54 protein-coding genes, 1 pseudogene and 1 riboswitch (1 of these 56 cut by a window edge) are annotated in these 57187 nt (G+C 60.0%); of the genes and pseudogenes, 39 read left to right on the plus strand and 16 right to left on the minus strand.

All coding sequences use genetic code 11. From position 1 onward, the window contains the following. Nucleotides 1-144: 144 nt before the first annotated feature. The gene (locus JLC71_RS03720) at nt 145-546 is read left to right on the plus strand and encodes a hypothetical protein (RefSeq protein ID WP_200917333.1); all 402 of its coding nucleotides are present in this window, start codon (nt 145-147) and stop codon (nt 544-546) included. Nucleotides 547-769: 223 nt separating this feature from the next. Here the strand turns inward: JLC71_RS03720 and JLC71_RS03725 are convergent, their stop codons facing one another. From JLC71_RS03725 to JLC71_RS03735, 3 genes and pseudogenes are all read right to left on the minus strand, one after another. Continuing rightward, complete coding sequence (locus JLC71_RS03725; protein ID WP_200917334.1) at nt 770-1339, minus strand: DJ-1/PfpI family protein; 570 nt, start codon at nt 1337-1339, stop codon at nt 770-772. Between the two features lie 104 nt (nt 1340-1443). Then, a pseudogene (locus tag JLC71_RS03730) lies at nt 1444-1665 on the minus strand (IS66 family transposase); the annotation flags it as partial. 223 nt (nt 1666-1888) lie between these two features. Beyond that, nucleotides 1889-2275: a hypothetical protein gene (locus tag JLC71_RS03735; protein ID WP_200917335.1), complete on the minus strand. Its 387-nt coding sequence runs from the start codon at nt 2273-2275 to the stop codon at nt 1889-1891. A 354-nt stretch (nt 2276-2629) separates the two neighbouring features. Here JLC71_RS03735 and JLC71_RS03740 point away from each other — a divergent pair, with 354 nt between their 5' ends. The 3 genes from JLC71_RS03740 to proA all read left to right on the plus strand — a co-directional run bounded on the left by JLC71_RS03740 (nt 2630) and on the right by proA (nt 15520). Beyond that, nucleotides 2630-5326, plus strand: coding sequence for a PD-(D/E)XK nuclease family protein (locus tag JLC71_RS03740; protein ID WP_200917336.1), 2697 nt, complete (start codon nt 2630-2632; stop codon nt 5324-5326). Continuing rightward, complete coding sequence (locus JLC71_RS03745) at nt 5323-8664, plus strand: UvrD-helicase domain-containing protein (protein WP_200917337.1); 3342 nt, start codon at nt 5323-5325, stop codon at nt 8662-8664. Before JLC71_RS03740 ends, JLC71_RS03745 begins: the two co-directional genes overlap by 4 nt. A 433-nt stretch (nt 8665-9097) precedes the next feature. Then, the gene (gene proA, locus JLC71_RS03750) at nt 9098-15520 is read left to right on the plus strand and encodes an anti-phage protein ProA (protein WP_200917338.1); all 6423 of its coding nucleotides are present in this window, start codon (nt 9098-9100) and stop codon (nt 15518-15520) included. Here the strand turns inward: proA and JLC71_RS03755 are convergent, their stop codons facing one another. Both JLC71_RS03755 and nadB read right to left on the minus strand, forming a co-directional pair. Beyond that, nucleotides 15521-16684, minus strand: a complete 1164-nt coding sequence (locus tag JLC71_RS03755) for an AAA family ATPase (RefSeq protein WP_200917339.1) — start codon at nt 16682-16684, stop codon at nt 15521-15523. Then, nucleotides 16684-18270: an L-aspartate oxidase gene (gene nadB / locus JLC71_RS03760; RefSeq protein WP_200917340.1), complete on the minus strand. Its 1587-nt coding sequence runs from the start codon at nt 18268-18270 to the stop codon at nt 16684-16686. The genes JLC71_RS03755 and nadB overlap by 1 nt, the downstream gene beginning before the upstream one ends. 204 nt (nt 18271-18474) lie before the next feature. Between nadB and rpoE the strand changes: the two genes are divergently transcribed. From rpoE to JLC71_RS03835, 15 genes are all read left to right on the plus strand, one after another. Then, nucleotides 18475-19086: an RNA polymerase sigma factor RpoE gene (gene rpoE / locus JLC71_RS03765; protein WP_200917341.1), complete on the plus strand. Its 612-nt coding sequence runs from the start codon at nt 18475-18477 to the stop codon at nt 19084-19086. A 33-nt stretch (nt 19087-19119) separates the two neighbouring features. After that, nucleotides 19120-19638 (plus strand): sigma-E factor negative regulatory protein, encoded by a 519-nt coding sequence (locus tag JLC71_RS03770; RefSeq protein WP_200917342.1) that lies wholly within the window; start codon nt 19120-19122, stop codon nt 19636-19638. Further along, complete coding sequence (locus JLC71_RS03775) at nt 19635-20621, plus strand: MucB/RseB C-terminal domain-containing protein (RefSeq protein WP_200917343.1); 987 nt, start codon at nt 19635-19637, stop codon at nt 20619-20621. The genes JLC71_RS03770 and JLC71_RS03775 overlap by 4 nt, the downstream gene beginning before the upstream one ends. A 36-nt stretch (nt 20622-20657) precedes the next feature. Next, nucleotides 20658-21119 carry a SoxR reducing system RseC family protein gene (locus JLC71_RS03780; RefSeq protein ID WP_374757616.1) on the plus strand — a complete coding sequence of 154 codons (462 nt, stop codon included), beginning with the start codon at nt 20658-20660 and terminating at the stop codon, nt 21117-21119. Between the two features lie 61 nt (nt 21120-21180). Continuing rightward, on the plus strand, nt 21181-22611 hold the full coding sequence (locus JLC71_RS03785; RefSeq protein ID WP_200917345.1) for a DegQ family serine endoprotease: 1431 nt from the start codon (nt 21181-21183) through the stop codon (nt 22609-22611). After that, nucleotides 22608-22856 (plus strand): glutaredoxin family protein, encoded by a 249-nt coding sequence (locus JLC71_RS03790; RefSeq protein WP_308431169.1) that lies wholly within the window; start codon nt 22608-22610, stop codon nt 22854-22856. The genes JLC71_RS03785 and JLC71_RS03790 overlap by 4 nt, the downstream gene beginning before the upstream one ends. Before the next feature lie 64 nt (nt 22857-22920). Continuing rightward, on the plus strand, nt 22921-24714 hold the full coding sequence (gene lepA, locus JLC71_RS03795; RefSeq protein ID WP_200917346.1) for a translation elongation factor 4: 1794 nt from the start codon (nt 22921-22923) through the stop codon (nt 24712-24714). A gap of 28 nt (nt 24715-24742) precedes the next feature. Further along, a complete protein-coding gene (lepB, locus tag JLC71_RS03800; protein WP_200917347.1) occupies nt 24743-25696 on the plus strand; it encodes a signal peptidase I in 954 nt (317 codons plus the stop codon). Nucleotides 25697-25738: 42 nt separating this feature from the next. Continuing rightward, nucleotides 25739-26101, plus strand: a complete 363-nt coding sequence (locus JLC71_RS03805; RefSeq protein ID WP_200917348.1) for a DUF4845 domain-containing protein — start codon at nt 25739-25741, stop codon at nt 26099-26101. A gap of 8 nt (nt 26102-26109) precedes the next feature. Next, entirely contained in the window at nt 26110-26811 is a 702-nt protein-coding gene (rnc, locus tag JLC71_RS03810; protein WP_200917349.1) for a ribonuclease III, read from the plus strand. A gap of 35 nt (nt 26812-26846) precedes the next feature. Next, a complete protein-coding gene (era, locus tag JLC71_RS03815) occupies nt 26847-27782 on the plus strand; it encodes a GTPase Era (protein WP_200917350.1) in 936 nt (311 codons plus the stop codon). Between the two features lie 9 nt (nt 27783-27791). Next, nucleotides 27792-28553, plus strand: a complete 762-nt coding sequence (recO, locus tag JLC71_RS03820) for a DNA repair protein RecO (RefSeq protein WP_200917351.1) — start codon at nt 27792-27794, stop codon at nt 28551-28553. A gap of 77 nt (nt 28554-28630) precedes the next feature. After that, nucleotides 28631-29377 carry a pyridoxine 5'-phosphate synthase gene (gene pdxJ / locus JLC71_RS03825; protein WP_200917352.1) on the plus strand — a complete coding sequence of 249 codons (747 nt, stop codon included), beginning with the start codon at nt 28631-28633 and terminating at the stop codon, nt 29375-29377. A gap of 247 nt (nt 29378-29624) precedes the next feature. Continuing rightward, entirely contained in the window at nt 29625-29993 is a 369-nt protein-coding gene (locus tag JLC71_RS03830; RefSeq protein ID WP_200917353.1) for a SpoIIAA family protein, read from the plus strand. 31 nt (nt 29994-30024) lie between these two features. Then, nucleotides 30025-31734, plus strand: a complete 1710-nt coding sequence (locus JLC71_RS03835; protein ID WP_200917354.1) for a cyclic-di-GMP receptor FimW-related protein — start codon at nt 30025-30027, stop codon at nt 31732-31734. Between the two features lie 66 nt (nt 31735-31800). On the opposite strand, the gene JLC71_RS03840 is transcribed toward JLC71_RS03835, so the two are convergent. From JLC71_RS03840 to yjgA, 4 genes are read right to left on the minus strand one after another with little or no spacing between them, the layout of a single operon-like run. After that, nucleotides 31801-32472, minus strand: coding sequence for an alpha/beta hydrolase (locus JLC71_RS03840; RefSeq protein WP_200917355.1), 672 nt, complete (start codon nt 32470-32472; stop codon nt 31801-31803). A gap of 3 nt (nt 32473-32475) precedes the next feature. Further along, nucleotides 32476-33063: a molybdopterin adenylyltransferase gene (gene mog, locus JLC71_RS03845; protein ID WP_200917356.1), complete on the minus strand. Its 588-nt coding sequence runs from the start codon at nt 33061-33063 to the stop codon at nt 32476-32478. Then, on the minus strand, nt 33060-33734 hold the full coding sequence (locus JLC71_RS03850; RefSeq protein WP_200917357.1) for an HAD-IA family hydrolase: 675 nt from the start codon (nt 33732-33734) through the stop codon (nt 33060-33062). The genes mog and JLC71_RS03850 overlap by 4 nt, the downstream gene beginning before the upstream one ends. After that, nucleotides 33734-34315 (minus strand): ribosome biogenesis factor YjgA, encoded by a 582-nt coding sequence (gene yjgA, locus JLC71_RS03855; protein ID WP_236250969.1) that lies wholly within the window; start codon nt 34313-34315, stop codon nt 33734-33736. The genes JLC71_RS03850 and yjgA overlap by 1 nt, the downstream gene beginning before the upstream one ends. A gap of 112 nt (nt 34316-34427) precedes the next feature. On the opposite strand from yjgA, the gene pmbA reads away from it, so the two are divergent. The 3 genes from pmbA to JLC71_RS03870 are packed head-to-tail and all read left to right on the plus strand — an operon-like array spanning nt 34428 to nt 36771. Then, nucleotides 34428-35759, plus strand: a complete 1332-nt coding sequence (pmbA, locus tag JLC71_RS03860) for a metalloprotease PmbA (RefSeq protein ID WP_200917358.1) — start codon at nt 34428-34430, stop codon at nt 35757-35759. A gap of 2 nt (nt 35760-35761) precedes the next feature. Then, nucleotides 35762-36394 (plus strand): DNA-3-methyladenine glycosylase family protein, encoded by a 633-nt coding sequence (locus JLC71_RS03865; protein ID WP_200917359.1) that lies wholly within the window; start codon nt 35762-35764, stop codon nt 36392-36394. 44 nt (nt 36395-36438) lie between these two features. After that, complete coding sequence (locus tag JLC71_RS03870; protein WP_200917360.1) at nt 36439-36771, plus strand: YnfA family protein; 333 nt, start codon at nt 36439-36441, stop codon at nt 36769-36771. Between the two features lie 71 nt (nt 36772-36842). Here the strand turns inward: JLC71_RS03870 and JLC71_RS03875 are convergent, their stop codons facing one another. Further along, on the minus strand, nt 36843-37775 hold the full coding sequence (locus JLC71_RS03875) for a dihydroorotate oxidase (protein ID WP_200917361.1): 933 nt from the start codon (nt 37773-37775) through the stop codon (nt 36843-36845). A 68-nt stretch (nt 37776-37843) separates the two neighbouring features. Next, entirely contained in the window at nt 37844-38293 is a 450-nt protein-coding gene (locus tag JLC71_RS03880; RefSeq protein WP_200917362.1) for a MarR family winged helix-turn-helix transcriptional regulator, read from the minus strand. Between the two features lie 190 nt (nt 38294-38483). Here JLC71_RS03880 and JLC71_RS03885 point away from each other — a divergent pair, with 190 nt between their 5' ends. Further along, nucleotides 38484-39626: an aminotransferase-like domain-containing protein gene (locus JLC71_RS03885; protein WP_200917363.1), complete on the plus strand. Its 1143-nt coding sequence runs from the start codon at nt 38484-38486 to the stop codon at nt 39624-39626. A gap of 46 nt (nt 39627-39672) precedes the next feature. Here the strand turns inward: JLC71_RS03885 and JLC71_RS03890 are convergent, their stop codons facing one another. From JLC71_RS03890 to JLC71_RS03910, 5 genes are all read right to left on the minus strand, one after another. Further along, the gene (locus JLC71_RS03890) at nt 39673-39981 is read right to left on the minus strand and encodes a metal-sensitive transcriptional regulator (protein ID WP_200917364.1); all 309 of its coding nucleotides are present in this window, start codon (nt 39979-39981) and stop codon (nt 39673-39675) included. Beyond that, complete coding sequence (locus JLC71_RS03895; RefSeq protein WP_200917365.1) at nt 39965-40174, minus strand: heavy-metal-associated domain-containing protein; 210 nt, start codon at nt 40172-40174, stop codon at nt 39965-39967. Before JLC71_RS03895 ends, JLC71_RS03890 begins: the two co-directional genes overlap by 17 nt. A 37-nt stretch (nt 40175-40211) precedes the next feature. Next, a complete protein-coding gene (locus JLC71_RS03900; protein WP_200917366.1) occupies nt 40212-42563 on the minus strand; it encodes a heavy metal translocating P-type ATPase in 2352 nt (783 codons plus the stop codon). A gap of 129 nt (nt 42564-42692) precedes the next feature. Next, nucleotides 42693-43895 carry a cation:proton antiporter domain-containing protein gene (locus tag JLC71_RS03905; protein WP_200917367.1) on the minus strand — a complete coding sequence of 401 codons (1203 nt, stop codon included), beginning with the start codon at nt 43893-43895 and terminating at the stop codon, nt 42693-42695. 204 nt (nt 43896-44099) lie between these two features. Then, the gene (locus JLC71_RS03910) at nt 44100-44324 is read right to left on the minus strand and encodes a hypothetical protein (protein ID WP_200917368.1); all 225 of its coding nucleotides are present in this window, start codon (nt 44322-44324) and stop codon (nt 44100-44102) included. Nucleotides 44325-44776: 452 nt separating this feature from the next. Here JLC71_RS03910 and JLC71_RS03915 point away from each other — a divergent pair, with 452 nt between their 5' ends. The 16 genes from JLC71_RS03915 to thiL form a co-directional block, all read left to right on the plus strand. Continuing rightward, nucleotides 44777-45268 (plus strand): low molecular weight protein-tyrosine-phosphatase, encoded by a 492-nt coding sequence (locus JLC71_RS03915; protein ID WP_200917369.1) that lies wholly within the window; start codon nt 44777-44779, stop codon nt 45266-45268. 74 nt (nt 45269-45342) lie between these two features. After that, nucleotides 45343-45523: riboswitch (yybP-ykoY riboswitch) on the plus strand. Between the two features lie 18 nt (nt 45524-45541). After that, nucleotides 45542-46108, plus strand: a complete 567-nt coding sequence (locus JLC71_RS03920) for a TMEM165/GDT1 family protein (RefSeq protein WP_200917370.1) — start codon at nt 45542-45544, stop codon at nt 46106-46108. A gap of 46 nt (nt 46109-46154) precedes the next feature. Continuing rightward, entirely contained in the window at nt 46155-47447 is a 1293-nt protein-coding gene (locus JLC71_RS03925; RefSeq protein WP_200917371.1) for an NCS2 family permease, read from the plus strand. Nucleotides 47448-47457: 10 nt separating this feature from the next. After that, a complete protein-coding gene (locus tag JLC71_RS03930) occupies nt 47458-48003 on the plus strand; it encodes an adenine phosphoribosyltransferase (protein ID WP_200917372.1) in 546 nt (181 codons plus the stop codon). 40 nt (nt 48004-48043) lie between these two features. Further along, nucleotides 48044-48592, plus strand: coding sequence for a hypoxanthine-guanine phosphoribosyltransferase (locus tag JLC71_RS03935; RefSeq protein WP_200918246.1), 549 nt, complete (start codon nt 48044-48046; stop codon nt 48590-48592). A 22-nt stretch (nt 48593-48614) separates the two neighbouring features. Beyond that, nucleotides 48615-50246: a hypothetical protein gene (locus JLC71_RS03940; RefSeq protein ID WP_200917373.1), complete on the plus strand. Its 1632-nt coding sequence runs from the start codon at nt 48615-48617 to the stop codon at nt 50244-50246. A gap of 118 nt (nt 50247-50364) precedes the next feature. Beyond that, the gene (gene glyA / locus JLC71_RS03945) at nt 50365-51612 is read left to right on the plus strand and encodes a serine hydroxymethyltransferase (protein ID WP_200917374.1); all 1248 of its coding nucleotides are present in this window, start codon (nt 50365-50367) and stop codon (nt 51610-51612) included. A 110-nt stretch (nt 51613-51722) separates the two neighbouring features. Further along, the gene (gene nrdR, locus JLC71_RS03950; protein ID WP_200917375.1) at nt 51723-52178 is read left to right on the plus strand and encodes a transcriptional regulator NrdR; all 456 of its coding nucleotides are present in this window, start codon (nt 51723-51725) and stop codon (nt 52176-52178) included. A gap of 3 nt (nt 52179-52181) precedes the next feature. After that, nucleotides 52182-52886 (plus strand): glutamine amidotransferase, encoded by a 705-nt coding sequence (locus JLC71_RS03955; protein ID WP_200917376.1) that lies wholly within the window; start codon nt 52182-52184, stop codon nt 52884-52886. Beyond that, a complete protein-coding gene (gene ribD / locus JLC71_RS03960; protein WP_236250970.1) occupies nt 52883-54013 on the plus strand; it encodes a bifunctional diaminohydroxyphosphoribosylaminopyrimidine deaminase/5-amino-6-(5-phosphoribosylamino)uracil reductase RibD in 1131 nt (376 codons plus the stop codon). The genes JLC71_RS03955 and ribD overlap by 4 nt, the downstream gene beginning before the upstream one ends. After that, on the plus strand, nt 54010-54186 hold the full coding sequence (locus tag JLC71_RS03965; protein WP_200917377.1) for a YfgJ family double zinc ribbon protein: 177 nt from the start codon (nt 54010-54012) through the stop codon (nt 54184-54186). Before ribD ends, JLC71_RS03965 begins: the two co-directional genes overlap by 4 nt. After that, nucleotides 54187-54801: a riboflavin synthase gene (locus JLC71_RS03970; protein ID WP_200917378.1), complete on the plus strand. Its 615-nt coding sequence runs from the start codon at nt 54187-54189 to the stop codon at nt 54799-54801. Further along, entirely contained in the window at nt 54798-55889 is a 1092-nt protein-coding gene (gene ribBA, locus JLC71_RS03975; protein WP_200917379.1) for a bifunctional 3,4-dihydroxy-2-butanone-4-phosphate synthase/GTP cyclohydrolase II, read from the plus strand. The genes JLC71_RS03970 and ribBA overlap by 4 nt, the downstream gene beginning before the upstream one ends. A 35-nt stretch (nt 55890-55924) precedes the next feature. Continuing rightward, complete coding sequence (gene ribH, locus JLC71_RS03980) at nt 55925-56398, plus strand: 6,7-dimethyl-8-ribityllumazine synthase (RefSeq protein WP_200917380.1); 474 nt, start codon at nt 55925-55927, stop codon at nt 56396-56398. Further along, entirely contained in the window at nt 56395-56886 is a 492-nt protein-coding gene (gene nusB, locus JLC71_RS03985) for a transcription antitermination factor NusB (RefSeq protein ID WP_200917381.1), read from the plus strand. Before ribH ends, nusB begins: the two co-directional genes overlap by 4 nt. A 2-nt stretch (nt 56887-56888) precedes the next feature. Beyond that, nucleotides 56889-57187, plus strand: the start of a protein-coding gene (thiL, locus tag JLC71_RS03990) for a thiamine-phosphate kinase (protein ID WP_200917382.1). It continues 661 nt past the right edge of the window; only the first 299 of its 960 coding nucleotides appear in the window; the start codon lies at nt 56889-56891; its stop codon lies off the right edge, out of view.

Genomic DNA, 57187 nt, shown 5'->3' on the forward strand with positions numbered 1-57187 from the left:
ACGGCCTCACTGGCGTCAGTCTGCGCCGCAGTTTTCGGGACGATACCTGCAACCTTTCGCCGCGATGGGGCTCTTACTCAAGACGGGGGGGCGCTGCAAGGATGCAGCCGTTCTGAGTCGCTTCAATGCGACAAGGAGGTTCTTATGATCCGAGTTCAAGGCGCTTGCGCCGTGGGTCTGTTGGCCATATTGCTCGCCGGACCGGCATGGGGCGAATCGCTGCCGGTGCAAACGCAAGGGAATGTGTCGTATGTCAGCGGCGGCGTTGGCGATGAAGAGATGGCGGCGCTCAAGGCCATCCAGGCGAGTTACAACTTGCGCCTGCTGTTTGTCGGCCGGGATGGTCACTATCTCAGTGGCACGCAGGTGGTGGTCAAAAACGCCAAAAGCGAAGCGGTGCTGGATGCCGAATCCCATGGCCCGTATTTCTACGCCAAGCTTCCGGCCGGCCGGTATAGCGTGAGTGCCAGCCACGATGGCAAAACGCAGACCCGCCCGCTGCAAGTCGGCACCAAGGGCGGCAAGCAAACCACTTTCCGTTGGTAGCTTGCTAATGACATTAAAAAACCGGCCTGCGTGGCCGGTTTTTTAATGTGCGCCGTGCTTGCTGCTAGCGGTGGCGACTCCTTGGAGCCTGTTCACGATCTGTAAGCGTCCGGTGAAGCCACCTACCCGGATGCTTACGTCGCATTCCCTAGATCGTTGCGAGAAGGGAATGGGCCAGCCATTAAACGGCGTACTCATGAGTTACGGCTGTGGGACGAAACGGTTATTCATGTTCAGCTGCCAACATTGATCTGAACTGTAAAATAATCTCTGGAGATAGCCCCGCAGCTTCAAACACTGCGCAGGTGAAGCTAACAGGTGCAGGGCCTGGTGCAGTGATGATCCGGTCTGCAACCATCGCTCCTGAACAGCTTTGATAAAGAGTCTCCCCTTTATAATTTGCGGCATTCTGTTTTAGGAAATCAGCGCTGTTCGAGGTGTGAGGAGTCGTGTTGAGGAGGTCGGCCCTCGCAAGTGCCAGCGTTCCTCCACATATTCCAGCGATTGTCGCTCCCGCGAGTCGGCTAGCTCGAAGAAAGTCTCCAATATCTGGCGCTTCTGCGTGTTCCCAGACCATTCCTCCGACGATGACGACAACATCTGGTTTCCAGTCCAGGCATTGTTCCAAACTGCTATCCACAGTTACGGCCAGCCCTCCCTGCGAGAAGAACTGCCCCGGAGCAGGGGCGAAAAAGCGGAGGTTGATTCCGTAAAACGGCGATGCGGTTCCTGCAATGAAAGCATATTCCCAATCAGCAAAACCGGGTGTCAGTACCAAACCTATGCGTGCCATTTGTCAGAATCCTCCTTGAATCCCGAGAACATAAAGCGGCAACAAACAGATTTCAATGCCTGCTTTAGGCAGGCCATTGCCGGTCAAGTCGTCTTGGGTGACTCAGGCGGGCGTCCACTGATGCGGCAGCAACTTATCGAATTCACTCGCCCGCTGCGTAGCGAGCCTGCAAAGAGCCAGTTCTTGCGTCCAAGCGCCCACGGCCGGATCTGGTTCTCTGCCCAGCTAGTGTCTATGGGTACGGCCCCGTCATCGAGACAGCGCGACAGCGCGGCCCCGCGTTTCAGGCTGCAATTCAGCGCTCTGCGGACAGATGACTTGGCCGGACGGATACCACGATCTTGCTGCGCGGCGCTGATCGGGGCTTATGCGCCGAGCCTTGCATCGCGGGGTTATAAGGCTCGGCTTGCTCACCAAGAACTGCCGTGATCGGAATCCTCATTTGCACCTGCGTAAATGCCGGTTCCTGTGCTGCTCTTCACCCCGTTCGCGACAGATCGTGAACAGGTTCTCACCGGAAGAGGCCCCCGCTTGGCGGCGCAAGGCCGGTCAGCGCAGGTGGTGATGCCTGTATCCGCCGTCATCACGATAGCCGCTTCGCGGATGCCAGCGCGGTTGGTCGTACGGGTTCTCCGGCCCGCGCCAGTAACCATCGCGCCACCAGCGCTGGCGACCGTCGAAGACCCACATGCCTTCGACCCACACCAAGCCCGGGTTGGTGTTGATGAACACCCGCGACGCCGGGTAGTCGATGAAGGGGGGTGGCCGATAGATTGGCGGCACCGTGCGATAGATGATCGTCGGGGGCGATACATAGCCGGGGACGAACACCGGGGCGTCGACCTGAACCCGTACGCTATAGCCATCCGCCCCGGCCGGCGATGCGCCTAGTACGGTGGCGAGTGTCATTCCGATGAGAGCGAGAGGCGCTTTCATGGCTTTCCCCTTGTCGATCTACACACTGGTTCGACCCCGCCAAAACGTCGTGGTGCGGTGCGACCGCCGCTGGGCCAGTTGGGCGGCATGCTACCGGTGCGTCACGATCGTGTCGGTGACTTGTCTGCGCTTTGCTGAGAACCTGTTCACGATCCTGCTGCGCGTCGCTGATTGGGGCTCATGTGCTGCTCGGAATCCTCATTTACTCAAATGTAAATTCCGGTTCCTGTGCTGCTCTTCACCCCACTGAGCGCCGCTCGCGACTGATCGTGAACAGGTTCTGAGCGGCGGGGCGGCTTGCCGCCGGTGCTATCATCGGCAAGCCGCCCTGCCGACTCAGCACCGAGCCCATCCATGCCCGAACTTGCCTCCCTGCCGACGATCTCGCTTGCCGATATCGCCGCGCCCAACGCCGTTCTCCTCACCGTCAACAACCGTCTTGCCCGTAGGCTGACCACGGCCTTCGCCGCCGATGTCGCCAGCGCTGGCTTGAGCGTGGCCGAGGTGCCGCAGATCCTGCCGGTCTCGGCGTGGTTGAACCAGCTGACCGATGCGCTGGCGTTTACCGCTGCCTTGCCGCAATTCGCGCTCGACCCGTTTGCCGCCAAGGTGCTGTGGACCGACGTCATCGTGGCCGAGGAGGGCGAGCGGGGGCTGATGAACGTCGGCCAGGCCGCCGCGCTGGCGCAGGACGCCGACAAGCTCGTCGCCGATTGGCGCGTGCAGGTCGACGAGCACGACGAAAATGACGAGTACAAGCGCTTCCTGCGCTGGCAGGCGCGCTATCACCAGCAATTGGGCCGGCTGGATGCCGATGATGATGTGCGTCGCAGCGCGCAGATCATCGCCGCGATCGAGTCCGGTGAGCTGCCGGTGCCCGATACGCTGGTGCTGGCGGGGTTTCGCGAGGTGTCGCCCCGGCTCGCCGCCTTGTTTGCCGCATTGACCGCGCGCGGCACCGTCTTGCTGCAGCTGGCCGACGATGCGTCGCGCGGCGACGTGCAGCGTTACCCCGCTGCCGATCGCAGCGCCGAATGGCGCGCCGCCGCCGCGTGGGCGGTCGAGCGGCTCAGCGAGAATCCGCACCGCCACTACGCGATACTCGCGCCCAAACTCGAAAACGATGCGCCGTTCGCGCGCCGCGTGCTGCTCGACGCGCTCGGTGACGCCGGTGGCTTCAACGTTGCCATCGGCAGGCCGCTGGCCGTTTGGCCGCTGGCCCGTGCCGCGTTGGCGTGGCTCGGTCTGTTGCTCGGCAATGCCCCGTGGACGCCGCGCGATGTTGGCGCCGCCTTGCTTGCCGGCTACTGCGCCGGTGATCCGCACGAGAATGGCGAACGTGCCGCGCTCGATGCCAAGTGGCGCAAGGGCGGCGTGCTGCGTCTGCCGACCGGCCTGCTCGACAAGGGGCTGCAAACCTGCCCGAGCCTGTCGGCCGCGTGGCAAGCCGCGCGCGCGCTGGCGCAATCGTGGCCCAGACGCGCTTCGCTGCCGGTGTGGGCCGAGCGCTTGCGCGAGTTGCTGGCGCTGATCGGCTTTCCCGGTGCGCGTTCGCTCGATTCGGTCGAGTACCAAACCTTTGAAGCCTTCAAAGGCCAGCTCTCGAGGCTGGCGATGCTGGCGCCGGTGGCCGGTGATACCGATGCGCGCCATGCGCTGACGCTGTTCACCCAGCTGCTGCGCGACGCCGCATTCCAGCCCGAGCGCAGCCCGAGCTCCCGGCTGGACGTGCTCGGCCTGCTCGAAGCCGAAGGCGGCCGCTGGGATGGCGTGTGGATGCTGGGGCTGACCGACGATGTGCTGCCGGCGATGTCCCGCCCGAACCCGCTGATCCCGATGGCGGCCTTGCGCAGCGCCAACGCGCCACGCGCCACGCCCGAGCGCGAACTTGCCTACGCCAAGGATTTGTTTGCCGCGCTGCAAATGTGCGCGCCGCAATTGATCGTCAGCCATGCCGAGCTCGAAGGCGAGCGCGAACTGCGCCCGTCACCGTTGATCGCCGACTTGTCGGGCAGCGATTGGCAACCGGCCGCGCGCACCGACCTCGCGCCGGCCGCGCTGGAAACGCAGATCGACGATCAAGGCCCGCCGCTTCAGGCCAAGGACTGGGTTGGCGGTGGCGTCACCGTGCTCGATACGCAGGCGAAAAATCCGCAGTGGGCGTTCGTCAAGCACCGGCTCGGCGCCAGCGCGCTGCCGGCCTACACCGAACAGATCGTCGCCAATGTGCGCGGCAACTTCCTGCATGCGGTGATGGAGGTGCTGTGGCGCTCGCTGGGCGACTCGGAGACGCTGAATGAAATGCTTGCCGATGCCCGGATAGGCGTGATGCTCGAACTTGCGCTCGGTGAAGCCGCCAGTGCCGAGCTGCGTGATCTGCCCGAGGCGATCCGCACGCTCGAAATCGACCGTGCCCGGCTTGTCGTGCGCGAATGGCTCGAGATCGAAGCGCGCCGCACGCCGTTTGCCGTGACCGAAATCGAAAAGCGCCACGACTGGCGCCACGGCCCGCTGTCGCTTGCCGTGCGGCTCGACCGGGTCGATACGCTGGCCGACGGTGGCATGGTGGTGGTCGACTACAAAACCGGCAAACGGCTCGATATCGGCGGCTGGGGACGCGAGCGGCCGACCGATCTGCAACTGCCGTTTTATGCGTCCCTTGTCGCCGGAGGCGCTTCAATACAACCCGCCGGAGGCGTCTCGAACCAGCCCGTCGGCGGCGCTTCCGATCAACCCGCCGGAGCTGCCGTGGCCGGCCTCTTCCTCGCCAAACTGAACGCCCGTGAAGTCGCCGCGCTGGGTCTGGCCGAGTCGCCGCTAGCGCTCGACGGCGTGGCAACACCGGGCGAGCTGGATGACAAGAATCCGCTCGCCGGGATGGCCTGGGCCGACGTGCTCGATCTCTGGCGGATGCGCATCGGCGCACTGGCCGATGAATTCATCGCCGGCCGCGCCGCCAATGTCAGCGAGCGCCCCGACGACCTCAAATACTGCGATGCGCTGCCTTTCCTGCGGCTCAATCTGGAAACCGACGACGAGACCGAAGCATGAGCACCGAACGCCAAGCCACCGACCGCCAGCCTACCGACCGCCAGCCTACCGACCATCAGGCCCGCGCCGCCGCCGTCGATCCGTCTCGTTCCTTTCTGGTGCAGGCGCCGGCCGGCTCGGGCAAAACCGAACTGCTGACCGACCGGATTCTGGCGCTGCTGGCGATCGTCGATTCGCCCGAAGAACTGGTCGCGATCACCTTCACCCGCAAGGCCGCCGCCGAAATGCACGCGCGGGTGATGCAGAAACTCGCCGCGGGGCTTGGCCCGGCGCCCGAGCGCGAGCAGGCACGCCGCAGCCATGCGCTGGCGGTAAAGGCGCTGGCGCGCGATGCTGAGCGCGGCTGGCATCTGCTCGAACACCCGGCGCGGCTCGCGATCCAGACCATCGACTCGTTCTGCGCGTCGCTGGTGCGGCGGATGCCGTATCTGTCGCAACTGGGCGGCATGCCCAAAACGATCGACGATGCCCGGCCGCATTATCTGGATGCCGCCCGCGCGACGATCGCGCTCGCCGATCACGAAACGCTCGGCGCGCCGGTGCGGCTGCTGCTCGAACATCTCGACGTAGACCTTGGCGCAACCGAAGCGCTGATCGCCAATATGCTCGCCAGCCGCGACCAGTGGCTGCCGCTGATCATCGGTGCGGGCGAGGGGCGCGAGGCACTGGAAGGCCATTTTTACGACGCGGTGTGCGATGGGCTCGAAGGCCTGATCGCCGCGATGCCGCTCGGCTGGTCTCACACGCTGGCACCGGTGGCGCGTGCGGCGGCCGAATGTCTGGAAGCCGACAAACCCGGCGTGCTGACGGCGCTGCTGCATTGGGATGGCCCGCTGTCGGCCAGCCCCGATGCCTTGCCGCAATGGCGCGCGCTGTCCACCTTTCTGCTCACCAGCGGCAAGCTGCGCAAGCCGGGTGGCATCAACAAAAATCTGGGCTTCCCGGTGGGCTGCGCGCACAAGGCCGATATGGTCGAATGGCTGTCCGGTGCCGACGAAAGTGCGGCGTGGATTGCCCGCCTGAATGGTGTGAACGCCTTGCCGGTGCCCGAATTCGACGATGCGCAGTGGCGTGTGGTCGAGGCGCTGCTGTTCACGCTCAGGCTCGCCGCCGCGCAACTGATGCTGGTATTCGCCGAAAAGGGCGAGGCCGACTTCAGCGAGATCGCCCAGCGCGCGGTCTCGGCCCTGGGCGAGGTCGACGATCCGAGCGAGCTGCTGCTCAAGCTCGATAACCGCATCCGCCACCTGCTGCTCGACGAATTCCAGGACACCAGCCTGCCGCAGATCCGGCTGCTGGAAAAACTCACCGCCGGCTGGGGCCAGAACGCCGGCGTTGGCGGCGACGGCCGCACGCTGTTTCTGGTCGGTGATCCGATGCAGTCGATCTACCGCTTCCGCAAGGCCGACGTCGGCTTGTTTCTGTCGGCGCGAGACCACGGCATCGGCGAAATCCGGCCGCAGTTTTTGCAGCTGACCGACAACTTCCGCTCGCAAGCAGGCATCGTCGATTGGGTGAACCGGGCGTTTGCCATGCTGTTCCCGCGTGAAGATAGAGCCGACGACAGCGCGATTGCCTACGCAAAATCGATAGCGTTCAACCCGGCGCACGATGGTGCCGCGGTGACGTTTCACCCGGTCTGGAAAGCCAAGGGCAGCGAACCGGCGGTGTCCGAAGCCGAACACGTGATCGATCTGATCGAGCGCGAAATCGCCGCCGGTGCGCAAACCATCGCGGTGCTGGTGCGTGCCAAATCACATGCGAAGGTGATCGCCCGGCAGCTCGGCAACGCCGGCATTGCGCATCGCGCGGTTGAACTCACACCGCTGGCGCAGCGCCCGGTGGTGGCCGATCTGGTGCAACTGACCCGCTCGCTGCTGCATCCCGGTGATCGGCTCGCGTGGCTGGCGACGCTGCGCGCGCCATGGATCGGCTTGCGGCTGGAAAGCATGGCCGCGCTGTTTGCCGGCGATCAGCAAAGCACGGTGCCGGTGCTGCTCGGCAACGCCGAGCGCCGAGCCGGCTTGGCTGACGACGAACGCGCCCGCGCCGATTTCGCCGCCAGCGTGCTGCTTGAACCGCTGCCCAGCGCCTTGCCGCTGGCGGCGGCCATCGCCGGCGTCTGGCGTGCACTCGGCGGCGATCGCGTTTACCCCGGCGTGCGCGACGGGTTTGACGCCGAGAGTTTTTTCCAGTTGCTCGAACGCATCGCACCGTATGGCGCGCTCGATCCGGCCGAACTCGACGACGCGCTGGCCAAGCTCTTCGCCTCGCCCGATCCCGGCGAAGCGCGCGTCGAAATCATGACCATCCACAAATCCAAGGGCTTGCAGTTTGATGTGGTGATCGTGCCGGGCTTGCACCGCAAGGCGCCGCCCGACCACGCGCCGCTGCTGCGCTTCGAGCAAACCGGTGGCCGGCTGCTGCTTGGGCCGATCAAGCGCCTCGCCGATGCGGATGCCGATCCGCTATCCAAATACCTTGGCGAACGCGACAAACGCCGCGCCGCTTACGAGGTCGATCGGCTGCTGTATGTGGCGGCAACGCGCGCCAAGCACCGGCTGCACTGGGTTGCCGAAATGGCGGTTGATCTCGACAAGGGCGAAGCGGTGAAGCCGCAAGCATCGAGCCTGCTGGCGCGGCTGCTGCCGATTTTTGGCACACCGGTGCTACCGGCGCTGGAGCGCGGCGAGTCCGAAGCAGCCTCCAACGCCATCATCGGCCCGCCGTTCAAGCGCGTTCCGACCGCTGCATTGCCAGCCGTGGCCGAAGCCGGCGCGAAGCTCGCCAACCAACCCACGCCAAAACTCGACGACGCCGGCATCGACGCCGCCATCGGCACGCTCGCCCATGCATGGCTCGAACGCATCGGCCGCGACGGCATCGCCGCGTGGCCGGCCGATCGCCTCGCCGGCAGCGTGTTCCAGATCTCGCGGCAACTGCGCCGCGCCGGCGTCGCCGAAACCCGGATCGAGTCCGCCACGCAAACGGTGCTCGACACGCTGCAAGCGACGATCAGCGATGAAACCGGGCAATGGCTGTTAAGCCAGCCGGCAAGGCGCGAATGGCGGCTGATTGCCGCCGACGGCAGTTTGTCGGTGATCGATCTGGCGATTGAGACATCCGAAGGGGTCGTGATCGTCGATTACAAAACCGCCATTCCGCATGACGGCGAAACGGTGGACGCATTCCTCGAGCGCGAATCGCGCATTTATGCGCCGCAACTGGCGCGATATCGCGAACAAGTCAGTGCGCTGGATGGGCGGAATGCGCAGACATGGCTGTATTTTCCGCGGGTGGGAAGGGTGGTTAAAGATGTGGCAGAAAGAGCGACCTGAGTTATTCAGGAAAAAAGTCTACAAACAGGCGGAACCCGACACCTAGCCAAAAAAAGGGATTTATGTGCTTCTGCCATCGGTCTTTTTTCCATTCGACACGTCGCTAGCTTTTCACTTGCCAAGTCTGGCTACAGCGAAAGTGGGGCTGAATACCCACGCCGACCTCGGAGCTTGCTTTCAGCTACGAGTAACCGCGGGAATGATTTTCTCGAACGACCGCTGCTCGGGCAAAGCCGGTATTGCGTGCATCTTAATTATTTATGACTTTGCCCTGATGTTTGCGTGCATTTTTCATGCCTTCCGCAATCCCACTTTGCTAAAAAGCAAATCTTCATTGCACCGTTCCATCGACCCCACGTCTATGTGGCATACTGGGTTAAACCTTTCGTCAGAATTTCATCATTGTGCACATTAAAAAGCAAAGAGCGATCAAATGACCATCAAAATTGACGTGATAGTAACCGAAAAGCTCGGTTTTGCCTCTCAGCAAAATGCAGTGCCAGTGCTGCGCGAATTAGAGATCACCAATAATAGTGAATCTGATTATGACGATCTCATGTTGGTTTTGAGCGCATCACCAGCGTTTCTTGAAGGCAAAACGTGGAAAATTGATCGCTTACCCAAAGGCGATAGCCTGCATATCACTGACCGCGATTTAAAACTCAACGCCGCTTACTTGGCAGATCTATCCGAGAGTTTGAGAGGTGAGCTCAAGCTACTTTTGTGTTGTGCTGATCAAACTTTGGCGGAAGATACGTTTGAAATTGAAATTCTTGCCAACAATGAGTGGGGTGGTGCTGGGGTGATGCCAGAACTGCTCGCTGCGTTTGCGATGCCTAATGATCCTGCGGTGGATCGTTTACTTAAAGCTGCATCTGATGTCTTGCGTAGAGCGGGGAAAAAAGACTCGATTGACGGTTATTCAGGCCAGTCTAGAACCCGAACTTGGGAGTTAACATCGGCGCTTTGGTCGTCTGTTTGCGGCTTGAAACTCAGTTATGCTTTGCCACCATCCAGTTTTGAAATGCAAGGGCAGAAGGTCAGAACACCGAGTAAAGTCCTCGATGGTGGTGTTGCGACTTGTTTAGATACTGCCTTGCTTTTTGCTGCGTTAGCCGAGCAAGCTGGCCTTAACCCTTTGCTGCTTCTCACCAAAGGCCATGCCTTTGTCGGTGTGTGGCTTCAGCCACAAGAATTTTCACAATTAATTACAGATGAAGCTTCTGCCGTTCGAAAACGGATTGAGTTGAATGAGCTTCTTGTTTTTGAGACCACATTAGCAACTCAAGCTATTCCACCTAGTTTTAGTCAGGCTGTTGAAGCCGCAAAACGACAAGTCAATGATGATGATTTCATTATGGCGATTGATTTACGGCGTGCGCGTATGCAGCGCATTAGGCCTTTGGCTTTATTCGGCCAACGTTTTCAATTTGATCAATCTGTTGCGGAAAATCCAGTATCGATTGATGCGTTGGAAGAGGCTCCATTACTGCCTAGCTTTGATGTTGAAATTCAAATTGAGCCCGATAGTCCCGCCAGCAAACTCAATCTTTGGCGGCGCAAATTACTTGATCTAACAACACGCAATCGCTTGCTGCACCTGCCCGATGGCGCGAAGTGCGTGCGACTGATCTGCCCTGACCTCGCAAAGCTCGAAGATATTTTGGCTGATGGAAAGCGAATTCGCGTAGTCGCCATGCCTGATCTAGAGGCAGGTGGTCGCGATACCGCGCTATACGAGCAGCAAAACCGCGAAAATCTTCGTGATGAATACGCTCGCTCTGCACTCAATAGGAACGAAGTTCTCGGTACGCTTGAAAAAACTAAGCTGGATACGGCATTGGTGGATTTGTATCGCACTGCGCGTAGTGATCTGGATGAAGGCGGTGCAAATACTCTCTTTTTAGCTATCGGCTTATTGAAATGGAAAAAGTCTGTCGATGATCAAAAATCCTACTCGGCACCACTAATTTTACTGCCAATAAAATTAGAAAGAAAAAGCGCATTATCCGGCGTCACGATGAGCATGCTCGATGAAGAACCGCGCTTTAATCTGACTTTGCTTGAATTATTGCGGCATGACTTTGAGTTAAATATTCCTGGTCTTGATGGCGAGCTTCCGACCGATGAAAGCGGCATTGATGTTGAAGGGGTTTGGAATGCCGTACGCCGTGCTGTTCGGGATATTCCTGGTTTCGAGGTGACGCACGAGTTAGTGCTGGGCACATTCTCGTTTGCCAAATATCTGATGTGGAAGGATCTAAGTGATCGCTCTGAGCAATTGTTGAAGAGCCCATTGGTGAAGCATTTGTTAGAGCGCCAAGCGGAGGGGAGCGATGCGATCTCGTACAAAGATTTTCCGCGAGCTGAGGGGCTGGATCAAAGAATTACGCCAGCCCAATTGTTTACGCCGCTTCCTGCAGATTCTTCACAACTGGCGGCTGTGGTGGCCTCTACCGCAGGGCACAGCTTTGTATTAGACGGGCCGCCCGGAACCGGTAAGTCGCAAACGATTGCCAATATGATTGCGCATAATCTAGCGCTGGGTCGTCGCGTTTTGTTTGTTGCTGAAAAAATGGCAGCGCTTGATGTGGTCTATCGACGCTTGGAAGAAAAAGGACTTGGCGAGTTTTGCCTTGAATTGCATTCGAGTAAGACTTCAAAAGTAAGCGTATTGAAACAGTTAGAGCGAGCGTGGGATACGCGTGAACTATTGTCAGCAGAGGAATGGTCTACCGAGGCTGCTCAGGTTCAGCGATTGCGCGATAAATTAAATGGCGTCGTTAGTTTGCTGCATAAGCGCTGGCCGAACGGGCTTTCTGTTCATCAGGCGATGGGGCGTGTCATTCACCACGGTTGCCCTGCAATACCACGCCTTAACTGGCCTGATGGCACAACGCACGATTTGCCTGCGATGACACAGCTGCGTGATGTGGCTCGCCGCTTGGATCTAAACAGTGCAGCAGGGCAAGCACTCTCTACTAGCTTCAAATTATTATCGCAAATTGATTGGTCAAATGGTTGGCAAGAGGCGCTGGTTGCAGCTTCGCATGAGTTATCTACTGCGATTAATGAACTGAACGATACTCAAGAAAACTTTATTCAGGGGAGCCAACTTCCGCTAAAAGCTAGCGAATACAACGAGATTGCTCGAGTTGTTAGGTTTTCCGAGGTGCTAGAGAAAACACATGGTGTTGATTTGGTATTTTCATTTTCGGCTAACGCAGCAGCAAAAGTAGCTGCTGCTCGCCAAGCCATTGCACTAATTAATGAATATCGCAAACTTGATCCGGAATTATCATTTCCGCCTGCCACAAATGTTAAGTCATCAGTGGTAGCAGCTCGTCAGGCTATTGTGCTCATTAATGATTATCGTGAACTTGATTCGGAGTTTTTATTTCCATCTACGGCAAATATTAAATCTTCAGTGGCGGTGGCTCGGAAGGTTATTGCACTCATTATTGAGTATCGCAAACTTGCCCCAGATTTGTTATCTTCATCCACGGAAAATATCAAATCAACCGTGAAGGCTGTACGTCAAGCTATTGTGCACATTAATGAATATCGAAAACTTGAGTCTGAATTGTCATTGGCCTATTCGGCAGAAGCATGCAGAAGAATTAATTTGGAGAAAATTGAGCGAGATTGGGCGCAGGCAGAAGGTAAATTCTGGTTTCTGGCTGCCTTTGCTAAGAAAAAAATAGGGCGCCAATTATCCATGGAGGGTGGGGCCGTTGGGATGCCTGATGTTGTCGCGGACTTAGCAAAATTGCGGAAATTGAAGTTATTGCTAGGCGAGCTGGATGCCTTACATCTTGAGTTGGATGGTATTCCTGGCTGGGCAATTTTGGGGAGTAATCTTTCCAAAATGGGGGGCGTCCTGCAATTGCTGGCTGAGCTGGACACCTTATCTATCGACTTGCAAGGGGTTCCTGGTTGGGCATTTTTGGGGAGTAATCTTTCCAAAATGGAGGCAGCTCTACGGCTGCTGAGTGAGTTAGATGCCTTATCAGTTGGTTTGCAGGGGGTCCCTGGTTGGGCATTTTTGGGGAGCAATCTTTCCAAAATGGATGCCGCTCTACGACTACTGGGCGAGCTGGATGCCTTGTCTATTGAATTGCAGGGTATTCCTGGTTGGGCATCTTTAAGTAGCAATATCTCTCAGATGGATGCAGCGCTGCTATTGAGTGACAACTTGCGCTCGGCAATTAGCGCTATGGCGCAATCACCTGAACATTCTGTTGAACTTCGTAGTGCAACGTCCAGATTGGTGGTGGATGCCAATGAGCTTTTGGGGGGCGATGGCGCAATTATTTCTGCGATCAATAGGTTTAAATCGGCCTTTGCACGTTTAACAAATGCTCTTGAACGCTTCAAATTACTAAGCACCGATGACGCCGAAATTAATGCCGATCTAGCTAGCCTTTGCGATACGGCGGATGACATTTGCAGATTGGAAGCACAGCTTAAATCTTGGTGTGATTGGTGCCGTGTTCGGTATGAAGCGCAAGAGCTGGGTTTAAAACCATTGGCTGATGCCGTGGCAGAAAATGCGCTGCCTGTTGGTGGCGCGCTAGAGATATTTGAAACCGCTTATGCGCGTTGGTTTGCAACCCAAGTGATTGACGCTGAGCCATTGCTGCGTAATTTTGTTTCTGCTGAGCACATGAGTGATATTGACGCGTATCGTCAGAAAGAAGATCATTTGTCTAAGCTGTCGGTTCGTTATGTGCGCGCCAAACTTTGCGGTCTGATTCCATCGAAAAATGATACGGGCAAGCAGGGCGGATTTGCCATTCTCAAGCATGAGTTGCAAAAGTCGCGCCGTCACAAACCTGTACGCCAATTGGCCGTTGAAATGGGCGACGCCATGCAAAAGCTGGCTCCTTGTATGCTGATGAGTCCATTGTCGATTGCGCAATATTTGCCCGCTGATTTAGCGCTTTTTGATCTGGTTATTTTCGATGAGGCCTCACAAATTGCACCGTGGGATGCGATTGGCTCTATCGCTCGAGGCAAGCAAGTCGTGATTGCGGGTGATCCACGGCAAATGCCGCCAACCAGCTTCTTCAATCGCGGCGCTTCTGCATCGGAAGATGACACCGAAGACGATATGGAAAGCATCTTGGATGAATGCTTGGGCGCTGGTATTCCTAGCCATAGTTTGAGCTGGCATTACCGCAGTCGGCATGAGAGCTTGATTGCATTCTCAAATCATCGCTATTACGAAAGTAATTTGATCACATTCCCTGCGCCAGAAACTCGCGCCAGCGCCGTCGAGTGGCGTTATGTAGATGGTGTCTATTCACGCGGCAAAGGGCGTAATAATCAGGCCGAAGCGGAAGCGATGGTTGCTGAAACCGTACGCCGCCTCACCGATCCGCAATTTGTAGCGCAGGGGCTAAGCATCGGCATCATTACGCTCAATAGTGATCAGCAGACTTTAGTCACCAATTTGCTCGATCTAGCCCGCCAGAAACATCCTGAAATTGAGCCGTTTTTCCAAGAAGATTTGGCTGAGCCTGTTGTTGTAAAAAATCTGGAAACCGTGCAAGGCGATGAGCGTGATCTGATTATGTTCGGCATTGGCTATGGCCCGGCTGAGCCGGGTTTAAAAACGATGTCGATGAATTTTGGCCCCTTGAATAAGGAGGGTGGCTGGCGGCGTTTGAATGTAGCGGTGACTCGTGCACGACGTGAAATGCTCGTTTTTACGTCCTTTGATTCAGCGATGGTTGATTTAAACCGAACCAGTGCGCGTGCGGTGCGCGATTTAAAACACTTTATTGAATTTGCGAGCCGTGGTCCGAGGGCATTGGCTGAAGCCGTACAAGGCTCGGTGGGCGGCTATGAGTCGCCATTCGAAGAGGCGGTTGCGGAAGGCTTGCGTCGTAAAGGTTGGGAGGTCATACCGCAAATTGGTGTGTCACGCTTCCGGATTGACTTGGGCATTGTGAATCCGGATCGCCCTGGTGATTATTTGCTAGGGGTTGAATGTGATGGGGCGACTTATCACAGTGCAGCTACGGCGCGGGATCGAGATAAAGTACGTAGCGCGATTCTGCAAGGATTAGGCTGGAAACTATTGCGGGTGTGGTCGACCGACTGGTGGATTGATAAAGAGGGCGCGTTAGAGCGGCTGCATGCTGCGATTAATACCCATCTCGAAGTTTCGCGTGCTACTCCGCGTCCAACTTTTACAGTGATTGTGCCCGAAATCATTACACCTCAGCTTGAAAAATCAAGCGTTGAAGAGAAAATGCTAGTCGATAAGCCGCCTGTTTCAGCGCTGAGTGACACCGTGACTTCTGAGCAGAAGGCTGAACCATATTTCGCCCGCTCGATTGATAATTACGCTGTGGTCTCTGCGAAGAAGTACCGCGTAACTGATTTTTCTGATTTGATCCATCAAATCAATCCAGAGAAGTTTTATTCCGATGAATATGATGCAATTTTGGCTTCATTAATAGATCGAGTATTAGCGCATGAAGCCCCTATTCTAGATTCTTTGCTGATGCAACGAATTGCGAGGGTGCATGGTTTTCAGCGATCTGGACGCTTGATCCGTGAGCGAATCATTAAGCTAGTTGAGCGAAAATATCATATGCAATTAGATTCAGCTGATGCCGTGTTTGTTTGGACAGATGAACAACACCGACAAAGTTGGGCTAGCTACCGAACTCCTGCAACGGAAGATGATGTCCGGTCGATTGAAGAGATCGTGACGGAAGAGCTAAAAGCTGCTGCGAGTGTAGTTTCTACCGAAGATAAAGCGCTTGAGATTGCTCGATTGTTTGGTGTGCGAAGACTGACGAGTTCGGCGCGCAACAAAATTGAAGACGCAATTATGGCTTAGCTACCGAGCCGCCCACTGCCAAGCTGGCCTTTCCAAATCCCCCAGCCCCGCAATCCGCGTCTCGCCAAAATCCTTTTCCAGCATCAGCGAATTGCAATCACCACTGCGTTCCAGCGCAGCAATCAGCCGTGCAGCGTGCGAGACAACGATGACCTGAGTGTCTTGCGCGGCGCGCTGGATCAGTCTGGCCAGCGCCGGCAGCAGGTCCGGGTGCAGGCTGGTTTCGGGTTCGTTCAACACCAGCAGCGCCGGTGGGCGCGGGGTGAGCAGGGCGGCAACCAGCAACAGATAGCGCAGCGTGCCGTCGGATAGTTCGGTGGCGGCGAGCGCTCGCAACAGGCCGTGCTGGCGCATGCCGACGCTGAAGCGCCCTGCATTGGGGGTGATGACAATCTGCGAACCGGGGAAGGCATCGTCGATGGCGGCGTCGAGCGCGTCGCTGTCGCCGATTTCGCGGATGGTTTGCAGCGCGGCGGCCAGATCGCTGCCGTCGTTGCCGAGCACCGGCGTGCGGGTGGCGATTTGCGGCTGGCGCGCCGTTGCGTCGGCATCGCTGCGGAAGTGATCGTAAAAGCGCCACGAGCGCATTTCCTCTCGCAGCCGCAATACCTCCGGCGCCAGCAGTGGGTCGGCGCATTGCAGCATCATGCTGTCGAAACCGGCGATGGTTTTGCTGAGAATGCGCCAGTCGCGGCTATCGCGCACTTTCACCAGCGGGCCTTGGCGATCTGCCAAGAGCGCGGCGGGGCGCAGGATCGGCCCGGCCCACAGGCATTCGCGCTTGATTTCCGGGTCCTGGCTGAATAAAGAACCCGGCACCGGTTCGGGCATGCCGATATCGATGGCGTAGCCGAAATCGTCGCCGGTAAAGCCAAGCCGCAGGTGCACCACGTCTTTGCGCACCGTGCCCTGTATGGGCGCATCGCCACGGCGCATGGCGCGGGAAATTGTTTCCGGCCCGGCCCACAGCGTCGATTGCAGCCCGCCTTCGCGCGCCAGTGTGCTGATCGCCCGGCCTTGCGCGGTTTCGGCCAGCAGTCGCAAGGCGCGGTAAACGCTGGATTTGCCGCTGCCATTTGCGCCGGTAATCACGTTCAACCGCGAGAGCGGCATCACCAGTTGCCGCAGCGATCGGTAATTGGCAACCGCCAGCGTGTTCAGCATCAGGGTGCCAGAATCGTCGGTTTCGATTCGGGCAGAATGCCCGGGTAATCGCGGCTGTAATGCAGGCCACGGCTTTCCTTGCGCGCCAGCGCCGAGCGCACGATCAATTCGGCGGTGGTGACCAGATTGCGCAACTCGATCAAATCGTTGGAAACGCGGAAGTTGCTGTAGTAGTCGTCTATTTCATGCTGCAGCAATTCGATCCGGTGCTGCGCGCGCTCCAGCCGTTTATTGGTGCGCACAATGCCGACGTAGTCCCACATGAAACGACGCAATTCGTCCCAGTTGTGGGCGATCACGACTTCTTCATCCGGATCGGTGACCCGGCTTTCGTCCCATTCGGGCACATCGGGCAAGGCGTGTTTCGGGGCTGCCAGAATGTCTTCGGCGGCGGCCTTGCCGATCACCATGCATTCGAGCAGCGAATTGCTCGCCAGCCGGTTGGCGCCGTGCAGGCCGGTGTAGCTGACTTCGCCGACGCCATACAGCCCGGCCACATCGGTGCGGCCGGCGCGGTCGACCATCAGCCCGCCGCAGGTGTAATGCGCCGCCGGCACCACCGGGATCGGCTGCTTGGTGATGTCGATGCCCAGCTCAAGACAGCGCTGATAGATATTCGGGAAGTGTTCCTTGACGAATTTGGACGGCTTGTAGCTGATATCCAGATACACGCAGTCAAAGCCGCCTTTTTTCATCTCGAAGTCGATGGCGCGGGCGACCACGTCACGCGGCGCAAGCTCGGCGCGTTCGTCGTGGTTCGGCATGAAACGGGTGCCGTCGGGCAGGCGCAGAATGCCGCCTTCGCCGCGTACCGCTTCGGTAATCAGGAACGACTTGGCGTGCGGGTGATACAGGCAGGTCGGATGGAACTGGATGAATTCCATGTTCGCCACCTTGCAGCCGGCGCGCCAGCCCATGGCGATGCCGTCACCGGTCGCCACGTCCGGATTGGTCGTATACAGATAGACCTTGCCGGCGCCGCCGGTGGCCAGCACCGTGTGCTGTGCCAGCACGGTATCGACCCGATCGCCGTCGATGTCATAGATATACGCGCCGTGGCAGCGGTTGCTGTCGCCGCTCTCGCCCAGCTTGGCATCGGTAATCAGATCAAGCGCGATATGCCCTTCGAGCACGGAGATGTTCGGATGTGCGGCGACCTTGGTGGCTAAGGTGTCGATCACCGCGGCGCCGGTGGCGTCGGCGGCGTGAATGATGCGCCGGTGGCTGTGGCCGCCTTCGCGGGTCAGGTGATAACCGTGGTAATTGGTCTCGCCGGATTCATCCCGGGTGAAGGGCACGCCCATGGCGATCAGCCAGTCGATCGCTTCTTTGGAGTGCTCGACAATGAAACGGGTCGATTCCGGCTCGCACAGGCCGGCGCCGGCGACGAGGGTATCCTTGATATGCAGCTCGATGCTGTCCTGATCGTCGAGCACCGCGGCAATACCGCCCTGCGCCCAGCCGCTGCCGCCATCGCGCAGCAATCGCTTGGTCACGAGGCCGACCTTGAGCTTGTCCGCAAGGTGCAGGGCGATGGTCATGCCGCCCAGGCCGCTACCGATTATCAGTACGTCGAATTGCTGCATCGTCAGTTACGCCGTAAAGTCAGAATTAACGGCAAATATTACATCAGAGCTCTTCGCCGCTGCAGCTTGCACGCTGGGGGTGCTGCGGGCACAATCCGGCCGCGCCGGTGTCTTGTGGCTTGAAATAGATGACATATGCCTCCATATAGCGAGCTCAGCTGCGCTAAATAGCGCGCAGGTCGAACACGGAGCACGGAGTACGCATTGGAACAAAGGACCGAACGGGAACTCGACTCGGAACTGGTCGCCCGGGCACAAGCCGGCGACAAGCGGGCGTTCGAGCTGCTGGTCATCAAATACCAGCGCCGGATCGCCCGTCTCCTGTCGCGCCTGATCCGCGATCCGCACGAAATCGAGGATGTGACGCAAGAAGCCTTCATCAAGGCGTATCGCGCCCTACCGTCCTTCCGGGGCGAATCGGCGTTTTACACTTGGCTTTACCGGATTGCGATCAATACTGCGAAGAACTACCTCGCCTCGATGGGCCGGCGCCCGCAACTGGCGATGGACTACGAAGACGAGGACGGCGAGACGCTGGATGCAGCGGCACAAATACCGGACTTTCATACGCCAGAGTCTGAACTATCGAATCGTCAGATTGTCAGTACCGTGAACGAGGCGGTCGATGCGCTCCCTGAGGAGTTGCGGACCGCGATCACGCTGCGCGAGATGGAAGGTCTGTCGTATGAAGAAATCTCCAGCGTGATGAATTGTCCGATTGGCACGGTTCGCTCACGGATTTTCAGGGCGCGTGAAGCGATCGCGACAAAACTGCGGCCACTTCTGGCAACGATCGGCAAAGATCGTCGCTGGTAGGCCCGGAAATAACGCGCAAGAGGTATAACCGACATGAAAGAGCATTTGTCCGCGCTGATCGACAGCGAGCTGGATACTGCGGCGAGCACAACGGTGCTCGCCCAGCTGGGGAACGACAGCGAGCTAAACCAGAGCCTGAACGACTGGCAGTTGATCAGCGACGCCATGCACGATCATCCGATTCTGTCTCCCGATTTCATGGCGCGCTTTTCGGCCCGCCTTGCTGCCGAGCCGATTGTGCTTGCCCCGGGTGCGCTGAACAAACGCAAGCGCTCCTTCCTCAAGCGCGCGCTGGTGCCGCTCTCGGCCGCCGCGTCGATTGCCTTCGTGGGTGTCGCCAGCTGGCAGGCTTATAGCGGCATGCGTGCAACGCTGCCCGCCCCGGGCGCACCGATGGCGATCGAACAGATGGCCAGCAACGACACGGTCAATCCAGATGCCGCGCGCATTCAGGATTACCTGGTCGCCCATCGTGAAGACGCCGGCAGCCCGTTTGCCGGACAAGACATGGTCTCTATCTCCTATCAAGCTCCGCAACGACAACATCAATGATGACACTGAAGGGTTGGCTCTTTGCCGGTAGTCTGCTGTTCGTTGGATCCTCGCTAAGTGCGCTCGCAGCGCCACCGGGCGAGCTGCTCGATCAATCGCAGGCCAGCCAACTCGTCAACCGCGTCGCCGATGCGCCCAAGACCCTGACATTTCAGGGTATCTATATCCAGCAGCGGCATAGCTTCATGCAGAGTTATCGCGTCTTCCATCAGGGTGGTGGGGGCGCGGATATCGAGCGGCGCGAGTCGCTTGACGGCCCGCAGCTGGAATACCTGCGTCACGGTGACCAGATTAGCGTGTTTACCCCGGGATCCCGGCCGGTGACGGTGGATCGGCGGCATACCTCCAAGATGTTTCCAAGGCAGTTCCCGGATCCGGCCGAGGAATTGCTCGTCAATTATCAAATCCGCAAGATCGGCCGCGAACGCGTTGCCGGGCTTGAGGCTGATATCTACGATTTCGAGCCGCGTGACCGTTATCGCTATCCGCACCGTTACTGGATCGACGCCGCCAGTGGCCTGATGCTCAAGACGGTGATGTATGGCGCGCGCCGCGAAGTGACCGAAGTCTTCAGTTTCTCGCAGATCAATATCGGAGGCGCGCTCGACAAGCGCCTGCTCAAGCCGGTGAATCCGGTGCGACCGGTGGTGCTGGAGCAAATGCCGCAACCGCTGGTGGCCGATCCGCACTGGGAAGTCCATGATCTGCCGCCGGGTTTCAAGCTGTTTCGCCAGCTCAAGCGCAATCTGCCGGGCAAGCACAAACCCGTTCTGCATTATCTGTATGCCGATGGTCTGGTGACCGTATCGGTATTTGTCGAGCCGATCGACCCACGCATGCCGCAGGGCCTGACGCATCAGAACGGCATCAGTCTGTTTTCGCGCCAGGTGGGGCAGTACATGATCACCGCGCTGGGTGAAGTGCCTGCCGAGACCGTACAAGCCTTTAGTCAGGGCTTCAGCCTTCGCCCTGACGTCAAGTGATGTGCCATTGCGCAGCGCTGCCGAGCATCGGTTCCGATGATCTCCACTGAAGCCCAAATCGTTCGCTGTAACGGTGCGGATGCGTGGGTGATGATTCGGCCGCACACGCCTTGCGGCAATTGCGATCCGCAAACCGGCTGCCGCTCGGTGGCGATCAGCCGGATGTTCGGTCAGGCGCAGCAGCACTACCGTGTTAATAATCCCCTTGGCGCCAAGGAAGGGGAGTATGTCAAAGTCGCCGTTGCAGAGCGCACGCTGTTGCAATCGGCGCTGTGGGCTTACGGCCTTCCCTTGCTGGTCATGCTGCTTGGTGCGGTGCTTGGTCGCCTGATCGACCCGGTGTCGCCGCTGGGCGAAGTGCTCGGCGCTGCGCTGGGCTTTGGCGCTGCATTTGCATGGTTGCGGATCGCGCGCGATCCTCTGGCCGGACAGGGGCCGACCATCGTCTCCCGTCACGGCAGTGCGCCGCCGCCGCGTCAATGCGGCTCGGCCGATTGATCGCGCTGATCGTGCCTCAACGCTGTGTCTGTTTCATTCTCATAAAAATGGGTGATTGACCATGAAAGTGACTCGCTGGCTTGCAGCCGGACTATTCACCTTGGGTTTTGGCGCTGCTCAGGCAGCACCGGTATCCGCACTGCCGGATTTCACGCAACTCGTCGAAAAAGAAGGCAAGGCGGTCGTGAATATCTCCACGACAGGCAAGGTGCGCGAATCGGCCCAGCAGCAACAATGGGGCGCGGACGATGATGTGCTGGATCTGTTCCGGCGCTTTGGTTTTCCGGTGCCGCCGGGCGCCACGCCACCGCAGCAGGGTGCACCGCGAGAGCGTCAGGTGCGCTCGCTGGGTTCGGGTTTCATCATCGACGGCAGCGGCTACGTGCTGACCAATGCCCACGTCGTCGCTGATGCCGATGAAATCAAAGTCAAACTGACCGATAAACGCGAATTCAAGGCCAAGGTGATCGGCTCGGATGCACGGACCGACGTTGCGCTACTCAAGGTAGAGGCGACCGGCTTGCCGAAGGTGGATCTTGGTAATAGCGACAAGCTCAAGGTTGGCGAATGGGTGGTGGCCATCGGTGCACCGTTCGGGCTGGAAAACAGCGTTACCGCCGGCATCGTCTCCGCCAAGGGGCGCAATCTGCCGGATGAAACCTTCGTGCCGTTCATCCAGACCGACGTTGCGATCAATCCGGGTAACTCGGGTGGGCCGCTCTTCAATATGGCCGGCGAGGTCGTTGGCATCAATTCGCAGATTTACAGCCGCTCGGGTGGCTATATGGGCCTGTCGTTCTCGATTCCGATCGATGTGGCGATGAAGGTGGCCGACGAGCTGAAGGCCACCGGCAAGGTCACGCGTGGCCGGATCGGCGTGGCGGTGCAGGATCTGAACGAGGACCTGGCGAAAACGTTCGGTCTGGCCAATACCAATGGCGCGCTGGTGTCGTCGGTCGACAAGGACGGCCCGGCCGCCAAGGCTGGCCTCAAGCCGGGCGATGTGGTGCTCAAGTACAACGGTCAGCCGATCAACAATACCGGCGATTTGCCGCGCTTTGTCACCGATACCAAACCGGGTACGACGGTGAAGGTCGGCATCTGGCGTGATCGCGCTGCGCGTGAGCTGGCGGTAACGATCGGCCTGCTCGATGGCGTCGAAGGTCCGAACAAGGTGCGCGAATACAAGGGCGGTGCTGCGCAACAAGAAGAGAGCCAGCGTTTCGGTCTGGTGCTGCGTGAACTCACGCCGCAACAGCTGAAGGCGCTTGGCAGCAAATTCGGCCTCGTGATCCAGTCGGCTACCGATGCTGCGGCCAAGGCCGGGCTGATGCGCGGCGACGTGGTGATCGGTGTCGGCGGTACCGACATCAGCAGCATGCAACAGTTTCGCCAGCTGTTGAGCGCGGTGAAGGCGAACGAAGCGGTGGCGCTGCGTATCGTGCGTGACGGTGCATCGATCTTCATCTCGATGACGGCGCCGGCGAAGTGACCCCGACGTTGATGCTCTACGGCCGCGAATACTGCGGCCTGTGCCTGACGATGCGGGAGCAGTTGCTTCCCTTGGCCAGCGATCACGGCTTCGTGCTTCAGTGGGTCGATATCGACGACGATGACGCGCTGGAGGCGCTGTATGGCGAACTCGTGCCGGTGTTGGCGACCATAAATGGTGAAGAAATATGCCATTACCATCTCGATGCGCAAGCGCTGGATGATTGGCTGGCGAAAATCCGGTAAAATCCGGTGATTGGCTGATACAGGGCACGCACGGCGTGCCCTTTTTTCGTAAAAAACAGGTTCCATGGATCACATCCGTAATTTCTCTATCATTGCCCACATCGACCACGGTAAATCGACCCTGGCCGACCGGTTCATCCAGTTTTGCGGCGGCCTCGAGATGCGCGAGATGAGCGAGCAGGTGCTCGACTCGATGGACATCGAAAAAGAGCGCGGCATCACCATCAAGGCGCAAACCGCTGCCCTGCAGTACAAGGCGCTCGACGGGAAGGTCTACAACCTGAACCTGATCGACACGCCGGGGCATGTCGACTTCAGCTACGAAGTCAGCCGTTCGCTGTCGGCTTGCGAAGGCGCGCTGCTGGTCGTCGATGCCTCGCAAGGTGTCGAGGCGCAGACGGTCGCCAACTGCTATACCGCGATCGAACTCGGCGTTGAAGTGCGCCCGGTGCTGAACAAGATCGACCTGCCCGCCGCCGAACCCGAGCGTGTGGCGCAGGAAATCGAAGACATCATCGGCATCGAGGCGACTGACGCCGTGCGTGCCTCGGCCAAGTCCGGCATCGGCATCCAGGAAATTCTGGAAGAGGTGATCAGCAAGATCCCCGCGCCCAAGGGTAATCCGGAAGGCCCGCTCAAGGCGCTGATCATCGACTCGTGGTTCGACAACTACGTCGGTGTGGTGATGCTGGTGCGCGTGGTCGACGGCGAGATCCGCCCGAAAGACAAGATCCTGTTCATGTCGACCAAGGCACAGCATCTGTGCGAGCAGGTCGGTGTGTTTACGCCGAAATCGCTGCAGCGCGACGTGCTGCGTGCCGGCGAGGTCGGCTTCATCATCGCCGGCATCAAGGAACTGGCGTCGGCCAAGGTCGGTGACACGATCACCATCGCCAAGACTCCAGCCACCGAGCCGCTGCCGGGCTTCAAGGAGGTGAAGTCGCAGGTGTTCGCGGGTCTGTATCCGATCGAATCGCACGATTACGAGTCACTGCGCGATTCGCTGACCAAACTCAAGCTGAACGATGCAGCGCTGGCTTTCGAACCCGAGGTGTCGCAAGCACTGGGCTTTGGCTTCCGTTGCGGCTTCCTCGGACTTTTGCACCTTGAAATCGTGCAGGAGCGGCTTGAGCGCGAGTTCGATATGGATCTCATTACCACGGCGCCGACCGTGGTGTATGAGCTGGTGCTCAAAGATGGCAGCATCACGCATATCGAAAACCCATCCAAGCTGCCCGAGCAAGCCAAGTACGAGGAAATTCGCGAGCCGATCATTACCGCGACCATCCTCGTGCCACAGGATTACGTCGGCGCGGTGATGGTGTTGTGCAACCAGAAGCGTGGCGTGCAACGCAATATGCAATACATGGGCCGGCAAGTGATGCTGACCTACGATATGCCGATGGCCGAAGTGGTGATGGATTTCTTTGACAAGCTCAAATCGGTATCGCGCGGCTATGCCTCGCTCGATTACGAGTTCAAGGAATTCCTAGCCGCCGATCTCGTCAAGCTGGATGTGCTCGTCAATGGTGAAAAGGTCGATGCCTTGAGCCTGATCGTTCACCGCAGCACCAGCGTTTATCGTGGCCGCGAACTCGTCAGCAAGATGCGTGAACTGATTCCACGGCAGATGTACGACGTGGCGGTGCAGGCTGCGATCGGTGGCACCATCATTGCGCGCGAAAACGTCAAAGCCATGCGCAAGGACGTGCTGGCCAAATGCTACGGTGGCGATATTACCCGGAAAAAGAAACTGCTCGAGAAGCAGAAAGCGGGTAAAAAGCGCATGAAGCAGGTTGGCAATGTGGAAATCCCGCAGGAGGCATTCCTTGCCATTCTGCAGGTTAGCGACAAATAAATAGCCATTAATAGGCAAGGGAAGCTGCATGAACTGGTATGTGATCGGTGTCATTCTCCTCATCCTTGGGCCGGTGCTGATTGGCCTCGGCGCCAAGCACGAGCGCAAGAACAACGAACCGCCACAACTGGTTCAATACGGCTTCCTTGCCGCGATCATTGGCGCCTTCGTGCTGCTGGTGCAAATGTTCTCGATTGCTGCCGCGCTGCTGATTTTCGTGCTGGTAACCGGCATTGTCTGGGGGCTGGACAAGCTGCTATGGGGCAAGAAGCGTGGCGATGCACGGCCGTCTGACTGGGTTGAATATGCGCGTGGCTTCTTTCCCGTCATTCTGGCGGTCTTTCTGTTGCGTTCCTTCCTTGTGGAGCCGTACCAGATTCCTTCGAGCTCGATGCGCCCCGGGCTGATCGTCGGCGACTTCATTCTGGTCAACAAGTTCGCCTATGGCATTCGCGTGCCGCTTCTGAATAATGTGCTGATTCCGGTGGGCGAGCCTCAACCCGGTGACGTGATGGTGTTCAACTATCCGGAGAAGCCATCGATCGACTACATCAAGCGCGTCATTGGTACGCCGGGCGATACGATCGAATACCGCGATAAAAAGCTCACGGTCAATGGCAAGCCGGTGCCGACACAATCGGCCGGTCAGTTGCAGTATGCCGAGGGTGTGTATCTGATTGATAATCAACAATTCACCGAAAAACTCGGCGAGCACATCTATAACACCTTGCAAATGGATGTGCCGGAAGTGAACCTGGCCGAGGTGCGTGATTTTCCGTTCCGCGAAAACTGCCGTTATGATGACGACGGTTTCAGCTGCAAGGTGCCAGACGGTTATTTCTTCATGATGGGTGATAACCGCGACCACAGTGCCGATAGCCGTTACTGGGGCTTCGTGCCGGACAAGTATATTGTCGGCAAGGCTTTCCTAGTTTGGTTCAACTTCAAGAATTTGAGCAGAATCGGTACCTGGATCAGCTGATCCGGCAAGCCGGATGAAAAATAAAATGGAGATATACCACTGATGCGTGCGCAACGCGGGCTGTCGTTTTTTGGCTTTATTATTGTTGCCGGCTTTGTTGCGGCCGCTGCGATTGTCTTCTTCAAGGTGGTGCCGACCTACGTCGAGTACTACAACATCAAGAAGGCCGTGGCCACTGTTGCCAAGGAGCAGGGCACCCAACCTGCTGCAACGATTCGCGAATCGTTCGACAAGCACGCCAATATCAGTGATATCAAGGCTGTTTCCGGCAAGGACCTGCAGATCATCCAGGCCGGGGGCAAGACATCGGTTACTGTTGGCTATGAAAAAGTAGTTCCGGTGGTTGCCAATGTCAGCCTATTGTTCGATTTCAACGTGGAGGCTGCCGGTTCCGGCGCCGAGTAACTCGCCTAATGTCCGTCGTACTGCCTGCCGAGCGCCTGATGAAGGTGCTCGGTTATTCATTTCAAGAGGTGCCGCGTCTCAAACAGGCGTTGACGCACCGTAGTTATTCATCGACGCATAACGAACGACTGGAGTTCGTTGGCGACAGCATTCTCAATGCCGTCATCGCCCATGCGCTGTATCAGGCGTTTCCACAGCTGACCGAGGGTGAGCTTTCTCGCCTGCGCGCCAGCCTGGTGCGTCAGGAAGCGTTGGCCGACGTGGCCGGGGAGATGCAGCTGGGCGACTATTTGTCGCTTGGCGAGGGCGAGCTGAAAAGCGGCGGCCATCGCCGGCCATCGATTCTGGCCGACGCGCTGGAGGCGATCTTTGGCGCGATCTGGTTCGATGGCGGTTTTGCCGAAGCGCAGCGAGTGATTATTGCGTTGTTTGCATCGCGGATTGCCAAAATCGATCCGGCGCAGGCGCTCAAAGATCCGAAGACCGCGCTGCAGGAATGGCTGCAGGCGCGCCGCCAGCCGCTGCCCGAATATGTTCTGGCACGACAGGAAGGCGAGTCGCCCAACCAGCTGTTTGAAGTGGTTTGCCTGGCGCGAAGCCTGCAGGTCGAAACACGTGCCGAGGGGCCTAGCCGTCGCAACGCAGAACAACAGGCCGCATCTGCGGCGTTGGCGCTGCTCCGGGAACGTCACCCGGGCAAGCGCCTCTAACCTGGCAGGGCCGCGCGCCCTGCACGGAGAATTCCATGACTGAAGAACTGATGCTGCCCGAAGAGTCGGCAGCTGAATCCTATCGCTGCGGTTTTGTCGCGATCGTCGGAAGGCCGAATGTCGGCAAATCGACGCTGATGAACCATTTGATCGGTATGAAGGTGAGCATTACCTCGCGCAAGGCGCAGACCACGCGTCACCGGATTACCGGCGTGCTGACCACGGATGCGGCGCAGTTTGTGTTCGTCGATACACCCGGTTTCCAGACCCGTTATAAAAACGCGCTGAATCAGGCTATGAACCGCAGCGTAACGACGACGCTGGCCGATATCGATGTCACGCTGTTCGTGGTTGAAGCCGGACGCTTCACACCGCAAGATGAGGACGTGCTCAAGCTGCTGCCCAAGGATCGCAATGTGATTCTGGTGGTGAACAAGGTCGACGAGGTCGAAGATAAATCGACCTTGTTGCCGTTTATTGAATCGGTGGCGCAGAAGTACAACTTCACCGCCATCGTGCCCATTTCGGCGCAGAAGAAGCAGAAACTGGATGTGTTGCAGAAGGCGATCGAGCCGCTGCTACCGCATTCGGCACCGATGTATGACGAAGACCAGATCACCGATCGCAGCGAACGCTTCCTCGCCGCCGAGATCATTCGCGAGAAAATTTTCCGCATGATGGGTGACGAACTGCCATACGCCGTTACCGTTGAAATCGAGAAGTTCGACGAAGAAGAAATGCGCGACGGCCGTATGCTCAAACGTATCTATGCTGCTGTACTGGTTGATCGTGACAGCCAGAAGGCGATGCTGATCGGCAAGAACGGCGAAAAGCTCAAGCGCATCGGTACCGAAGCGCGCCAGGACATGGAAAAGCTGTTCGACGGCAAGGTTTATCTGGAGGTCTGGGTCAAGGTCAAGAGCGGCTGGGCCGACGATACGCGTTTGTTGCGTCAGTACGGTTTCGAATAAGCGGCTCGTATGGCCGAGAAAACGCCACGCAGACCGCGGCGCAAGTCCGCAGGCGAGGTGCCGCGTGTCGATGCGCAGCCGGCCTTTATCCTGCATCAGTACGCGTATCGCGAAACCAGCCGCCTGCTCGATGTTTACAGTCGTGATCACGGCCGGGTGATGATCGTTGCGCGTGGCGTGCAGCGGCCTGGCTCACAGCTTCGCGGCAGTCTGCTGGCGTTTCAGCCTCTGTTGCTGGCATGGTTTGGCGCCGGTGAAGTCAAGACGCTGCATGCGGCGGAGTGGCAGGGCGGGCTGCCGCAGTTGCGCGGGTTGCCGCTGCTCTGCGGTTTTTATCTGAACGAATTGCTGATGAAGCTTTTGCCGCGTGAGGACGCCTATCCCGCGCTGTTTGGCGTTTATTTCGATGCGATTCGTCATCTGGGGAAGGTAGGCAGCGAGCGTGCCGCGGTTGAACCGGTGTTGCGTGGATTCGAGCTGACGCTATTGCGAGCGCTGGGCTACGCACCGGTGCTGAACCGGCTGGCCGATGGCTCTCCCTTGTTGCCTGGTGGGCGTTATGGTTTCGATGCCGGTTTCGGCGTGGTGCCGGCGTCAAACGGCCAAGCGCAATTTGACGGGGCCGTACTGCTGGCGATCCATGCCGGCGACTTCGGCAACGAACGCGTTCTGGCACAAGCCAAGCAGCTGATGCGGCTGGCGTTTTCCCCCCTGCTTGTCGATACACCCTTGCATACCCGCCAATTGCTGATCGATCTGCAAACGCTCTAGCGTAGGCAAGGCCAGAGCCGCTACACTTTGCGCTTTTTTAGTGCTGGCGAGGCGCGCCGGCGTTGACGGGAACGAATATGGCAGTCGATATCCAGCTGGGCGTGAACATTGATCACGTTGCGACGTTGCGCAACGCGCGTGGCACGGTGTACCCGAGTCCGGTACTGGCCGCGCAACTGGCCGAGCAGGCCGGGGCCGATCTGATTACCTTGCATATGCGCGAAGATCGTCGGCATATCCGCGATGAGGATGTGCAGCTGATCCGGCGTGTGGTGCAGACCAAAATGAATCTCGAAATGGCGCTGACGACGGAAATGCTCGATCACGCGCTGGCGATCGCACCGCATGATATCTGCCTTGTGCCCGAGCGGCGCGAAGAGGTCACGACTGAAGGTGGTCTTGATGTGCTGCGTTTTGCCAAAATGACGGGCGACTACACCGAGACGCTATCCAAGGCCGGCATGCGCGTGTCCATTTTCATTGATCCGGATCTGGCGCAGATCAAGCTCGCTCACGAGCTGGGTGCGCCGGTCATCGAAATTCACACCGGTCGCTATGCCGATGCGGTGACCGCTGCAGAGCGGGAGGCGGAGCTGGCGAGAGTCCGCGACGCCGCCGAGTACGGCGCGTCGCTGGGGCTGATCGTGAACGCCGGACATGGCTTGCACTACCATAATGTCCAGGCCGTCGCGGCGATCCCGCAGATTCGCGAACTCAATATCGGCCACGCCATCATTGGCCATGCGCTTTTCGTTGGCTTGAAGGACGCAGTGCGAGAAATGAAAGAGCTGATGGTTGCGGCGCGCATCAACGCTGCACGCTAAGGCCGCCGGGTAGGGCTGGATCGTATAATTGAATCAATGTTTGCGCTAAGTCGGGATGGGCGGCAATTCACGCTTGCGGCGTGAACCGCTTCTGCCGGAACCTGTCAGCCAGTTATGGCAAGGGGCGATTGCGTTCGTTGCCGTGTCGGATCAGCGCAACCGTTGATACTCATTTGCGGCACCCGGCAACGGGTGGCTGGGGTGAATGCGCTATGCTTGTAAGAGAACACCGGCTTGAGGAGCAAACATGATCACCATTTCGCACGAAGCCCACTACGTCTACGTCGCGGTGTTGAATGAGTTTACCGTTCATGATTTTCGCGAGTTCGAAGATAGCGTGCTGTATGAACTGCGGTTTCATGGTTCCGCCAATCTGCTGTTCGATCTCTCGGGCATGATGGGTTACACCATCGATATGGCGCTTGAGGAGTTTCGCTTCGCTCGCAAGCACCGTCGCGATTTTGGCCGCGTCGCCGTTGTCTCCAACGATCAGTGGGTGACCTGGTCGGCTTGGATCAACAACATTCTTTCCGAAGCCGAAGTCGAGGTATTTGACGAGGTGGACGCGGCGAGGACTTGGCTTGAGCTGGCGTCGTTCAGCACCGAAACCGAATAACCCGCTTTGGCTCTCGTTTCCAGACCTGCGTATGCGTGAACTCCTGAACCGGCTCTTCAAGCGAGAGACGCGGCCACTCGCCAATGTCAAACTCGCGACCGCCTGGTGCCGACAGCTTGAGCTTGACGCGCCCGCAACGCAGCGCGCCAAGGTGCTGGCGGCCGCGCAAGCATTTCTTGATGGCACTCAGGCACCTACGGCGGACGCACTGGACGCGGTCTTGCTGGTCGATGCCGCAGTGCAGTCGAGCTATGAAGCCTTGTGCTGCCAGTACATCGCCAATCCGCGCATGTCGAAGGAGCTGGAGCGCCAGCTCTGGAAAGAGGTGATCGATTACGCCCAGGCGATGGTTGACCTCTACCAGCGCTTCGTCAAATTCGACCCGACCGTGCAGGATCGGGATCGTTTTGAAGCGCAGATGCCCGCAGTGTTGGCGCGTAGCCTGCATTACCTCGGTATCCAGGCCAAGTGGCATCATTTTCGTTTTGAAAAATTGCCGTCCAGACTCTGGACGCAGGCAAACCAGTTATATCGGCTGTCTGAAATTGGTGGCTTCGATAGCAACCCGTTTCCGCTTTATCCCAAGCATTCCGAGGAAATTACCTCCTGTGCCGATGAGTATCTGCAACTTTTGATGCTGGCTACGCTGTCAAGCAACAACCTGACGGTTCGACAAATCGATTGGGCGGATCACTGGTTGAATCACTGGAGCAAACTGATCCAGTTTTCGCGCAAGTTTTATGCGGATCGCCACCACCTTTGCGTCAATCTGCAAGCCGATGACGGCCCACAACGGGTACAGGAAGATCAGGCGGAAGAACCCTTCCGTTATTGGGGGCTGTTTGACCTGATTCATGAACTACAGGAAACCCAGCGCAAGATCGAGTCGGGCGCGACGCCGAGGTCGTTGGGGCTTGGTGAGGATTGTCGTCAGCCCGGCGCTCTGGAGCTGCTCAAGCATCTGGAATCCTTCTGGACCATGATGATGCGCAATACCCAGGTGGCGCGCAGTGTTCGCCAGAACGTCAGTAAAAGCGCCGAGGTAGTGCAGGGGCTGAGCCGGATTTGTGCGATGGTGCGCGGCGATAATGACAAGTTCAGCCGTCAGCCGGTCGAGGCCAGAACCGAGGTTGATTACGACGAAATCAACGACATGCGCCTCTATGGTTTTGTATCCGAGCGAACCCGCTCCAAGCAGGCGACCGGGCCGGCGACGGTTCATCCCAAGCTCAGGCAAAAGGTGGCCATTGCCAACTGGTCGATCGAAAACGAATCGGACGGTGGCTTTGGCGCGGTGTTGCATGCCGCCGAGAACGAATGGATACGCCCCGGTGCACTGATCGGCATGCGAACGGGGGGCGGCGAGAACTGGCAGGTTTGCGTGATCCGGCGACTGAACCGGCTTCGGGATGAGCAGCTCTCTGCCGGCATCCAGATTTTGTCGGCCACGCCGGTCGCTGTCAGCATCAAGGTTGATGACGACAGTAGCCAGATCAATTTGTCCGATGTCGCTTTTTTCAATACCGAGTTCCCGACGCTGCGGATTGGTCTGTATATCCCGCATCTGCAAGGCAGCAGCAACGTCAATACGCTGATGCTGCATGCATCCGAATATGCCAATGACCGGCTCTATCAGGTGCAGGCGCGGGATCGTGCTTTTACGGTCAGACTAGGTAGCGTGCTTGAGAAGGGCGCCGACTGGGTGTGGGTCAATGTGCAGGTGGTGCGCCAAAACGGGTGAGGCTCATGCAGGCGCATAAGCCCATACGAGAACGGCGCCTTGAAGGCGCCGTTTTTCTTGCGAGCGTCAGCCCAGCGTCTGCCTCAGGAAGTGTCCGATGGCCTGGATTTCCGGCAGGCAAACCGAATGCTGGATCGGCCAGGTTTGCCAGCTCACCGGATGGCCGAGTTTTTCGACGGTCTGGACGGCTGCTTCACCCAGTGTTAGCGGTACCACCGGATCGTGGCTGCCGTGCGCGGCAAAGACCGGCGTATGGCGATTGGCCGCCGTGCTGGCTGCGTCGAGCAGTTGCGGTGCCGGCAGATAGGTTGAAAGTGCGACGATGCCGGCCAGCGCTTCCGGGTGGGTCAGCCCGGCGGTGTAGGCAATGGCACCGCCTTGCGAGAATCCGGCGAGTACGATGCGATCGGTCGGGATGCCGCGTGCATTCTCGCTGGCGATCAGGGCGCGGATGTGTGCAGTCGAGGCATGCACGCCATCGATGTCGGCGTGGCGATCGATGCTGTCGAAGTAAACGATGTCATACCACGCGCGCATCACGTAGCCGTTGTTGCAGCTGACCGGGATGGATGGCGCGTGTGGAAACAGGAAACGCACCGCCAGGCCGGTCGGCAACCCCAGTTCCGGGATGATGGGGGCGAAATCGTTACCATCGGCACCAAGGCCGTGGAGCCAGATCACGCTGGCGCTTGGATTGGGCGCCGTTTCGATTTCAACGCACGGCAACAACTCACTCATGACTTATTCCTTGGGTTTGATCGCCGACTTGGGGCGGAATGCGGCGACGATCTCGGCGCGGGTTTCGATATACGGGCCGTCGAGCAGCTGAATGCAGTAGGGCACCGAGGCGAATACCCCATGCACCACGACCTTGCCATCGGTGTCCTTGACGCCTTCCAGCGTTTCCCTGATCGACTTGGGCTGGCCCGGCAGGTTGAGGATCAGCGCGCTTTTGCGGATCACGCCGACCTGGCGGCTGAGAATCGCCGTCGGCACGTAATGCAGGCTGACCTGGCGCATCTGCTCGCCAAAGCCCGGCATCACCCGGTCGGCAACCGCGAGCGTGGCATCGGGGGTGACGTCGCGCAGCGCCGGGCCGGTGCCGCCGGTGGTCAGCACCAGCTGGCAGCCTTCGGTGTCGACCAGTTCGCGCAGCGTGGCTTCGATCTGCGGCTGCTCGTCCGGAATGAGGCGGGTTTCGAGTGTGTGCGGCGTGATCAGTGTCGCGGCCAGCCAATCGCGCAATGCCGGAATGCCTTTGTCGTCGTAAACGCCACTTGAAGCACGATCCGAAATCGACACCAGACCGATTTTCAGCGCTGCGCTCATACGGCTACCGTTACCGTCACGCTGCCATCCGCTTCGGCGTGAAAGCGCAGATCGTGCCAGTCGCGGATCAGCAGATCGGCTTCACCCAGTTCGTCGGCCGGGTGCGAAGTGGTCAGGGCAATCACGGTCATGCCGGCGGCCTTGGCCGAACGCACGCCATTGGGCGCATCCTCGAATGCCAGACAACGTGCCGGGTCGACATCGAAATGCTGTGCGCCGGCCAGGTATGGATCGGGTGAGGGCTTGCCGTTGACGATGTCTTCGGCGCAGACCATGAAGGCTGGCGGCGTAATGCCGCAGTATTCCAGTTTGGACTGCGCCAATGGCCGCGGTGCCGAGGTGATGATCGCGGCGCGGATGCCATCCAGTTCGGCGATGCGTTCGGCAACGCCGTTGATCGCCACGGTGCCTTCCATATCGCTCAGTTCGCGCTGGAGCAGCTTTTCATACTCGGTCTGCAAGTCGGCGTCGGGCGCGAACCGGCTGATCACATCGATGCCGCGTACGCCGTGCATATTGGCAATCAGATGCTCGGCGTCAATGCCTAGCTCGCCGGCCCAGTTGCGCCAGGTGCGCTCAACGCAGGGCGTCGAGTCGATCAGCGTGCCATCCATGTCGAAAAAGAGGGCATCAAAACGGTTTGGCAGGGGAGCAGGCAGGCGCAACGACATCATTTTTCCTCGCGTGGATCGATCAGGGGCGGTTCCGGGTTGAGGGTCTTCAAAAGCTGAAACAGCTCGCGGAAGGCCTTCGGTGGTTTTTGCTGTTCGCGCTCTTTCAGTGCATTGCGGATCATCTGGCGCAATTGCTGCACATCCAGTTCTGGATGGGCGTCGATCAGCGCCTCGGTTGCTTTGGGATCGGACAGGAGCTTGTCGCGCTGGCGCTCCAGCTGGTGCAGCCAGGCATTGTGGCGATCGGAGTTGCCGGAGAGAGAATCAAGCAGGGCCTGAATCGGTGCCGGATCAACATGGCGCATCAGCTTGCCGATATATTGCTTGTGGCGTGCTACGGCGCCGTTTGCGGTCAGCCGCTTGGCTTCGATCAGGGCGTTAAAAAGGCTTTCCGGCAGGTTGAGTCCGGCCAGATATTTGCGATCGAGTGGAATCAGGGCTTCGCCCAGATCTTGCAGCGCGTTCATATCGCGCTTCATCTGACTTTTGCTGATGAGTTCGACGTCGTCGTCGTGTTCCGGGGTATCTGAGTGTCGAGCCATGGCAGGGTGCGCTGAGCAAAAGCATAATGATACCAAACCCGCCCGTAATACCCGGCGTACACTTGTGCCGCTCGGCGATTTGCCCGGTTGGCATGTCCGCCGGCACGGCGCCAACCTATTTCTGCCTATCCATCGTTAAGGATGACCGATGTCCGAATTCAGCTTCAGCCCAGAACAGCTTGGCGATCTCGCCGCGACCGTGCTCGACGAGGCACGCCGTCAAGGGGCGAGCGCCTGTGAGGTTGACGCCTCCGAAGGACTTGGTCAGAACGTTTCGGTTCGCCTGGGCGAGGTCGAAACGATCGAGTACAACCGCGACAAGGGAATCGGTGTCACGGTTTATCTGGGCCAGAGCAAGGGCCATGCCAGTACCTCGGATTTTTCGCCGACCGCACTGACCGAGACGGTGAAGGCAGCGCTGGCGATTGCCCGTTATACCGCCGAAGATCCATGCGCCGGCCTGGCCGACCCATCGCGCTTCGCCACCGTGTTTCCCGATCTGGATGTCTACCATCCGTGGGCCTTGCCGGTTGAAGAGGCCATCGAGCTGGCGCGGCGTTGTGAGGCCGCGGGCCAAGCGGTTGATCCGCGCATTACCAACTCGGAGGGCGGCAGTGTATCGACCTCGGCATCGCGCTGGGTGTACGCCAATTCGAATGGTTTCTCCGGTTTGGGCGAATCAACCCGCCACGGCATTTCGGCTGCGCTGATTGCCGAAGATGAGTCGGGCATGCAGCGGGATTACTGGTACACCGCCGCACGTGCTGCATCCGATCTCGATAGCGTTGAATCGGTCGGTCGCAAGGCCGGCGAGCGCGCGGTGCGCCGCTTGGGTGGCCAGCGGGTCAAAACCGGTGAGTATCCGGTGCTGTTCGAGGCGCCGGTGGCATCGTCCTTGATCAGCCACTGGGTCTCGGCCGTCAGTGGTGGCAGCCTGTTCCGCAAAACCAGCTTCCTGACCGAGAGTATCGGCACGCAGGTGTTTTCACCGATTGTCGAGATCGTTGAAGATCCATTCCTGATCCGCGGTTTGGCCAGCGGCGCTTTCGATGCCGAAGGCGTGATGACCGAGCGGCGCGAACTCGTGACCGCAGGGGTGCAAAACGGCTATTTCCTTGGTAGCTACAGCGCCCGCAAACTGGGCATGCAAAGCACCGGCAATGCTGGCGGCGCGCACAATCTGCTGGTGAGTGCGACCGCCGACTTTGACGCGCTACTCGCCCAGTTGGGCACCGGCCTCTTGGTCACCGAATTGCTTGGCCACGGTATCAACCTCGTGACCGGCGATTATTCGCGCGGCGCGGCGGGTTTCTGGGTCGAGAACGGCAAGATCAGTCACCCGGTCGAGGAAATCACCGTCGCGGGCAATCTGCGCGATATCTTCAAGGGCATCGTGGGTATCGGTAATGATTGGCATACCTCCAGCAGCCGTCGGGTCGGGTCTATCCTGATCGACCGGATGACGGTTGCCGGGGAGTGAATGTGCCGGAGCCTACGGGGCGGCCAGCGTACTGGGGCGAAGCCTGCGCCAGGCTGTCGGCCGCCGACCCGGTCTTGGCGCGGCTGATCGCCGCCTATCCGGGCATCAGCCTGGAGGGGCGCGGCGACGTATTCATGACCCTGGCACGCTCGATCGTCGGCCAGCAGATTTCGGTCAAGGCGGCCGATTCGATCTGGCAACGCTTCGAGTCCTGCGTGATTGATGTGCGCAGCGATCAGGTGTTGGCCGCGCCGGTTGAGGCGCTGCGCGGCTGCGGGTTGTCACAGCGCAAGGTCGAGTACCTCAAGGATCTGGCGCTGCATGAAGCCGAGGGTCGATTGGCGTCCGGACGATTGATGGCGATGGATGACGAAGCAATCATTGCCGAGCTGACGTCGATTCGCGGCATCGGCCGCTGGACGGCCGAGATGTTCCTGATGTTTCACCTGCTGCGCCCCGATGTGCTGCCGCTGGACGACATCGGCCTGATCAAGGCGGTAGCACGCTTCTATCACGACGATGAACGCCGACCGCGCGGAGATATCAAGGCACTGGCGCAGCGCTGGGCGCCGTGGCGCTCGGTTGCCACCTGGTATCTGTGGCGGGGGCTGGAGCCGCTGCCGGTCAGTTACTAGCCGAGCACGATAAGCTGTCGAACAACCACTTTGCGCTGTCCACCATGTCCGTCGTTCAAACCGTCTCCCTTTTCATCCTGACCGCGCTGGCCGAAATCATCGGCTGCTACATTCCCTACCTGTGGCTGAAGCAGGGTTTGTCCGCCTGGTGGTTGCCGCTGGCGGTGGTCAGCCTGGCGCTATTCGCCTGGCTGCTGACCCTGCATCCGAGCGCCGCAGGGCGGGTCTACGCGGCCTACGGTGGCGTTTACATCACCGTGGCGCTGGGCTGGTTATGGGCGGTGGACGGCATTCGCCCGTCGGGCTGGGATGTGCTTGGTGTATCGGTGTCGCTGGCCGGGATGGCGATCATCATGTTTGCGCCACGCGCGGCTTGAGCCGTAAAAAAGCCGCGTTCGACAACGCGGCTTTGGGCTGGGCGAGAAAGACGTAGCGCCGGGCAGGTCGTTCAGAGTGTCTTGAGCTTGCCGCGGAATTCGCCGATCGAAGTGTAGCCCTTGCTGGCCATGATGGCCGACAGCTCGGCGATCAGCCGCTCGAAAATCGCCGGGCCTTCCTCGTACAGCGCGGTACCGACCTGAACCAGGCTGGCGCCGGCGAGCAAGTGCATAAAGGCTTCGGTGCCGGTTTGAACGCCGCCGCAGCCGATGATCTGCTTGCCGGGGCAGCGGCGGTAGAAGGCGTTGACGTTGGCCAGCGCCGTCGGCAGCACATAGGCACCGCCCAAGCCGCCAAAGCCGTCCTTGGGCTTGATCACCACCGATTCGGTCTCCGCATCGATTACCAGACCGTTACCGATCGAGTTGATGCAGGTGACAAAGGCCAGTCGCGGGTAGCGGTTCAGAATCTCGGCCGCGGCATCGAAGTGCGAGATATCGAAATAGGGCGGCAATTTGACGCCAAACGGGCGCTTGTAGGCGTCGTTGACCTCGTCGAGCAGCTCGTCCATCGCTTCGAAGTCATAGCCGATCTGTGGCTTGCCGGGTACGTTCGGGCAGGACAGGTTCACTTCGAGCAGCGCCGGGTTCACCGCTTCGCGGATGGCCGCGATCATCTCGACGTTATCGTCGAGCGTCAGCCCCGAAATTGACAGGAACAGCAGCTTGCTGTCGTGATCGAAGCGCTCGGCATAGTCGAGATAGTACTGATAGCCCTCGTTGGGCAGTCCCATCGAATTGATGCTGCCAAGCTGCAGCGCGCGGTAACGCGGCTCCGGGTTGCCGGTGCGCGGCTGCAGCGTGCAGCTCTTGGTGACCATGGCGGCGGCGCTACTGGCGGCCAGCGCGTCAAGTTCGGCGACGGTGCGGCAATACACGCCCGATGCGTTCATCAATGGGTTGGCCAAAGGCTGGCCGAGGAAGTGGCTGGTCAGGTCAGTCATGGCGTTTTTGGGGTTGAGATGGATGCATTTAATCCTAGGGCATCGTCGCAACGATGCCCTGCGCTTGATCAAGGTTGGCGTGACTCGCTGGCAGCAAGCTCATCCATGACCTTGCACCAGCCTTCGAAAGCGGTCTCGCCGGCACGCTCGAAGACCTTGGCGAGCAGTTCGCGTTGCACGCCGGTGAGCGAGGCCTCCAGCGTCCGGCCGGCGGGGCTCAGCGTCAGCCGGCGGGCGCGCCGGTCATCGTTGCAGACGTTCACCGTGACAAGGCCGGCCTGCTGCAGCGCCTTGAGCGGGCCGTTCAAAGCCTGCTTGGTGACGCCAAGGCGTTGCAGCAGCTCGCCGACGGTCAGGCTCGGGGTGCGGGCAACGAAGTAAAGAATGCGATGGTGCACGCGGCTCCAGCCGCGTTCGGCCAGTAGCGAATCCGGTGGTGCGGTCAGCGCGCGAAAGCCGTAGAACATCTGTTCCCAGGCGCCGTTGAGCTGCGTTTCATCGATGGGCGTGCCAGTCATATTGACGTGATCCCTTGAAGGCGGCAGGATTAAAACCATAATAGGTCAACGATTTTGGCTTATATAGCGGCGACTGCCAATGCCATGATTCACCAAATCGTGCGCAGGCAGCACCCTGCGGCGCGCACAACGCAAAGCAATATCAATATCGGCATGACGCCGATTTCTTTCGCGTTGACAGGAGAAGACCATGTTTGCCCGCCGTATCGACCAACTCTGCTCATCCCTCGTTCGCGACATCCTCGCCGCGACCAAGCGTCCCGGGATGATTTCCTTTGCCGGCGGCTTGCCGGCCGAAGAGGCGCTGTTCCGGCCGGAACAGCTCGACGCATCGCTGCTGGCCTCGGCCTGGCAGTACGGCGAGACCGAAGGCGAACCGGCGTTGCGCGCGGCGATTGCGTTGTTGGGGCGTGAGCTGGGTCTGGATTGCCGGCCCGAGCAGGTGCTGATCGTCAACGGCTCGCAGCAGGGCATCGATCTGGTGAGCAAGCTGATGATCGACGAGGGCACGCCGGTGCTGACCGAGGCGCCGGCCTATCTGGCCGCGCTGCAGTCCTTCGGCCTGTTCGGGGCGCGATTCTGTCCGGTCAAGGTCGAGCCGACCGGCGCCGATCTCGCCGGTTTCGAGCGCACCTTGCCCGATGTACGCTTTGCCTATCTGACCCCGACGTTCCAGAATCCGTCTGGCTATTGCTACACCGATGCCGAGCGCGACGCGGTGGCCGCGTCGCTTGACCGCCATGACGTGATGCTGTTCGAGGACGACCCCTACCGCGCGCTGTCGTACGACGGCGAGGCACCGTTGCCGATTGCCGGCCGGCTGAACAAGGCGCGCTGGATTTACCAGGGCTCGTTCTCCAAAACCCTGGCACCGGGCCTGCGGCTGGGCTTCCTGATCGTCCATCCGGACCTCGTTAGCCCGCTGACGCGGCTGAAGCAGGCCGCCGATCTGCACAGCAACCGCATCAGCCAGACCATCGTCGCCGACTTGCTGGCGCGCGGCGAGCTGGCGCGGCATGTGGCGGCGGTGCTGCCCCTGTACCGTGAACGCCGCGATGCGATGGCGCAGGCCTTGCAAACGCATCTGGGTGACCGGGTGCAGTGGTCGCTGCCCAGTGGCGGGCTGTTCTTCTGGGTGAAGCTTGCCGGTCATTGCGACACCATGGCGCTGATGCGGCGTGCGCTCGAGTCCGGCGTGGCGGTGATGCCCGGCGAGCCTTTCTTCCCGGCCGGGAGCGAGGCGAGCTGGCTGCGCCTCAACTTCAGCCACGCCAATCCCGCACAGATCGATGCCGGCATGGCCAGGCTGGCCACGCTGCTCGACGCGGCCTGAGTCGTCGTCATGGATACCTGCAGGGGTATCCATGACGACGACTGCCTCAGCCGAGCTTGCGCATCACCACCATGAGCTCGTCGATCGCGGCGGCGCCATCGCCGGCCGTGATCGCATCGGCCACACAGCCGCGGGCATGCGCTTCGAGCAACTGCATGCCGAGGCTGTCGAGCGCCGATTTGGCCGCGGCAATCTGGGTCAGGATGTCGATGCAGTAACGGTCTTCCTGCACCATGCGGTTGATGCCGCGCACCTGGCCTTCGATGCGGTTGAGCCGCTTGGTCAGCGCATCCTTGTTGTCGCGTTCGACCTTGCGCTCGCCCGGGCTATGGCAGCATTCAGCGGACGATGTCATAGCCGGCATCCTCGATCGCACGTTCGATTTCGGCCGCATCGGTATCGGCGGCGTCGAAATCGACCTGCGCGACTGGCGGTGCCAGCGATACGCTGACGGTCTTGACGCCTTCAACCGCCTGCACGGCGCGGGTGACCGACGCGACGCAACCGCCGCAGCTCATGCCGTCGATACGGATTTCAATGTGTTCCATGGTGTGTACTCCTTGTTGAACGATGAAAAGGGAAAATTCAGCCTCGGCGGGCGGACCAGCGCTTCAGCAGCAGCGCATTGCTGACCACCGAGACCGAACTGGCCGCCATCGCCGCGCCGGCGATCACCGGGTTCAGCAGACCGAAGGCCGCGAGCGGGATGCCCAGCACGTTGTAGGCAAAGGCAAAAAACAGGTTCTGGCGGATCTTGCGCATGGTTGCACGCGACAGGCTCAGTGCATCGGCGATATGCGCCAGATCGTTGTGCATCAGCGTGACGTCGGCTGCCTCGATCGCGGCGTCGGCGCCGGTGCGCATGGCAAAGCTCACATCGGCGGCGGCGAGTGCCGGGGCGTCGTTGATGCCATCGCCGGCCATCGCAACGACCTTGCCCTCGGCGCGGAACGCCTGCACCGCTTCGGCCTTGTCCGCCGGCTTGACGCCCGAACGATAGCGATCGATGCCCAGCGATTGCGCCACGCTGGCGGCGACCGCTTCGTTGTCGCCCGACAGCATCACCACTTCGATGCCGGCGGCCTGCAACTGCGCCACGGCGTGTTTGGAGGTCGGGCGCACGGTATCGACGATGCCGATCAGGCCGGCAAACACATCATCCACCGCCACGGCGATCACGGTGCGGCCGCGCGCTTGCAAGGCATTGGCCTCGGCCAGCGCATGGCCGGGGAGTGCCCAGCCCGGCACGCCGACCCGCACGGTGCGCTCGCCAACGCGGGCGGCAACGCCATGCCCCGGCGCGACCGCGAAATCGGCGACCGACAGCCGGCTCAGGCCGAGCGCTTCGCCATGGGCAAGTACGGCGCGGGCCAGCGGATGTTCGGAGCCGGCTTCGGCGCTGGCGGCCAGTTGCACCACGGTGTCGACATCGAAACCGTTCTGCGGCAGCACATCGGTGACGGCAGGCTTGCCTTCGGTCAGTGTGCCGGTCTTGTCGACCACCAACAGGTTGACCTCACGCGCACGCTGCAGCGCTTCGGCGTTGCGGAACAGAATGCCGCGCTTGGCGCCAAGGCCGACGCCGACCATCACCGCCGTCGGCGTGGCAAGACCGAGGGCGCACGGGCAGGCGATTACCAGCACGGCCACGGCATGCATTAGCGCGGTCGCCCAGCTACCGGTCCACCAGACGGTGGCAAAGAAGGTGACAAGCGCGATGGCCACGACCACCGGGACAAAGACCGACGAAATCCGATCGGCCAGCTGCTGAATCGGCGCTTTCGAGCCTTGCGCCTGCGCCACCAGCCGGACGATATCGGCCAGTTGGGTCGCACCACCGGTGGCGCTGGCGCGGATGCGCAGCATGCCTTCGATATTGCGGGTGCCGGCATACACGGTGTCACCCACCGCTTTGTTGACCGGGGCGGATTCGCCCGAGAGCATGGCTTCGTCAATCGCGGCATTGCCGTCCTCGACCTTGCCGTCGACCGGCAGCGGTTCGCCCTGACGAACGATGACGATATCGCCGGCAACCAGGTCGCCGATGGCGACATCGAGCAACTGGCCATCGCGCTCGACCCGCGCCGTTTTCGGTTGCAGCGCCAGCAGCTCGGCAATCGCACCGGCGGTGCGCCCCTTGGCGCGGGCCTCTAGCAGTTTGCCGAGCAGCACCAGCGTGATGATGGCCGCGCTGGCTTCAAAATAGAGGTGCGCGTGCTGCCATCCCGCGAGCGTCACCACGGCGCTATAGCCCCAGGCCATCGTCGTGCCCAGCACGATCAGTACGTCCATATTGGCGCCACCGCCGCGCAGCGCATGCCAGGCGCCGCGATAGAAGCGCAGGCCGACGGTGAATTGCACCAGCGTTGCCAGCGCGAACTGCCACATCCGTGGCACGGCTTCATGCCGGCCACCCAGCATGGCGGCCATCTCGACCATCAGCGGCAGCGTGAGTAAGGCGGCAAAGCCAAAGGCCCACCAGCTGCGGCGCAATGCGCCATCGTCATGGGGTTGGGGTGTGTTTTCTTCCTGGAGCCTGGCGCCATAGCCGGCCTTGCGCACGGCGGCAATGGCCGCGTCGGCGCTGAACTGGCCCGCCGGGAAGCGCAGCGTCGCGGTTTCGGTGGCGATATTGACCGTGGCTTCGACGCCGGCTTGTTTATTCAGCACCTTTTCGATGCGCGTCGCGCAGGCGGCGCAAGTCATGCCTTCGATGGCCAGCGTCAGTGTTTGCGCGGGCACGGCGTATCCGGCCTTCGCAATGGCACTGATCACTTCGCTGACACCGGCCTGGCCGCCAAGCTGCACCTGGGCCGATTCATTGGCGAAGTTGACGCTGGCGTTGACGCCATCGAGCCGGTTGAGCACTTTTTCGATCCGCGTTGCGCAAGCTGCACAGCTCATCCCGGTGATCGGCAGGCTGATTTCCTTGTTCATGACGGCTCCGCTTTGTATAGGGTGTGGGGGTATATTATGCCCGTGGGGGGTATATGGCAAGCCGGTGTATTGCCAGTCGTGAAATAAAAGAAAAGGGCCGCGGTGAGGCGGCCCTTGTTGTGTGCTGTGTCAGGCGCCGGCGGGCGTTGACTGTCGCCAGCGGTCGAGCAGCGAAAACACCAGTGGATTGAGCAGGATCGACAGGATGGCGCCGGCAATCACCAGCGCGTGCCCCAGCGGCGGCAGCAGATTGAGTGCGACGCCAAGTCCGGCGAGGATGAACGAGAACTCGCCTATTTGTGCCAGGCTGGCCGAAATCGTCAGCGCGGTTTTCAGGTCGTGACGAAAGGCCAGAACGATGCCCAGTGCTGCCAGCGATTTGCCGATGATGATCACCAGTACCGTGCCAAATACCGCCCACGGGTGTTCGATCAGGATGCGTGGATCGAGCAGCATGCCGACCGACACAAAGAACAGCACCGCAAATGCATCGCGCAGTGGCAGCGATTCTTCCGCTGCGCGGTGGCTGAACTCCGATTCGGCCAATACCATGCCGGCGAAGAAGGCACCCAGCGCGAACGACACGTCAAAGAGTTGCGATGCGCCGTAGGCAACGCCGAGCGCCGTGGCCAGTACGCCAAGCCGGAACAGCTCGCGACTGCCGGTCCAGACGATGCGCTCCAGCATCCACGGGATGAAGCGACGGCCGACGATCAGCATAAAGGCGACAAAACCGATGACTTTGCCCACGGTGAGCAGCAGCGTCATGCTGAGCTCGCCGGTATCCAGGGTGCCGCTCTTGCCGGAAAGGATGCCCGCCAGTGCAGGCAGCAGCACCAGCGTCAGTACCATGGCCAGATCCTCGACGATCAGCCAGCCAACGGCGATCCGGCCTTCGGGGGTTTCCAGCAGATCGCGCTCTTCCAGGGCCTTGAGCAATACCACGGTACTGGCGACCGAAAGTGCCAGGCCAAACACGAGGCCGGCGCTCATCGTCCAGTCGAACAGCCAGGCCAAGCCCATGCCCATGACCGTCGCCATGCTGATTTGCACGATGGCACCGGGAATGGCGATATGTTTTACCGCCAGCAAGTCTTTCATCGAAAAGTGCAGGCCCACGCCGAACATCAGCAGGATCACGCCAAGCTCGGCCAGTTCCGGTGCCAATTTGGGATCGGCAACAAAGCCGGGGGTAAACGGGCCGGAAAGAATGCCTGCGCACAGATAGCCCACCAGCGGCGGCAGCTTGAGCCGAATGGCGACGCAACCAAGAATGAAGGCGAGCACGAGGCCGCCCACGATGGTGGTGATCAGCGGCGTGGCGTGAGGCATCGCAGTCCTTGTTGTAATGTGGAGGAGGCTTGCGCTAGGCGGGTGTCTGGAAAGACTAACTTATTAAGGAGTGCAGAGTAATTGCAAGGTTCCCGTACCGAAAGCAAAAAACCGGCCAGCTCGGTGAGCCAGGGGAAATGAAAAAAGCCGCTCGAAAGCGGCTTTTTTCAGGGGAAGCGCCGCGTGAGGCGGCGCCGGGCTTCTTTATGACGCGAACTGGTGGGAGATTTGTCCCTTGGCCCAGTTGGCCGCATGGCGCAGTGATTCGTGAACCGAATGGCTGCGGGTTTGCGGTGCGCGTTGCCATGCAGTCACAGGTTGACGTACATGACGGTTACAACGAACGATTTGATACCAGCCATCAAGGCCGGTGCCGATCGGGGTCGGGCGGACTTCAACATTGAAGTCGTAATGATTTTGGTTTGCCATTTTTTGGCTCCTTGCTAAACATGCCATCCAAGCCGGATGGCAGGGCGCTGAAGGAGGAGCACTTGTTCTGAGAAGAACTTACTTGGGAGTCGAACGACTCGCATGGAGTACTGCTTTGAAACAATCGTGAGAGGGTGCTCAATCAGATCAGTGGTGACGATGCTGCACATGTTTTCAAGTTGTGGCAAGTGTGAATTGTTGGCAATTTGTACGGCGATCCTTGGAAATCATCCGCGGTCAGGCTGCGGCTTGGCTGTCGCGCCGTTGTGAGGGGGCGCCGGAGTGTGTCGTGGAGGCAAATTTTTTGGTGCGCACCAGTCTAGGCGTCGGCAAGATGCGCCGTGCCAGACCTCAGATGATGGTGACTTGATCCAGGTTGGGGATGTGGGGCGGTGTTCGGGCGTAAACTCCGGCAGACTTGTTGATTATCTTGCGATAAGCATTTGAAAAAAATGAACAAATATTCAGTTGTTTTCGTGTGCACCGGCAATATCTGCCGTAGCCCGACCGCCGACGGCGTGTTGCTCAAAATGGTTGAAGAGGCGGGCTTGGCGGCTAGCGTGGTCGTCGACTCGGCCGGCACGCAGGATTATCACGTCGGCGAAGCGCCGGATCGGCGAGCGCAGGCGCACGCCAAAAAGCGCGGCTACGATTTGTCGGGCTTGCGGGCGCGGCAGGTTGAGCTGAGCGATTTTTCGCGGTTTGATCTGATTTTGGCGATGGATACGAGCCATATGCGCGTGCTGGAGCGTCATTGTCCGCCCGAGCATCAAGCCAAGATCAAGCTCTTCCTCGATTTCGCCAACCAGGCGCACGAGCGCGAAGTGCCCGACCCGTATTACGGCGGGGACGCCGGTTTCGAGCATGTGCTTGATCTGGTCGAGGATGGTTGCGCAGGGCTGCTGACCCATGTGCGCAACGAGCTGGCGCGGCGTGGCGATTAGGTTTTGTGCGGGAGACGGCAAAATTCGGCCTTTTGCCGCGTTGCCGGCTTGGTTGCGAGCCGGTAAGATCGCGCTCTTTGGTCTTCAGGGGAGTAGTCGCCTGCCTTGCGCAGGGGGTACGTCAACATACTTGGACTGCTGGTCCATGGCGTATCCGGCCGATTCCGTTCACGCGGGCTCGTGCTTGACAAGACCTGAGGTCTGCAAACCGTACACCCGGGTGGGCGACGGTAGGCAGTCCTCACGTCAGCCCGCCCTGGATACATAAGTCAAATGGACGCTTTCTTCGTCTCTACCGGTGTCGTCGCCCTCGCTGAAATCGGCGACAAAACCCAGCTGCTTGCACTTTTGCTGGCCGCGCGGTTTCGCCGTCCCTTGCCGATCGTGCTTGGCATCTTCGCCGCGACCATCCTCAATCACTTTGCCGCTGGCTGGCTTGGGCAATGGCTCGCCAGCCTGATGACTCCCGCTACCTTGCGCTGGGTCATCGGTTTCGGCTTTCTGGCCATCGCGGTCTGGACCTTGTTCCCGGACGAGATGGACGATGATGAGGCCCCGGTCAAGGCCTATGGCGCTTTTCTGGCGACGGCGGTGACGTTTTTCCTGGCCGAAATGGGCGACAAGACGCAGATTGCGACCGTGGCGCTGGCGGTGCATTACCATCCGCTGTGGATGGTGATCGCCGGGACGACGGTGGGCATGATGATTGCCGATGTGCCGGCGGTATTTGTCGGTAACTGGATTTCGCAGCGCATGCATCTGTTGCGCTATGTGCGCTTTGTGGCTGCGGCGGTGTTTGCACTCATGGGCGGGCTCGCGCTTGCCGGTGTAGGCACCTAAGCGCAATAACTAACTCATTCAATAACGCTGATAACGCGGGGAAACGATGCTCGACGCATTTTTCAAGCTCAAGGAGCACGGTACAAATGTTCGTACCGAGGTGATCGCCGGTTTCACCACCTTCTTGACGATGGCTTACATCATCTTCGTCAATCCATCGATCCTGTCGCTGACCGGCATGGACTTCAACGCGGTCTTTGTCGCAACCTGCCTGGCCGCAGCGATCGGCACGGCCATCATGGGCTTGGTGGCGAACTATCCGATCGCGCTGGCGCCAGGCATGGGCTTGAACGCCTACTTCACCTTCGCGGTGGTGCAGGGCATGGGCGTGCCGTGGCAGACGGCGCTTGGCGCGGTGTTCATCTCGGGCATCATTTTTGTGCTGGTGTCATCGTTCAAGATCCGGGAGATCCTGGTCAACGCGATTCCGCGCTCGCTCAAGCTGGCGATCTCGGCCGGTGTCGGCTTGTTTCTCGCGATCATCGGCCTCAAGAGTGCCGGCATCATCACCGGTAGCGAGGCCACGCTGGTCAAGCTTGGCGACATCCATTCGCCGTCGGTACTGCTGGCGGCGCTCGGGTTTGTGCTGATCGTTGCGTTGGAATATCGCAAGGTCAAGGGTTCGATCATCATCGGCGTGCTCGCCGTGACCGTCTTGTCGGTCTTGCTGAACCTGACCCCGTTCAAGGGTGTGTTCGCGATGCCGCCGTCGATCGAGCCGACCTTTATGCAGCTCGATCTGAAAGGCGCGTTCCATGCCGGTCTGATCGGGGTGGTGTTCATCTTCTTCTTTGTCGACCTGTTCGATACGACCGGCACGCTGATCGGTGTTTCACATCGATCGGGCCTGCTCGACAAGGACGGCAAGCTGCCACGCCTCAAGAAGGCACTGCTCGCCGATTCGACCGCAATTATCGCCGGCTCGGTATTGGGTACGTCGAGCGTGACCGCGTATGTTGAATCTGCAGCCGGCGTGGCCGAAGGTGGCCGGACTGGCCTGACGGCGGTGGTGGTGGCGCTGCTGTTCCTGGTCGCGCTGTTTCTGGCGCCGCTGGCCGGCACCGTGCCAGCCTACGCCACCGCACCGGCGCTGTGCTATGTGGCCGTGCTGATGGCGCGTGGCCTGGCCGAAATTGACTGGGACGATATCACCGAAGCCGCACCGGCCGTGATCACTGCAGTCGGCATGCCGTTTACCTATTCAATCGCCGACGGGATTGCCTTTGGTTTCATCAGCTATGCTGCCATCAAACTGCTGGCCGGTCGTTTCAAGGATCTGAGTCCGGCGGTGTTGATCATCACCGCGCTGTGGATCGTCAAGTTTGCGTTGTTCGGATAAGGGGCGCCCGATGGAGCTGCATAGCGAGGAGTACATCAAGGCCCGTATTCGTACGGTGCCCGATTGGCCGCAGCCGGGCGTGCAGTTTCGCGATATCACGCCGCTGTTGCAGGACCCGAAAACCTTTCGTGTTCTGGTCGATACCTTCGTGCATCGCTATATGGATCAGCAGCTCGACGTAGTGGCCGGGGTCGATGCGCGTGGATTTATTCTCGGTGCGGTCGTTGCTTACGAGCTCAATCTGGGTTTCGTACCCATTCGCAAAAAGGGCAAACTACCCTTTACGACGGTTTCCGAAGAGTATGAACTCGAGTACGGCTCGGCCGCTGTCGAGATCCACTGTGATGCCTGTCGTGCCGGCGATCGCGTGCTGTTGATCGATGACCTGGTCGCGACCGGCGGAACAATGATTGCTGCGGCCAAATTGTTGACGCGAATTGGCGCCACGGTGGTTGAGGCGGCGGCGATTGTCGATCTGCCCGAATTGGGTGGCTCTGCGCTGGTGGCCGCGCAAGGCATTCCGCTTTATACCGTTTGTGATTTTTCCGGCCATTAATCGGCCGGATATTTGTAGATTCAGGAGTTTTACCGTGACCATGGAATTGCCAGAAGCACTGACGATCATCGATAACGCCGACCTGCTGCATTCCGATGCCGAGGTGCTGGCTGCGATCGAACGGATGGCCAGCCAGATGACTGCTGCGCTCAAGGATACCAATCCGATCGTCTACACCGTGCTGAACGGCGGCCTGATCGTCGCCGGCAATCTGCTGCCGCGACTGAAATTCCCGCTGGAAATGTCCTACCTGCACGCGACGCGTTACCGCAATGACACCAGTGGTGGCGTGCTCGACTGGAAGGTAAAGCCGCACGACGACCTCAAGGGACGTACCGTGGTCATCGTTGACGATATCCTCGATGAAGGCCACACGCTGGCCGCCATCGTCGAGTACATCAAGGCGAAGGACGTCAAAGAGATCTACGTCGCGGTGCTGGTCGACAAGCTGCACAGCCGCAAGGCCGCAGGGATCAAGGCCGATTTCGTCGGTCTCAAGGTTGACGACCGCTTCCTGTTCGGCTGCGGCATGGATTATCAAGGCTACTGGCGCAATACTCTGGCCATCTACGCGGTCAAGGGTCTGTAATTCGTTCGGGCGGAGGTGGTGGATGACTGAGTCGCAGCAGGTCCGCCACTTTCGCCAGATCCTGATCTGGCCCCTGCAACTGATGCCGCTCGACGAGAGTGGTGTGCCGGGGCAGCAATGGCGCTTGATGGCCGATGCTGCGAAGCAGGGCTCGCCATGGCAGTTGCGGTCGAGCGAGTTCGAGCGTGGCGCGTTTCAGGAGCGCCATTACCGCGAGTTCGTCACCTTCCTGCCTTATGTGCAGCGCTTTCTGTACGGCGAGGGCGAGACCGAGGCGAGCGATGTCGCCAGTTTTGGCAAGTCCCCGCTGCACGTCTTTCGCCGTCAAGACGTCAAGTCGGTGCGCCTGCGGTTTCGCGATGGGGTCGAGCTCGATCTGGCCGTCGCGCACATCGACCTCTATTTCTTCTTTGATCTCGATGTCGTCATTCTCGCGCTTGAGGTCATGGGTGGCGACCTGTCGCTGCCGCGCGTTCAGGATGTACTGTTTCGTTTCGGCAGGGCGTTCCCGGCGCAGTGGGACGAGGATGGCGGGCCGGCAAGCTGTCTCGCCGGCGTAGCCTGGCTCGGTGGCGATGGGCAGGTGCTGGCGCAGTCCGATTATGCCGATCGCGACGCCTATCTCGATTATCTTGCCGAGTTTCGCTCGCCGCGCCTTGCCAGCCATTGGGCCTGGTTGCTCGAACCGATGGTGCCGCACCACTCGGGCGCGAGCGGTGGCGTGCGCTATCGGCAGGTCGAGTATCACCGCATGCCTTTGATGGCCTATTTGTCGCTCGATGATCCGTTTTCGCTGTCCGACGCGGATTTCTACCGGCTCGGTACGGTGGCGCGTCCGGATAGTGACGAGGCGCTGTCGATACGGCTGATCAAGGATTTCATCGTCGAGAGTTGTTACGACCGCTTCTGGTCGCCCGAGCAGGGCGTGGCGAGCGCGTCGACGCGGACGATGTGCAATGGCCATGCGCTGATCGTCGTCGGTGGCCGCGATCATGCGTTTTTCAACGATGCGCAGACCGGCGTGCTTGGCCAGTTCCGTCATCAGCAATTCCAGCTGGCCTTGATCGCTCATTTTCACAAGGCCGCCTTGCTGACGTTCTCGGACCGGATGGCCGTGGCGCTGGCGCGGCTCAATGTTGGCGACGTGCATTCGGTACGCCTGTTCAAGCGCGATATCCGCATCCAGCTCGAAGTTTTCTTGCGCTTTACCCAGCGTTACTGGTTTCGCGAGGTATCCAATCAGGCCGCCGCAGCGCGGCTGTTCGAGATGCTGCGCCAGCACTTGGGGACGGCGGCCTTGTATCAGGAGGTGCACGACTCGGTGAAGAGTATGAGCCAGTATCTCGATAGCGACGATCTGCGCCGGCAGGCCGACACCGTGGTCAAGCTGACCGTAGTGACGATTCTGAGTCTGGTCGGCACCACGGTGACCGGGTTCCTGGGGATGAATGTGTTCGATCTTGCCGACGCACACCCCTTGGCCAAGTTCGGGTACTTCTTGCTTGTTTTGGTGCCGGCGCTGGCACTGACGCTGTACACGCTGATGAAGGCGCGGCCGCTGTCGGAGTTCATCGAGCGCATGGCCGATCAACGCAGCGATTGGCACGTCCGCCTGGCAGCCTTCGCCCGCATCTGGCGCAAACGCGGTCGATAATCAGCGCTGTGGGCATGAATGGCGCTCATCTTGTTGCGCTACAGGATTGCGCCAAAGACCCGCGCCGCTCGTGGTAGAATTCGGCCAATCTTCTCAATCGGCTACGGAAAGCGAACCCATGTTCTCCAAGTCTGTCACTCTCTCGCAATACGATCCCGACCTCTCCGCTGCGCTGCAGGGCGAAGTGGTGCGCCAGCACGAACACATCGAACTGATCGCGTCGGAAAACTACACCAGCCCGGCCGTCATGGAAGCGCAGGGTTCACAGCTGACCAACAAGTACGCCGAAGGTTATCCGGGCAAGCGTTTCTACGGTGGCTGTGAATACGTTGATGTCATCGAGCAATTGGCGATCGACCGCGTCAAGGCGCTGTTCGGCGCCGAGTACGCCAACGTGCAACCGCATTCGGGTTCGCAGGCCAACCAGGCCGTGTATTTCTCGATCCTGAAGCCGGGCGATACCGTGATGGGGATGAACCTCGGTCACGGTGGTCACCTGACCCATGGTTCGCCGGCCAACCTGTCGGGCAAGTTGTTCAATATCGTCGCTTACGGCTTGAACGAAAACGAAGAAATTGATTACGACGATATGGAACGTGTCGCGATCGAAACCAAGCCGAAGCTGCTGATCGGCGGTGCTTCCGCCTACGCGCTGCGTTTCGACTGGGCACGCATGCGTGAAATCGCCGACAAGGTTGGCGCTTACTTCATGGTCGACATGGCGCACTACGCCGGCCTGATCGCCGCTGGCGTGTACCCGAACCCGGTGCCGCACGCGCACTTCGTGACCTCGACCACGCACAAGACGCTGCGCGGCCCGCGCGGCGGCATCATTCTGGCCAAGGCCGAGTTCGAGAAGTCGATCAACTCCAATGTGTTCCCGACGCTGCAAGGCGGCCCGCTGATGCACGTCATCGCCGGCAAGGCGGTGGCATTCAAGGAAGCGGCGACGCCGGAATTCAAGGCTTACCAAGAGCAAGTGATCAAGAACGCGCAAACGATGGCGGCAACGCTGGCCGAGCGCGGTCTGCGCATCATCTCGGGCCGTACCGAATCGCATGTGTTCCTGGTTGACCTGCGTCCGAAGAACTTGACCGGTAAGGCCGCCGATGCGGCACTGGGCAAGGCGCACATCACCGTCAACAAGAACGCGATTCCGAACGATCCGGAAAGCCCGTTCGTGACTTCGGGCATCCGTATCGGTTCCCCGGCGATCACCACGCGTGGTTTCAAGGAAGCGGAAGCCGTGCAAGTGGCGAATCTGATTGCCGATGTGCTCGACAATCCGGCCGACGAAGCCAATCTGGCGAGCGTTGCCGAGAAGGTGAAGGCGCTGACCGCGAAGTTCCCGGTCTACGTCGACTGATCTTGCCAAGCGCATGAAAAGGGTGGTGCCGTAAGGCACCACCCTTTGCCTTTTTCACGCGTCCGTTCTTTATTGATCTTTACGCTTATCCGGCTCATGAGGGCCTGTCGATGAAATGTCCGTTCTGCGGTTCTCCCGATACTCAGGTGGTTGACTCGCGCGTGTCCGACGAGGGCGATACGGTACGCCGCCGACGTCGCTGCAATGTGTGCGACAAGCGCTTCACCACCTACGAAACCGCCGAAGTACGCATGCCGCAAGTCGTCAAGCAAAACGGCCAGCGTTCAGAGTTCGATCGCGACAAGATCCGCATTAGCTTCCAGCGCGCGCTGCACAAGCGCCCGGTGCCAACGCAGCTGATGGACGAGGCGATTTCACGCATCATCCAGAAGGTGCTCAGTGTGGGTGATCGCGAAATCATGTCGCGCCAGATTGGCGAGATGGTGATGGCCGAGCTCGCCAAGCTCGATAAGGTGGCCTATATCCGCTTCGCCTCGGTGTATCGCTCGTTTTCCGATGTCGATGATTTTCGCGATGTGATTCGCGAAGTCACCAAAAAGGACTGAGTCGTGTCGCGCACCGCCTGGATCATCCGTCATCTCGCCTTTGAAGACCTCGGTACGCTGGCTGCGCCGCTCGTTGCGCGTGGCTACACGCTGCGTTATCTCGAGGCCGGCGTTGATCGCCTCGACGCGCTGGCCGATGCTGCGGTGGACGATCTGCTGGTGGTGCTTGGTGGGCCGATTGGCGTCTATCAGACCCACCGCTATCCCTGGCTGCTGACCGAAACCGTTGCCATCGCCGGCTGGCTTGAGAGCGGCCGCGCGACGCTGGGTATTTGCCTTGGCGCGCAGCTGATCGCCGCTGCGCTCGGTGCGCGGGTTTATCAGGGAAACGGCAAGGAAATCGGCTGGTTTCCGCTCACGCTGACCGAAGCCGGGGTTGCGTCTCCGGTGCGGCATCTGGGGGCTGATCTGACGTCAATGCTGCACTGGCACGGTGACACTTTTGATTTGCCGGCGAATGCCGAGCTGCTGGCGTCCAGTGGCATGTACCCGCATCAGGCCTATCGTGTCGGCGATCGGGTGCTGGCTTTTCAGTGCCATCCGGAAATCGACCCTTCGCGTTTCGAGCAATGGCTGATCGGTCATTGCGATGAGCTGGATGCCGCCGGTATCGGCTTTGGCGTGCTGCGCGAGCAAACCGCCAGCCACGGCGAGCGCTTGCGTGCGCAGGCGGCGCTGTGCATCGGCGAGTGGCTGGATTCGCTATGAGCGACGTGCCGGGCATGAGCGATCGTATCCATATGCAGCATGCGCTGCGGCTCGCGGCGAGAGGGTTGTACACGACCACGCCGAACCCGCGCGTCGGCTGTGTGATCGTCAAGGATGGCGTCGTTGTCGGTGAAGGCTGGCATGTGCGCGCCGGTGAGCCGCACGCCGAAGTGCACGCCTTGCGCATGGCCGGCGCTGCCGCAAGCGGCGCCACCGCGTACGTGACGCTGGAGCCGTGCAGCCATCATGGCCGCACGCCGCCATGCGCCGATGCGCTGGTTCAAGCCGGTGTCGCCCGCGTGGTCGTGGCGATGACCGATCCGAATCCGCAAGTTGCCGGACGCGGACTGGCGCGACTGCGTGCTGCCGGCATTGCGACGGCGTCCGGTGTGCTCGAAGCCGAGGCGCGCGAGCTCAATGTCGGCTTTGTCAGCCGGATGCTGCGTGGCCGGCCTTGGACGCGGATCAAACTTGCTGCAAGTCTGGATGGCCGGATTGCCCTCGCCGACGGACAATCAAAATGGATTACCGGCGCCGCCGCGCGCGCCGATGTGCAACGCTGGCGCGCCCGTTCGTGCGCCATGCTCACCGGTGTGAATACCGTGCTTGCCGATGGTGCGCAGCTGACGGTGCGCGATTTCGATGTTGAACGCCAGCCGCTGCGCGTGGTGGTCGATAGCGCTTTGCGTACGCCTGTGACTGCACGGCTGTTGCAAGCACCGGGTGTGTTGATCGCTGGGGCGAGCGATGGCGTCAATCGTGCTGCGCTGGAAGCGGCCGGTGCCGAAGTGCTGCTTCTGCCCGGTAGTGATGGCCGGGTTGATCTGGCTGCGCTCTTGCTGCATCTGGGCGGGCGCGGCATCAACGAGCTGACCGTCGAGGCTGGCGGTGTGCTGGCCGGCGCCTTGTTGCAAGCGGGCTTGGCCGACGAGCTGCTGTTGTACCAGGCGCCAGTGCTGATCGGCCAGGGCAAGCCTATGGCCGATTTTGCCTTGTCGAGCCTGACCGAGCGCTTCGCGCCCCGGGTGATCGAGCGCCGCAGTGTCGGCGATGATCTGCGCTGGACCTTGCGCTTTACCGATCCGGCCCAAGCTTTCACAGGATCAATTGCGGAGAATGGACAATGAACGAAGCCCAAGCCGCACCGTTATGCCCCGATTGCGGCAAGCCGCTGGATATTCTCAAGGCTTGCGGCGCGACCAGTTATTTTTGCAACCACTGTAATGAGCTCAAATCATCGCAGCGGGTGCGCGACTACAACGCCAGCCAGCCGACGGCGGCCGGGAAGGAGCAGCGCTGAATGTTTACCGGAATTGTGCAAGCCATCGGCACCATCGAACACGTCGAGCCGTTTCCCGGCGGCGTGAAGCTGACCGTCCATGCGCCGGAGCTGGATTTTGCCGACGTGGTCCTGGGTGACAGCATCTCGCATAACGGCGCCTGCATGACCTTGATCGAGCAGGTCGATGTCCACCGTTATCGTATCGATGTCTCCGACGAATCGCTGCGCTGCACGGTTGGTCTTGATGTCGAGAGCGGCAAGGTCAATCTTGAAAAAGCCATGCGCCTTGGCGATATGCTCGGTGGGCATCTGGTTTCCGGCCATGTCGATGGGGTTGGCGATGTGGTCTCGTTCGATCCGGTTGGCGACAATCGCGAGCTGGTGGTGAGGGCGCCGAAGGCGATGGCCAAGTATCTGGCGGCCAAGGGCTCGGTCGTCGTCAATGGCGTGTCGTTGACGACCAACTCGGTGCGCGATGTCGAGGACGGTTGTGTGTTCTCGATCAACCTGATTCCGCACACGCTTTCGGTGACGACGCTGGGGTCGCTGGCCGCCGGTTCACGGGTCAATCTGGAAATCGACCTGATCGCTCGCTACGTCGAGCGCATGCTGAATGCGGAGCAGGCCCAATGACCGCCATTTCCCCGGTTCAGGACATCATCGCCGACATTCGCGCCGGCAAGATGGTCATCCTCGTTGACGAAGAAGATCGCGAGAACGAAGGCGATTTGCTGATGGCGGCCGAGTTTGTGACGCCGGAAGCCATCAATTTCATGGCCAAGTACGGTCGTGGTCTGATTTGTCTGACGCTGAGTGCGGAGCTTGGAAAACAGCTGAATCTGCCGCTGATGGTGAGTCAGAATGCCTCGGGCCACGGCACCAATTTCACCGTGTCGATCGAAGCCGCCGAAGGCGTGACCACCGGCATTTCGGCCTACGATCGCGCGCTGACGATCAAGAAGGCGGTCGCCTTCGATGCCAAGCCGAGCGATCTGGTGTCGCCGGGTCATGTGTTCCCGTTGCTGGCGCAGCCCGGTGGCGTGCTGGTGCGCGCCGGCCATACCGAGGCGGGTTGCGATCTATCACAGCTGGCGGGTTTGCAGCCGGCGTCGGTGATCTGCGAAATCATGAACGATGACGGCACCATGGCGCGGCTGCCGCAGCTGCTGGAGTTCGCCGCCGAACACGATATCAAGGTGGGCACGATTGCCGACCTGATCCATTACCGCAGTCAGACCGAGTCGCTGATCGAGTGTGTGGGCCGCCGTCCGGTCGAGACCGCCGCTGGCGTGTTCGATCTGGTGGTGTTTCGCGATACCTTGTCGACCGCCACTCACCTGGCGCTGGTCAAGGGCGAGCCGCAGATGGATGCCGAAACGCTGGTGCGGGTGCACGAGCCGCTGTCGGTGGTCGACTGGATCGATCTTGGCGCAGGCAACCACTCGTGGGATGTTCGCGCTTCGCTCGAGGCGATCAACCGCGCCGGTTGCGGCGTGATGGTGCTGCTGCATCGCACCGAGTCGGGCGAAGACCTGCTGGCGCGCGCGCTGCCGGAGTTGGGTCTGAACAAGGTACGCAAATGGGATTTGCGTACCTACGGGATCGGTGCGCAGATGTTGCGTGCGCTTGGGGTTGGCAAAATGCGTTTGCTGAGTCCGGAGCGCAAGATGCCGAGCATGGCCGGCTTTGGCCTGGAAGTCACCGGTTTTGAAACGCCCTGATTTTTTCAGGGCCAGACTAATAAGGATTGCAAGCCATGAGCTTTATTCCGAATCGTGAACAGGCATTGCCACCACTGGATGGCCGTGGCCTGCGCATCGGCATTGTGACCTGCCGCTTCAACGATGGCGTCACCACGGCCTTGCGCAATGCGTGCATCGGCGAGTTGATTCACCTTGGCGTGGCCGAGGATGCCATCGAGGAAGTCGCCGTGCCCGGGGCGCTTGAAGCCCCGCTGGCGCTGCAACTGCTGGCGCAGACCGGCCGTTTTCACGCGCTGGTGACGCTGGGTTGCATCATTCGCGGTGAAACCTACCACTTTGAACTCGTCGCCAATGAGTCCGGCGCCGGGGTGACCCGGGTCGGGCTTGATGCTTCGATTCCAATCGCCAACGCCATTCTCACCGTCGAAAACGATGAGCAGGCTGAGGTACGCAAGATCGACAAGGGCATCGATGCCGCCCGTGTCGCCGTAGAAATGGCCCAACTTAAAAAAGCGTTAAAAGCATGAGCGAAAACGAACAGCAAGCGAGCACTACTCCTCCGGCGAAGCCGAAATCCGCGCGCCGTCGCGCCCGCGAATTCGCGGTGCAGGGCCTGTATCAATGGAACCTGACCGGCGATACCGTCAACAATATCGAAAAATTCCTGCGCGAAAGCAGCACGCAGTTCGGCCGTGCCGACGAGGTACTGTTCCGGGCGGTAATGTACGGTGCGATCAAGGAATCGGCCGGTCTGATCCGGCTGATCGAACCGCATGTCGATCGCCCGCTCGAAGAAGTCAGCCCGGTTGAAGCGGCAATTCTGTTGGCGGGTGCATTCGAGATTGTGCACATGCCGGAAACCCCGTATCCGGTGATCATCAACGAGGCGATCGAGCTGGCAAAAACGTTTGGCGGCACCGATGGCCATCGTTTCGTCAATGGCGTGCTCGACAAGCTGGCCGCCGCTGTGCGCGCCGACGAGGTCGAAGCGATTCGCGCCAAGCGTCGCGGCTGAGCGTGAACGAATTCGACCTGATCGGTCGCTATTTTGCCCGTCCTGCCCGGCGGGCGCTGCTGGGCGTGGGTGACGATTGCGCCTTGCTTTCGCCGCCGCCGCCGGGGCAGGTGCTCGCGGTGTCGGTCGACATGCTGGTCGAAGGACGGCATTTCTTTGCCGGGGTTGATCCGCGTGCGCTGGGCCACAAAACGCTGGCGGTGAATCTGTCCGATCTCGCCGCCATGGGAGCCAAGCCGGCCTGGTTCACCTTGGCGCTGGCTTTGCCCGGCGCCGATGCAGACTGGTTGGCGGGCTTTGC

Origin of the sequence: Jeongeupia sp. HS-3 (assembly GCF_015140455.1) — a bacterium.
Lineage (GTDB): Bacteria > Pseudomonadota > Gammaproteobacteria > Burkholderiales > Chitinibacteraceae > Jeongeupia.

Coding starts and splice junctions, on each gene's coding strand:
- JLC71_RS03720 (WP_200917333.1), top strand. CDS start 145: ATGATCCGAGTTCAAGGCGCTTGCGCCGTGGGTCTGTTGGCCATATTG.
- JLC71_RS03725 (WP_200917334.1), bottom strand. CDS start 1,339: ATGGCACGCATAGGTTTGGTACTGACACCCGGTTTTGCTGATTGGGAA.
- JLC71_RS03735 (WP_200917335.1), bottom strand. CDS start 2,275: ATGAAAGCGCCTCTCGCTCTCATCGGAATGACACTCGCCACCGTACTA.
- JLC71_RS03740 (WP_200917336.1), top strand. CDS start 2,630: ATGCCCGAACTTGCCTCCCTGCCGACGATCTCGCTTGCCGATATCGCC.
- JLC71_RS03745 (WP_200917337.1), top strand. CDS start 5,323: ATGAGCACCGAACGCCAAGCCACCGACCGCCAGCCTACCGACCGCCAG.
- proA (WP_200917338.1), top strand. CDS start 9,098: ATGACCATCAAAATTGACGTGATAGTAACCGAAAAGCTCGGTTTTGCC.
- JLC71_RS03755 (WP_200917339.1), bottom strand. CDS start 16,684: ATGCTGAACACGCTGGCGGTTGCCAATTACCGATCGCTGCGGCAACTG.
- nadB (WP_200917340.1), bottom strand. CDS start 18,270: ATGCAGCAATTCGACGTACTGATAATCGGTAGCGGCCTGGGCGGCATG.
- JLC71_RS03770 (WP_200917342.1), top strand. CDS start 19,120: ATGAAAGAGCATTTGTCCGCGCTGATCGACAGCGAGCTGGATACTGCG.
- JLC71_RS03775 (WP_200917343.1), top strand. CDS start 19,635: ATGATGACACTGAAGGGTTGGCTCTTTGCCGGTAGTCTGCTGTTCGTT.
- JLC71_RS03780 (WP_374757616.1), top strand. CDS start 20,658: ATGATCTCCACTGAAGCCCAAATCGTTCGCTGTAACGGTGCGGATGCG.
- JLC71_RS03785 (WP_200917345.1), top strand. CDS start 21,181: ATGAAAGTGACTCGCTGGCTTGCAGCCGGACTATTCACCTTGGGTTTT.
- lepA (WP_200917346.1), top strand. CDS start 22,921: ATGGATCACATCCGTAATTTCTCTATCATTGCCCACATCGACCACGGT.
- lepB (WP_200917347.1), top strand. CDS start 24,743: ATGAACTGGTATGTGATCGGTGTCATTCTCCTCATCCTTGGGCCGGTG.
- JLC71_RS03805 (WP_200917348.1), top strand. CDS start 25,739: ATGCGTGCGCAACGCGGGCTGTCGTTTTTTGGCTTTATTATTGTTGCC.
- rnc (WP_200917349.1), top strand. CDS start 26,110: ATGTCCGTCGTACTGCCTGCCGAGCGCCTGATGAAGGTGCTCGGTTAT.
- era (WP_200917350.1), top strand. CDS start 26,847: ATGACTGAAGAACTGATGCTGCCCGAAGAGTCGGCAGCTGAATCCTAT.
- recO (WP_200917351.1), top strand. CDS start 27,792: ATGGCCGAGAAAACGCCACGCAGACCGCGGCGCAAGTCCGCAGGCGAG.
- pdxJ (WP_200917352.1), top strand. CDS start 28,631: ATGGCAGTCGATATCCAGCTGGGCGTGAACATTGATCACGTTGCGACG.
- JLC71_RS03830 (WP_200917353.1), top strand. CDS start 29,625: ATGATCACCATTTCGCACGAAGCCCACTACGTCTACGTCGCGGTGTTG.
- JLC71_RS03835 (WP_200917354.1), top strand. CDS start 30,025: ATGCGTGAACTCCTGAACCGGCTCTTCAAGCGAGAGACGCGGCCACTC.
- JLC71_RS03840 (WP_200917355.1), bottom strand. CDS start 32,472: ATGAGTGAGTTGTTGCCGTGCGTTGAAATCGAAACGGCGCCCAATCCA.
- mog (WP_200917356.1), bottom strand. CDS start 33,063: ATGAGCGCAGCGCTGAAAATCGGTCTGGTGTCGATTTCGGATCGTGCT.
- JLC71_RS03850 (WP_200917357.1), bottom strand. CDS start 33,734: ATGTCGTTGCGCCTGCCTGCTCCCCTGCCAAACCGTTTTGATGCCCTC.
- pmbA (WP_200917358.1), top strand. CDS start 34,428: ATGTCCGAATTCAGCTTCAGCCCAGAACAGCTTGGCGATCTCGCCGCG.
- JLC71_RS03870 (WP_200917360.1), top strand. CDS start 36,439: ATGTCCGTCGTTCAAACCGTCTCCCTTTTCATCCTGACCGCGCTGGCC.
- JLC71_RS03875 (WP_200917361.1), bottom strand. CDS start 37,775: ATGACTGACCTGACCAGCCACTTCCTCGGCCAGCCTTTGGCCAACCCA.
- JLC71_RS03880 (WP_200917362.1), bottom strand. CDS start 38,293: ATGACTGGCACGCCCATCGATGAAACGCAGCTCAACGGCGCCTGGGAA.
- JLC71_RS03885 (WP_200917363.1), top strand. CDS start 38,484: ATGTTTGCCCGCCGTATCGACCAACTCTGCTCATCCCTCGTTCGCGAC.
- JLC71_RS03890 (WP_200917364.1), bottom strand. CDS start 39,981: ATGACATCGTCCGCTGAATGCTGCCATAGCCCGGGCGAGCGCAAGGTC.
- JLC71_RS03895 (WP_200917365.1), bottom strand. CDS start 40,174: ATGGAACACATTGAAATCCGTATCGACGGCATGAGCTGCGGCGGTTGC.
- JLC71_RS03900 (WP_200917366.1), bottom strand. CDS start 42,563: ATGAACAAGGAAATCAGCCTGCCGATCACCGGGATGAGCTGTGCAGCT.
- JLC71_RS03905 (WP_200917367.1), bottom strand. CDS start 43,895: ATGCCTCACGCCACGCCGCTGATCACCACCATCGTGGGCGGCCTCGTG.
- JLC71_RS03910 (WP_200917368.1), bottom strand. CDS start 44,324: ATGGCAAACCAAAATCATTACGACTTCAATGTTGAAGTCCGCCCGACC.
- JLC71_RS03915 (WP_200917369.1), top strand. CDS start 44,777: ATGAACAAATATTCAGTTGTTTTCGTGTGCACCGGCAATATCTGCCGT.
- JLC71_RS03920 (WP_200917370.1), top strand. CDS start 45,542: ATGGACGCTTTCTTCGTCTCTACCGGTGTCGTCGCCCTCGCTGAAATC.
- JLC71_RS03925 (WP_200917371.1), top strand. CDS start 46,155: ATGCTCGACGCATTTTTCAAGCTCAAGGAGCACGGTACAAATGTTCGT.
- JLC71_RS03930 (WP_200917372.1), top strand. CDS start 47,458: ATGGAGCTGCATAGCGAGGAGTACATCAAGGCCCGTATTCGTACGGTG.
- JLC71_RS03935 (WP_200918246.1), top strand. CDS start 48,044: ATGGAATTGCCAGAAGCACTGACGATCATCGATAACGCCGACCTGCTG.
- JLC71_RS03940 (WP_200917373.1), top strand. CDS start 48,615: ATGACTGAGTCGCAGCAGGTCCGCCACTTTCGCCAGATCCTGATCTGG.
- glyA (WP_200917374.1), top strand. CDS start 50,365: ATGTTCTCCAAGTCTGTCACTCTCTCGCAATACGATCCCGACCTCTCC.
- nrdR (WP_200917375.1), top strand. CDS start 51,723: ATGAAATGTCCGTTCTGCGGTTCTCCCGATACTCAGGTGGTTGACTCG.
- ribD (WP_236250970.1), top strand. CDS start 52,883: ATGAGCGACGTGCCGGGCATGAGCGATCGTATCCATATGCAGCATGCG.
- JLC71_RS03965 (WP_200917377.1), top strand. CDS start 54,010: ATGAACGAAGCCCAAGCCGCACCGTTATGCCCCGATTGCGGCAAGCCG.
- JLC71_RS03970 (WP_200917378.1), top strand. CDS start 54,187: ATGTTTACCGGAATTGTGCAAGCCATCGGCACCATCGAACACGTCGAG.
- ribBA (WP_200917379.1), top strand. CDS start 54,798: ATGACCGCCATTTCCCCGGTTCAGGACATCATCGCCGACATTCGCGCC.
- ribH (WP_200917380.1), top strand. CDS start 55,925: ATGAGCTTTATTCCGAATCGTGAACAGGCATTGCCACCACTGGATGGC.
- nusB (WP_200917381.1), top strand. CDS start 56,395: ATGAGCGAAAACGAACAGCAAGCGAGCACTACTCCTCCGGCGAAGCCG.